Source organism: Gimibacter soli (genome assembly GCF_028463845.1).
In the GTDB taxonomy this organism is placed as follows: domain Bacteria; phylum Pseudomonadota; class Alphaproteobacteria; order Sphingomonadales; family Kordiimonadaceae; genus Gimibacter; species Gimibacter soli.
Window position 1 is genome coordinate 3,423,534 of the sequence record NZ_CP116805.1, and the last position, 56,297, is coordinate 3,479,830.

Annotated in this window: 56 protein-coding genes (2 of these 56 cut by a window edge); 16 read left to right on the forward strand and 40 right to left on the reverse strand. The window is 60.7% G+C overall.

Annotated features, from left to right (window positions below):
* Both PH603_RS15780 and rpsU read right to left on the reverse strand, forming a co-directional pair.
* On the reverse strand, positions 1-572 hold the start of the coding sequence (locus PH603_RS15780) for an MATE family efflux transporter (RefSeq protein WP_289503718.1). Its footprint begins 829 nt before the window's first position; only the first 572 of its 1,401 coding nucleotides appear in the window; it begins with the start codon at positions 570-572; its stop codon lies off the left edge, out of view.
* Between the two features lie 180 nt (positions 573-752).
* Entirely contained in the window at positions 753-971 is a 219-nt protein-coding gene (gene rpsU / locus PH603_RS15785) for a 30S ribosomal protein S21 (RefSeq protein ID WP_289503719.1), read from the reverse strand.
* 269 nt (positions 972-1,240) lie between these two features.
* On the opposite strand from rpsU, the gene PH603_RS15790 reads away from it, so the two are divergent.
* The 6 genes from PH603_RS15790 (at position 1,241) to PH603_RS15815 (ending at position 4,932) form a co-directional block, all read left to right on the forward strand.
* Positions 1,241-1,903 carry a COQ9 family protein gene (locus PH603_RS15790; protein WP_289503720.1) on the forward strand — a complete coding sequence of 221 codons (663 nt, stop codon included), beginning with the start codon at positions 1,241-1,243 and terminating at the stop codon, positions 1,901-1,903.
* On the forward strand, positions 1,900-2,865 hold the full coding sequence (locus tag PH603_RS15795; protein WP_289503721.1) for a tyrosine recombinase XerC: 966 nt from the start codon (positions 1,900-1,902) through the stop codon (positions 2,863-2,865). The genes PH603_RS15790 and PH603_RS15795 overlap by 4 nt, the downstream gene beginning before the upstream one ends.
* Positions 2,866-2,871: 6 nt before the next feature.
* Positions 2,872-3,204: a hypothetical protein gene (locus PH603_RS15800; protein ID WP_289503722.1), complete on the forward strand. Its 333-nt coding sequence runs from the start codon at positions 2,872-2,874 to the stop codon at positions 3,202-3,204.
* 62 nt (positions 3,205-3,266) lie between these two features.
* Complete coding sequence (locus PH603_RS15805) at positions 3,267-3,860, forward strand: bifunctional transcriptional activator/DNA repair enzyme AdaA (protein WP_289503723.1); 594 nt, start codon at positions 3,267-3,269, stop codon at positions 3,858-3,860.
* The gene (locus PH603_RS15810; protein ID WP_289503724.1) at positions 3,847-4,350 is read left to right on the forward strand and encodes a methylated-DNA--[protein]-cysteine S-methyltransferase; all 504 of its coding nucleotides are present in this window, start codon (positions 3,847-3,849) and stop codon (positions 4,348-4,350) included. Before PH603_RS15805 ends, PH603_RS15810 begins: the two co-directional genes overlap by 14 nt.
* 87 nt (positions 4,351-4,437) lie before the next feature.
* Positions 4,438-4,932, forward strand: a complete 495-nt coding sequence (locus tag PH603_RS15815) for a response regulator (protein WP_289503725.1) — start codon at positions 4,438-4,440, stop codon at positions 4,930-4,932.
* Between the two features lie 77 nt (positions 4,933-5,009).
* On the opposite strand, the gene PH603_RS15820 is transcribed toward PH603_RS15815, so the two are convergent.
* The 12 genes from PH603_RS15820 to zapE all read right to left on the reverse strand — a co-directional run bounded on the left by PH603_RS15820 (position 5,010) and on the right by zapE (position 19,337).
* On the reverse strand, positions 5,010-5,840 hold the full coding sequence (locus PH603_RS15820; RefSeq protein WP_289503726.1) for a sulfotransferase: 831 nt from the start codon (positions 5,838-5,840) through the stop codon (positions 5,010-5,012).
* A gap of 16 nt (positions 5,841-5,856) precedes the next feature.
* Positions 5,857-7,263: a dihydrolipoyl dehydrogenase gene (lpdA, locus tag PH603_RS15825; protein WP_289503727.1), complete on the reverse strand. Its 1,407-nt coding sequence runs from the start codon at positions 7,261-7,263 to the stop codon at positions 5,857-5,859.
* 91 nt (positions 7,264-7,354) lie between these two features.
* A complete protein-coding gene (gene odhB / locus PH603_RS15830; RefSeq protein ID WP_289503728.1) occupies positions 7,355-8,629 on the reverse strand; it encodes a 2-oxoglutarate dehydrogenase complex dihydrolipoyllysine-residue succinyltransferase in 1,275 nt (424 codons plus the stop codon).
* Between the two features lie 20 nt (positions 8,630-8,649).
* Entirely contained in the window at positions 8,650-11,556 is a 2,907-nt protein-coding gene (locus tag PH603_RS15835; protein ID WP_289503729.1) for a 2-oxoglutarate dehydrogenase E1 component, read from the reverse strand.
* A 99-nt stretch (positions 11,557-11,655) separates the two neighbouring features.
* A complete protein-coding gene (gene sucD, locus PH603_RS15840) occupies positions 11,656-12,531 on the reverse strand; it encodes a succinate--CoA ligase subunit alpha (protein WP_289503730.1) in 876 nt (291 codons plus the stop codon).
* A complete protein-coding gene (gene sucC / locus PH603_RS15845; RefSeq protein ID WP_289503731.1) occupies positions 12,532-13,701 on the reverse strand; it encodes an ADP-forming succinate--CoA ligase subunit beta in 1,170 nt (389 codons plus the stop codon).
* A gap of 36 nt (positions 13,702-13,737) precedes the next feature.
* The gene (gene mdh / locus PH603_RS15850; RefSeq protein ID WP_289503732.1) at positions 13,738-14,700 is read right to left on the reverse strand and encodes a malate dehydrogenase; all 963 of its coding nucleotides are present in this window, start codon (positions 14,698-14,700) and stop codon (positions 13,738-13,740) included.
* 282 nt (positions 14,701-14,982) lie between these two features.
* Complete coding sequence (locus PH603_RS15855) at positions 14,983-15,705, reverse strand: PEPxxWA-CTERM sorting domain-containing protein (protein WP_289503733.1); 723 nt, start codon at positions 15,703-15,705, stop codon at positions 14,983-14,985.
* A 15-nt stretch (positions 15,706-15,720) separates the two neighbouring features.
* Positions 15,721-16,386, reverse strand: coding sequence for a PEPxxWA-CTERM sorting domain-containing protein (locus tag PH603_RS15860; RefSeq protein ID WP_289503734.1), 666 nt, complete (start codon positions 16,384-16,386; stop codon positions 15,721-15,723).
* Between the two features lie 16 nt (positions 16,387-16,402).
* The gene (locus PH603_RS15865) at positions 16,403-17,128 is read right to left on the reverse strand and encodes a PEPxxWA-CTERM sorting domain-containing protein (protein WP_289503735.1); all 726 of its coding nucleotides are present in this window, start codon (positions 17,126-17,128) and stop codon (positions 16,403-16,405) included.
* Positions 17,129-17,146: 18 nt separating this feature from the next.
* Complete coding sequence (locus PH603_RS15870; RefSeq protein ID WP_289503736.1) at positions 17,147-17,869, reverse strand: PEPxxWA-CTERM sorting domain-containing protein; 723 nt, start codon at positions 17,867-17,869, stop codon at positions 17,147-17,149.
* 253 nt (positions 17,870-18,122) lie between these two features.
* Complete coding sequence (gene zapE / locus PH603_RS15875) at positions 18,123-19,337, reverse strand: cell division protein ZapE (protein WP_289503737.1); 1,215 nt, start codon at positions 19,335-19,337, stop codon at positions 18,123-18,125.
* A gap of 153 nt (positions 19,338-19,490) precedes the next feature.
* Here zapE and PH603_RS15880 point away from each other — a divergent pair, with 153 nt between their 5' ends.
* Positions 19,491-20,303, forward strand: coding sequence for a tyrosine-protein phosphatase (locus PH603_RS15880; protein ID WP_289503738.1), 813 nt, complete (start codon positions 19,491-19,493; stop codon positions 20,301-20,303).
* A 10-nt stretch (positions 20,304-20,313) separates the two neighbouring features.
* On the opposite strand, the gene PH603_RS15885 is transcribed toward PH603_RS15880, so the two are convergent.
* The 5 genes from PH603_RS15885 to sdhC form a co-directional block, all read right to left on the reverse strand.
* Positions 20,314-21,012 carry a substrate-binding periplasmic protein gene (locus tag PH603_RS15885; protein WP_289503739.1) on the reverse strand — a complete coding sequence of 233 codons (699 nt, stop codon included), beginning with the start codon at positions 21,010-21,012 and terminating at the stop codon, positions 20,314-20,316.
* A 218-nt stretch (positions 21,013-21,230) separates the two neighbouring features.
* Entirely contained in the window at positions 21,231-22,010 is a 780-nt protein-coding gene (locus PH603_RS15890) for a succinate dehydrogenase iron-sulfur subunit (protein ID WP_289503740.1), read from the reverse strand.
* 17 nt (positions 22,011-22,027) lie between these two features.
* Positions 22,028-23,815: a succinate dehydrogenase flavoprotein subunit gene (gene sdhA / locus PH603_RS15895; protein ID WP_289503741.1), complete on the reverse strand. Its 1,788-nt coding sequence runs from the start codon at positions 23,813-23,815 to the stop codon at positions 22,028-22,030.
* A gap of 3 nt (positions 23,816-23,818) precedes the next feature.
* Positions 23,819-24,202, reverse strand: coding sequence for a succinate dehydrogenase, hydrophobic membrane anchor protein (gene sdhD / locus PH603_RS15900; protein WP_289503742.1), 384 nt, complete (start codon positions 24,200-24,202; stop codon positions 23,819-23,821).
* Between the two features lie 2 nt (positions 24,203-24,204).
* Positions 24,205-24,600 carry a succinate dehydrogenase, cytochrome b556 subunit gene (gene sdhC, locus PH603_RS15905; protein ID WP_289503743.1) on the reverse strand — a complete coding sequence of 132 codons (396 nt, stop codon included), beginning with the start codon at positions 24,598-24,600 and terminating at the stop codon, positions 24,205-24,207.
* A 240-nt stretch (positions 24,601-24,840) separates the two neighbouring features.
* On the opposite strand from sdhC, the gene PH603_RS15910 reads away from it, so the two are divergent.
* Together PH603_RS15910 and PH603_RS15915 are read left to right on the forward strand one after the other, a co-directional pair.
* Positions 24,841-26,814, forward strand: a complete 1,974-nt coding sequence (locus PH603_RS15910; protein ID WP_289503744.1) for an alpha/beta hydrolase family protein — start codon at positions 24,841-24,843, stop codon at positions 26,812-26,814.
* A gap of 26 nt (positions 26,815-26,840) precedes the next feature.
* Positions 26,841-28,841 (forward strand): alpha/beta hydrolase family protein, encoded by a 2,001-nt coding sequence (locus PH603_RS15915; RefSeq protein WP_289503745.1) that lies wholly within the window; start codon positions 26,841-26,843, stop codon positions 28,839-28,841.
* 40 nt (positions 28,842-28,881) lie between these two features.
* Here the strand turns inward: PH603_RS15915 and PH603_RS15920 are convergent, their stop codons facing one another.
* From PH603_RS15920 to PH603_RS15930, 3 genes are all read right to left on the reverse strand, one after another.
* Complete coding sequence (locus PH603_RS15920; RefSeq protein ID WP_289503746.1) at positions 28,882-30,117, reverse strand: methyl-accepting chemotaxis protein; 1,236 nt, start codon at positions 30,115-30,117, stop codon at positions 28,882-28,884.
* 6 nt (positions 30,118-30,123) lie between these two features.
* Complete coding sequence (locus PH603_RS15925) at positions 30,124-30,654, reverse strand: PAS domain-containing protein (RefSeq protein WP_289503747.1); 531 nt, start codon at positions 30,652-30,654, stop codon at positions 30,124-30,126.
* Between the two features lie 78 nt (positions 30,655-30,732).
* On the reverse strand, positions 30,733-31,602 hold the full coding sequence (locus PH603_RS15930; protein WP_289503748.1) for an HpcH/HpaI aldolase/citrate lyase family protein: 870 nt from the start codon (positions 31,600-31,602) through the stop codon (positions 30,733-30,735).
* A gap of 162 nt (positions 31,603-31,764) precedes the next feature.
* On the opposite strand from PH603_RS15930, the gene PH603_RS15935 reads away from it, so the two are divergent.
* Positions 31,765-32,973: a sensor histidine kinase gene (locus PH603_RS15935; RefSeq protein ID WP_289503749.1), complete on the forward strand. Its 1,209-nt coding sequence runs from the start codon at positions 31,765-31,767 to the stop codon at positions 32,971-32,973.
* 52 nt (positions 32,974-33,025) lie between these two features.
* Here PH603_RS15935 and PH603_RS15940 read toward each other — a convergent pair whose 3' ends face one another.
* The 10 genes from PH603_RS15940 to PH603_RS15985 form a co-directional block, all read right to left on the reverse strand.
* Positions 33,026-34,051 carry an aspartate-semialdehyde dehydrogenase gene (locus PH603_RS15940; protein ID WP_289503750.1) on the reverse strand — a complete coding sequence of 342 codons (1,026 nt, stop codon included), beginning with the start codon at positions 34,049-34,051 and terminating at the stop codon, positions 33,026-33,028.
* Between the two features lie 35 nt (positions 34,052-34,086).
* Positions 34,087-35,178 carry a 3-isopropylmalate dehydrogenase gene (gene leuB / locus PH603_RS15945; RefSeq protein WP_289503751.1) on the reverse strand — a complete coding sequence of 364 codons (1,092 nt, stop codon included), beginning with the start codon at positions 35,176-35,178 and terminating at the stop codon, positions 34,087-34,089.
* On the reverse strand, positions 35,178-35,789 hold the full coding sequence (leuD, locus tag PH603_RS15950; RefSeq protein ID WP_289503752.1) for a 3-isopropylmalate dehydratase small subunit: 612 nt from the start codon (positions 35,787-35,789) through the stop codon (positions 35,178-35,180). Before leuD ends, leuB begins: the two co-directional genes overlap by 1 nt.
* 17 nt (positions 35,790-35,806) lie before the next feature.
* A complete protein-coding gene (gene leuC, locus PH603_RS15955; protein ID WP_289503753.1) occupies positions 35,807-37,207 on the reverse strand; it encodes a 3-isopropylmalate dehydratase large subunit in 1,401 nt (466 codons plus the stop codon).
* A gap of 275 nt (positions 37,208-37,482) precedes the next feature.
* Positions 37,483-37,851, reverse strand: a complete 369-nt coding sequence (rplS, locus tag PH603_RS15960; RefSeq protein WP_289503754.1) for a 50S ribosomal protein L19 — start codon at positions 37,849-37,851, stop codon at positions 37,483-37,485.
* Positions 37,852-37,854: 3 nt separating this feature from the next.
* Positions 37,855-38,577 (reverse strand): tRNA (guanosine(37)-N1)-methyltransferase TrmD, encoded by a 723-nt coding sequence (gene trmD, locus PH603_RS15965; RefSeq protein ID WP_289503755.1) that lies wholly within the window; start codon positions 38,575-38,577, stop codon positions 37,855-37,857.
* Positions 38,574-39,194: a ribosome maturation factor RimM gene (gene rimM / locus PH603_RS15970; protein WP_289503756.1), complete on the reverse strand. Its 621-nt coding sequence runs from the start codon at positions 39,192-39,194 to the stop codon at positions 38,574-38,576. Before rimM ends, trmD begins: the two co-directional genes overlap by 4 nt.
* An 87-nt stretch (positions 39,195-39,281) precedes the next feature.
* Positions 39,282-39,728, reverse strand: coding sequence for a 30S ribosomal protein S16 (gene rpsP, locus PH603_RS15975; RefSeq protein WP_289503757.1), 447 nt, complete (start codon positions 39,726-39,728; stop codon positions 39,282-39,284).
* Between the two features lie 94 nt (positions 39,729-39,822).
* Positions 39,823-41,190 carry a signal recognition particle protein gene (ffh, locus tag PH603_RS15980; protein ID WP_289503758.1) on the reverse strand — a complete coding sequence of 456 codons (1,368 nt, stop codon included), beginning with the start codon at positions 41,188-41,190 and terminating at the stop codon, positions 39,823-39,825.
* Between the two features lie 184 nt (positions 41,191-41,374).
* Complete coding sequence (locus PH603_RS15985) at positions 41,375-41,809, reverse strand: response regulator (protein WP_289503759.1); 435 nt, start codon at positions 41,807-41,809, stop codon at positions 41,375-41,377.
* Between the two features lie 158 nt (positions 41,810-41,967).
* Here PH603_RS15985 and PH603_RS15990 point away from each other — a divergent pair, with 158 nt between their 5' ends.
* The 6 genes from PH603_RS15990 to PH603_RS16015 all read left to right on the forward strand — a co-directional run bounded on the left by PH603_RS15990 (position 41,968) and on the right by PH603_RS16015 (position 49,055).
* Positions 41,968-43,434, forward strand: coding sequence for an SLC13 family permease (locus PH603_RS15990; RefSeq protein ID WP_289503760.1), 1,467 nt, complete (start codon positions 41,968-41,970; stop codon positions 43,432-43,434).
* 48 nt (positions 43,435-43,482) lie between these two features.
* Positions 43,483-44,304, forward strand: a complete 822-nt coding sequence (gene dapF / locus PH603_RS15995) for a diaminopimelate epimerase (RefSeq protein ID WP_289503761.1) — start codon at positions 43,483-43,485, stop codon at positions 44,302-44,304.
* A gap of 8 nt (positions 44,305-44,312) precedes the next feature.
* Positions 44,313-45,590, forward strand: coding sequence for a tRNA (N(6)-L-threonylcarbamoyladenosine(37)-C(2))-methylthiotransferase MtaB (gene mtaB, locus PH603_RS16000; RefSeq protein WP_289503762.1), 1,278 nt, complete (start codon positions 44,313-44,315; stop codon positions 45,588-45,590).
* Between the two features lie 15 nt (positions 45,591-45,605).
* The gene (ftsY, locus tag PH603_RS16005) at positions 45,606-46,538 is read left to right on the forward strand and encodes a signal recognition particle-docking protein FtsY (protein WP_289503763.1); all 933 of its coding nucleotides are present in this window, start codon (positions 45,606-45,608) and stop codon (positions 46,536-46,538) included.
* Between the two features lie 92 nt (positions 46,539-46,630).
* Positions 46,631-47,425, forward strand: coding sequence for a DUF2189 domain-containing protein (locus PH603_RS16010; protein WP_289503764.1), 795 nt, complete (start codon positions 46,631-46,633; stop codon positions 47,423-47,425).
* Positions 47,426-47,495: 70 nt separating this feature from the next.
* Entirely contained in the window at positions 47,496-49,055 is a 1,560-nt protein-coding gene (locus PH603_RS16015) for a serine hydrolase (protein ID WP_289503765.1), read from the forward strand.
* 98 nt (positions 49,056-49,153) lie between these two features.
* On the opposite strand, the gene ccoS is transcribed toward PH603_RS16015, so the two are convergent.
* The 8 genes from ccoS to ccoN all read right to left on the reverse strand — a co-directional run.
* The gene (ccoS, locus tag PH603_RS16020) at positions 49,154-49,333 is read right to left on the reverse strand and encodes a cbb3-type cytochrome oxidase assembly protein CcoS (protein WP_289503766.1); all 180 of its coding nucleotides are present in this window, start codon (positions 49,331-49,333) and stop codon (positions 49,154-49,156) included.
* The gene (locus PH603_RS16025; RefSeq protein WP_289503767.1) at positions 49,330-51,510 is read right to left on the reverse strand and encodes a heavy metal translocating P-type ATPase; all 2,181 of its coding nucleotides are present in this window, start codon (positions 51,508-51,510) and stop codon (positions 49,330-49,332) included. The genes ccoS and PH603_RS16025 overlap by 4 nt, the downstream gene beginning before the upstream one ends.
* Positions 51,511-51,527: 17 nt before the next feature.
* Positions 51,528-52,046: a FixH family protein gene (locus PH603_RS16030; RefSeq protein ID WP_289503768.1), complete on the reverse strand. Its 519-nt coding sequence runs from the start codon at positions 52,044-52,046 to the stop codon at positions 51,528-51,530.
* Between the two features lie 5 nt (positions 52,047-52,051).
* The gene (ccoG, locus tag PH603_RS16035; protein WP_289503769.1) at positions 52,052-53,527 is read right to left on the reverse strand and encodes a cytochrome c oxidase accessory protein CcoG; all 1,476 of its coding nucleotides are present in this window, start codon (positions 53,525-53,527) and stop codon (positions 52,052-52,054) included.
* A gap of 96 nt (positions 53,528-53,623) precedes the next feature.
* On the reverse strand, positions 53,624-54,535 hold the full coding sequence (ccoP, locus tag PH603_RS16040) for a cytochrome-c oxidase, cbb3-type subunit III (RefSeq protein WP_289503770.1): 912 nt from the start codon (positions 54,533-54,535) through the stop codon (positions 53,624-53,626).
* A complete protein-coding gene (locus tag PH603_RS16045; RefSeq protein ID WP_289503771.1) occupies positions 54,532-54,723 on the reverse strand; it encodes a cbb3-type cytochrome c oxidase subunit 3 in 192 nt (63 codons plus the stop codon). Before PH603_RS16045 ends, ccoP begins: the two co-directional genes overlap by 4 nt.
* 12 nt (positions 54,724-54,735) lie before the next feature.
* Positions 54,736-55,467: a cytochrome-c oxidase, cbb3-type subunit II gene (ccoO, locus tag PH603_RS16050; protein ID WP_289503772.1), complete on the reverse strand. Its 732-nt coding sequence runs from the start codon at positions 55,465-55,467 to the stop codon at positions 54,736-54,738.
* Positions 55,468-55,480: 13 nt separating this feature from the next.
* Positions 55,481-56,297, reverse strand: the 3' end of a protein-coding gene (gene ccoN / locus PH603_RS16055; protein WP_289503773.1) for a cytochrome-c oxidase, cbb3-type subunit I. The gene runs 824 nt beyond the window's last position; only the last 817 of its 1,641 coding nucleotides appear in the window; the start codon falls outside the window, past its right edge — the gene reads right to left on this strand; the stop codon is at positions 55,481-55,483.

The following is a 56,297-nucleotide window of genomic DNA, read 5'->3' on the forward strand; positions in this document are numbered from 1 at the left end:
AGGATATAGTTGAAGATACCATTGAGGAAGGTGGCCGCCACGGCGATCAGCGTGGTCGCGCCGACCTTGCCCTCGGCCCGCAGCGCATCCCAGTGTACGCCCACGAAGAAGTTGAGCGCCGCCCCCACCACCAGCGGCCCGATATAATCCATGCTGAGCCCGGCGAGCGAGGCATCGCCCGCTGCCATGGCAAGGATCAGCCCCTTGCCGACAGTGAAGTAAAGCAGGTTCAGAAGCAGCCAGAAAACGATGGTGAGAAGCTGTGCAGCCCCGAAGGTATCGCGCGCTCCTGCCACGTCGCCCGCGCCCAGCCGCCGCGCCACGATCGACACCATGCCGCCGCCCACAAGATTGCCAAGCGCCACGAAAAACATGAAGACAGGGAACATCAGCGTGACAGCCGACAGCGCCTCCGGCCCCACAAAGTGGCCGATGAAGGCGGCGTCCACCACGGTATAGAGCCCGTTGATCATCATCACGAGGATCATCGGCAACGCGGTTTTCACATAAAGCCGCGACAGCGACCCCTCAAGATATGGATTGGCAGCCTGATGCTGCGCTTGTTCTGACATGATATCCTCGCTTGGTTTATTTTTACCCGGATAAATATCTACGCATCCCGATCAGAGTCAAGCATGTTCATGACAATCGGTGAAGCAGCAAGGCCCAAATAGGCGAAGCCCGCCGCCGATTGCTCGACCGCGGGCTTCAGGTTCTAACGCATGACCGGACGAACCGGCGGTGCGATTTGATCAGCGATTATGGCTCATGATGCCATCGCGTTCCATACGCTTGCGCTCCAGTTTACGGGCGCGGCGGACGGCGGCGGCTTGTTCACGTGCCTTCTTCTCCGAGGGTTTCTCGTAGAAACGGCGCATTTTCATCTCGCGATAAACGCCTTCACGCTGAAGTTTTTTCTTCAGAGCGCGAAGCGCCTGGTCAACGTTGTTATCCCGAACGACAACCTGCATAGGTTGCTCACCCCTTTCTAATGGTTAGATTGACCGGCGACTAGTCGGGCGCACACCGGTCGTACCGAAGGCGCCCGTATAGCAAAACCCGCCAAGTCACACAAGGTTTTTCACGCGAAAGAACCGTCCCCGCCAAAAGGCCGGCCAGTTTCCCCCGCGTTCATGCCTGCATCATAGCAAAGCCTGGTCCCTCTTGCAATGGCGCGGCCTTTCCTCGGCCACAGGTGCGTGTTAGGAATAGAGACTGACTTTTTGCGAGGATGATCCCCATGGCCAAAGCCGACCTCACGCCCGAAGAACTGCGCAAGCCCCTTCTTGACGCCATGCTGGCCCATGTGCCGTTCGATGGCTGGAGCGACAAGGCACTCAAGGCCGCGGCGGAGGACGCCGGCGTGTCGGCAGGCATCGCCGAACTGGCCTTCCCGCGCGGCGCCATCGAAGCGCTTGAGATGCATCTGGCGGACGCCGACGCCCGCATGGCAGCCGCCATTGCCGAACTTGACCTGCCCGCGATGAAAATCCGTGACCGCGTCACCGCCGCCATCCGCATCCGGCTGGATCAGGCTGAAGGCCACCGTGAGGCTGTGCGCCGCGGTCTTGCCACCCTCGCCCTGCCCACCCACGCCGGCCTTGGCGCCAAGGCGCTGTGGAACACCGCCGACACGATCTGGCGGTCGCTTGGCGACACGTCGACCGATCACAACTGGTACACCAAGCGGATGACGCTTTCGGCGGTCTATTCCGCTGTGCTTCTTTACTGGCTGTCGGACGAATCGGAAGGCTATACCGATACCCACGCTTTCCTTGATCGCCGGATCGAGGGCGTGATGAAGATCGAAAAGGCCAAATGGGAATTCCGCAAGGCGAAGGAAAACATGCCCTCCATCGCCCGCTTCCTCGGGCGGCTGCGCTACCCCGGACGGGCGGCGTGAGCGACAGCGCCGCGCCTGAAGACTTTGTCGGCGCCCCGGCCCTTGCCTCATTGGACGACACCCTCGCCGCTGCCGTGCTGCGCTGGCGGCGCTACCTGACCAGTGAAAAGCGCATGTCCCCCCACACGGTTGCCGCCTATGGCCGCGACATGGGCGATTTCCTGACCTTCATGAGCGGCTACAAGGGCGGCATGCTTAGCCTTGCCACCCTCGGTGCGCTGCATGTGCGCGAGTTCCGCGCCTTTCTGGCCGCCCGCCGGGGCGACGGGCTTTCCTCGCGCAGCATGGCCCGCACCCTTTCCGCCATCCGCAATTTCTACCGCTACATGGACCGTGCCGAGGGCGTGCATTCGGATGCCATTTCGGCCATCGAAGCGCCGAAACTGCCGCACCGGGTGCCCCGCCCCCTGAGCGAGGCCGACGCCCGCCGTGCGCTCGACACCGTCGCCGAGATGGAAGACGAGCCGTGGGTCGCCGCACGTGACGTGGCTGTCCTCACGCTTCTCTATGGCTGCGGCTTGCGCATCGCCGAGGCGCTGTCGCTGACCCCGCGCGATATCCCGGAAGGCGATACGATGCGGGTGACCGGCAAACGCAACAAGGAACGGATCGTGCCGCTGCTGCCTGCCGTGCGTGAGGCCATCGCGGATTACAGGAAGGCCTGCCCCTACAGCCTCGGGGCCGACGAACCGCTTTTTCGGGCCAAGCGCGGCGGAGCGCTTTCCCCGCGCGCGATACAGGCCGCCATGCAGCGCATGCGGGCCGCGCTCGGCCTGCCCGACAGCGCCACGCCCCATGCCCTGCGGCACAGTTTTGCCACGCACCTGCTGTCACGCGGCGGGGACCTGCGCACCATTCAGGAGCTGCTGGGCCACGCCGATCTGGCAAGCACACAGGTTTATACAGAGGTAGACGGCGCCCGGCTTGAGGCCGTATATGCGGAAGCCTTCCGGAGACGCTGACAGACCATGACCCTGACACCCCATCACGACCCGCGCATCGAAGCGCTTCGCGGCTACGGCCTCACGGCGCTTTATGCCTCGCTCGGTCTTCTCGCCCTGATGCTGATCTTCGCGGCCTTTCGCCTGTGGCCTGCCGCCCATGGTTCGGACGCCAATATCGAGGTCATCGTGCTGGTGCTGGCGGGCGGCGCCACGGCGCTCGCGTCCGGGCGCACCACGATCCAATACTGGCGAGGCCTGCGCGCCAAGCCACCGGCCTGCCCGCCCCTGAAACTCGCACCCTTCTATCTGATGGCCTTCACGCTGCTTGTCGCCAGCGTTTACTTCACGGGCTTCTGAGTACCCGATCTAAGTCCGAAAATCGCGAGTGATGATGGCCGACTTCCGCTATCATCCCGCCCATGACCGAAGACCGACATATCCTTTATGAAGCGCTCCTGCACCGTGATGAACGGTATGACGGCAAGCTCTTCTTTGCGGTGACGACCACCGGCATCTATTGCAGGCCGATCTGCCCGGCACCGAAGCCGAAGCCGCAGAATGTGCTCTATTTCGCGAGCGCCGAGGATGCACAGACCGCCGGCTTCCGCGCCTGCAAGCGCTGCCGCCCTGAAACCCGTCCCGGCAGCCCGGCATGGGAGGGCAGCAAGACGACGGTGGTGCGTGCCCTGCGCCTGATGGCAACAGGTGACGCCCCCGAAACGCTCGCTGAACTCGCCGACAAGCTGGGCGTTACCGACCGCCACCTGCGGCGCCTGTTCGCCACGCACGGCGAGGAAAGCCCCGTGAAGAAGGCGCAGGAGAACCGGCTGTCGCTCGCCCGCGTGTTGCTCGCCACCAGCGACGCGCCGATTGCAGACGTTGCCTTCTCCGCCGGATACAAAAGCCTGCGCCGGTTCAACGAAGCCTTCAAGGCGGCCGAGGGCATCAGCCCCACCGCCTGGCGCAACAGCCAATCCAATAATGATAAGGACCCGGGTCATGACAGCCCTTGAACGCACCAACATCGAAAGCCCCATCGGCAGCATCACGCTGGTGCTGGACGGAGGCACCATCGTCATCTGTGAATTCAGCGACCGCGAGGCCCGTGTCAGCCGCCAGCTTGCGAAATGCTATCCTGGCAGGCCGGTCACCGATATCGGCGCACCAGCAGTCATCAAGGCCGCCTTCGATGCTTATTTCACAGGCGTCAGGGATGCGCTTGATACCTTGCCGAGCGCCCCGAAGGGCACGCCCTTTCAGGAACGGGTGTGGGCAACCCTTAAACGCATCCCGGCGGGCACGGCATGGAGCTATGCCGATCTCGCCGCAGCGGTCGGCTCACACCCCCGCGCGGTGGGCGGTGCGAACGGTGCCAACCCGTGCGCCCTCCTCCATCCCTGCCACCGGGTGATCGGCGCCGATGGCAGCCTCACCGGCTATGCTGGCGGCATCGAGCGCAAGGCGTGGCTGCTCGCGCATGAAGAGTATCAAGTAAAGGCCTGAATCTCGGCTCTTGCGTCAAGACCAGTTCCTGACTAGGAATCGAGAAGCCCGAGTGAACGAGTAACCGGATGGGGACGGCCCTTGTCCATGAGACAGTATCTAGTAGGGAAAAGCGCCCTTATCGCTTTCAGCAATCGCCAACTGGCCAAACTGGTGCGGGATTTTCTGCGCGCAAACGGCGTTGAATATTGCGCCATCGCAGAAACATCGCAGGCGGCAGTCAGCTTGACCGAAGCACGACCGGTTGACCTTTTCTTCATCGACTATGACCTTGAACCGATTGGCGGAATCTTTTTCGTCAAATTCCTGCGCATGCAACAGGGTGCGGTTGCCGAGGCACCTTGCGTGATGGTGATCCCCTCGCCGTCGAGGGAAAAGGTGTGGGAAGCACGCGACGCCGGCGTCAACGAAATCCTCGGGCTGCCGCTCACATCGGAACTCCTGAAAAGCCGGCTGACCAAAATCTATACTGAACCCCGCCCCTTCATCCGCGCTGCCACCTATATCGGGCCATGCCGGCGGATTCGGCAGGTACAAATCTATCACGGGGAAGACCGCAGGCAGCAGAAGGCGCGCAAATAGCCCGGTTTACGCGCCGGGGGCAATGCAGCCCTGGGTTATGCCTGCTCCAAGCCCGGCCACAGGCCATGGGGCGGTGATCAATAGTCGAATTCGACCTCGGGCAATTTCATCCGGCTGTCGATAAACTCGATTTCCCGTTCGCTCAGCGACAGCCGGTTCGCCGACGATTGCACCAGGCTGATCTCGCGCTGCTCGGGCGGCAGGCTGGCGAGATAGCTTTCTTTATCAAGGCTTGAAACCGGCCCCTTCAGGCCAAGTTCGCGGCGCAGGATTTTTTTCTGCACATAATCCAGAAAACCGGCCTTGTCGGCATTGATGGCATCGTAGCGAACGATATGGATATCCTTGGCGCCGCTTTCAGCTTCGATGATCGCTGTCAGATTGTTCCAGCGCCGCTCCATTTTTACCAGCACCTGTTGGCGATAGTCAAAATCAGGATCGAAATAGCGCGGGTCGCGGTGGTCGGCCAGATGGCGACACAGCGATCGAAAAACCGCCTTCGGCTCGCGGTACACGATCACATTCTGGCTGGCCGGAAAGATGGCGCGGATTTCTGCCAGATGGAACACGTTGCGGGGTGATTTCTCGACGATGACCTGACAATCATCGGGGACCTGTTCGCCCGCGAAGAAAACCTTCAGGAAAATATCGCGCTGGATGCGGCGCACGAGGCTCGTCGATACCGGATTCAGGCTGCCACGGTTGTCATAGACCTCGCGGTTCACGATCGCGATATTCTTGTTGTATTCCTTGAACAGAAGCCCGGTCCGTTCCGCAAAGATGCGGAAGAAATCGAACTCGCCCTTGGCGTAAACCGTGTTGATGAGATCGAAGGCACGACCGGTCAGGGTCGTGCCACTCTTTGTGTATCCACCAATGAATACGGCATCCAGCCGGCGCGTTGCCATTATTTCCCCTGCCCGATCAGATGTGGATCGGACGCCCGTGAACGGCAAGCGCGGCTTCTTTCATGGCTTCCGTTTCGGTCGGGTGCGCATGGCAGGTCAGCGCAATATCCTCGGACGAGGCACCAAATTCCATCGCGGTCGCCGCTTGGGCAATCATGTTGCCGGCGTCGGCGCCGATGATATGGACGCCAAGCACGCGGTCCGTCACCTTGTCGGCGAGGATTTTCACGAAGCCTTCGGTCTGCAGGTTCGCCTTGGCACGGCTGTTGGCCATGAAGGGGAACTTGCCGACATTGTAGGCCACACCGGCGGCCTTCAGGTCTTCTTCAGTTTTGCCGACAGAGGCAACCTCGGGCGAGGTGTAAACGACGCCCGGAATGATGTCGTGGTTTACCACGCCGTGCAGGCCGGCGATATTCTCGGCGCAGGCCACGCCTTCGTCTTCGGCCTTATGGGCGAGCATGGGGCCGGCGATCACGTCGCCGATGGCCCAGATGCCCGGCACATTGGTCGAGAAATCGTGGCCGGTTTTCACGCGGCTGCGGTCGTCCATCGCCACGCCCACCGTTTCAAGGCCAAGGCCGTGGGTGTAGGGACGGCGACCAACCGCCACCAGCACGACGTCGCAATCGATCGTCTGGGCGTCGCCGCCCTTCACGGGCTCGAAGGTCACCTTCACGCCGGATTTCGACTTCTTCACCTCGGTCACTTTCGAGGAAAGATTGAGCGTCATGCCCTGCTTCTTGAGGATACGGCCAAACTGCTTGCGCACTTCGCCGTCCATACCCGGCAGCACTTCGTCCATAAACTCGACAACGGTGACTTCAGCGCCTAGGCGGCGCCACACCGAGCCAAGCTCCAGCCCGATCACGCCGCCGCCGATCACCACCAGATGCTTCGGCACCTTCGGCAGCGAAAGCGCGCCCGTCGAGGAAACGATCTGTTTCTCGTCAATCTCGATGCCCGGCAGGCTCGCCACATCCGAACCCGTCGCGATGATCGTGTTCTTGGCTTTCAGGGTGCGGGTGCCGCCTTCATTGAGCGCAACTTCGACCGTGTCCTTGGCGGTGAAGCGGCCAGTGCCCTTCAGCCATTCGATCTTGTGCTTCTTGAAGAGGAAGGCGATGCCACCGGTGAGGCCCGTGACGGTATTGTCCTTGTGGGCGAGCATGGCAGCCAGATCCAGCTTCACACCGGTCGCCTTGATGCCAAACTTTTCGAACTCGTGATTGGCTTCGTCATAAAGGTGCGAAGCATGCAGCAGCGCCTTCGAAGGCATGCAGCCCACATTGAGGCAGGTACCGCCAAGCGTATCGCGCTTGTCGATGCAAGCTACCTTCAGGCCGAGCTGGGCAGCGCGAATTGCAGCCACATAACCGCCGGGGCCGGCACCGATCACAACGAGGTCGAAATTATCAGACATTGTTCTTGTCCCTTATTACGCAAGGCCCTTCATGGGCCAATGGGTGGAAGCAAGCCCCCACCCATTTCAACTGTTCCATCCGGTCCGCTTCTTACATGTCCAGAAGGAGGCGGGTCGGGTCTTCAAGCGCTTCCTTGACGCGGACGAGGAAGGTCACTGCCTCGCGACCGTCGATCAGGCGGTGGTCATAGGAAAGGGCGAGATACATCATCGGGCGGATGACGATCTGGCCGTTTTCCACAACCGGGCGGTCCTGGATCTTGTGCATGCCAAGAATGCCGGACTGCGGGGTATTCAGGATCGGGCTCGACATCAGCGACCCGAAGATGCCGCCGTTCGAAATGGTGAAGGTGCCGCCCTGCATGTCTTCAACGGTCAGCTTGCCGTCGCGGGCCTTCTTGCCGAAGTTGGCGATGCCAAGCTCGGTATCCGCGAAGGACATGTTCTGTGCGTCCTTCAGGACCGGCACGACAAGGCCGTTCGGGGCGGAAACCGCCACGCCGATGTTGGCATAGTTGAAGTACACGACTTCATCGCCGTCGATCTGGGCGTTCACCGACGGGATTTCCTTCAGCGCAAGGCAGCAGGCCTTGGTGAAGAAGCTCATGAAGCCGAGCTTGATGCCGTGCTTCTTGGCAAAGAGATCCTTGTAACGGTCGCGCGCAGCCATCACAGCCGTCATGTCCACCTCGTTATAGGTGGTGAGCATCGCGGCAGTGTTCTGGGCTTCCTTCAGGCGCTCGGCGATCCGCTTCCTAAGGCGGGTCATCTTCACGCGCTCTTCACGCGGGCCAGTCGAGACAGCCACAGCACCAGCGGCGGGTGCGCTGAGTGTCTTGGCGGTGCCGCTTTCGATGGCAGCGAGAACATCGCCCTTGGTCAGGCGGCCATCCTTGCCGGAAGCCGGGATCGTCGACGCATCAAGGTTATATTCCTCGACAAGGCGGCGAACAGCCGGGGCAAGCGGCATGGCGTCCTTCGCGGAACCACCGCTTGCGGCAGGTGCAGCAGCGACCGGCTCGGCCTTAGGCGCAGGTGCCGGGGCTTCTGCTTTCGGCGCAGGGGCAGCTTCAGCTTTTTTCTCGGGTGCCTTGGCAGCGGCAGGGGCGGCAGCCGCACCTTTGCCGGACGTGTCCACACGGGCGATCAGCGCACCGATTTCCACCGTGTCGCCTTCAGCGACCAGCGTTTCGATCAGAACACCGGCCACCGGGCTCGGCACTTCCATCGCAACCTTGTCGGTCTCGACCTCGACAATCGGTTCGTCGGCGGCAACGGCGTCGCCCACCTTCTTCAGCCAGGAGCCGATGGAGCCTTCGGTGATCGATTCACCAAGCTGCGGGATTACAATATCTTCGATAGCCACCTTAACGGTCTCCTACCCTGTTAAATCGTGAGTGCAGCGTCGACGAGCGTGGTCTGTTCGACCGCGTGCTTCGACGCCAGGCCCGTTGCGGTCGCGGCGCTTGCTGCACGACCGGCGTAAACGGGACGTTTGACCTTCATATCAAGCGACACGAGCGACGCTTCGATATGTTCGTTGATATAGCTCCAGGCACCCATGTTGCGGGGCTCTTCCTGGCACCAGACGATCCGTTCGGCATTCTTGAAGCGACCGAGCTCCTTTGCCACGGCATGCGCAGGGTAAGGATAGAGCTGCTCGACACGCAGCAGATAGGTATCGGTCTGCTCGCGCTTGTCGCGTTCGTCCAGAAGATCGTAATAGACCTTGCCTGTGCAAAGGATGACGCGTTTGATCTTGTCGTCTGCCTTCAGCTTGAGGGCCGAATTGCCACGCTCGGCATCGTCCCACAGAACGCGGTGGAATTCCGAACCCGGACCAAAGTCTTCAAGCTTCGAAACCGCCATCTTGTGACGCAGAAGCGACTTCGGCGTCATCATGATCAGGGGCTTGCGGAACTTGCGCAGCATCTGGCGGCGCAGGATGTGGAAATAGTTGGCGGGCGTCGTGCAGTTCGCCACCTGCCAGTTATCCTCGGCCGACGATTGCAGGAAGCGCTCGAGACGGGCAGACGAATGCTCCGGACCCTGGCCTTCATAGCCGTGGGGCAGCAGCATCACGAGGCCCGACATCCTGAGCCACTTGGCTTCTGCCGACGAGATGAACTGGTCGATGATGATCTGCGCGCCGTTCACGAAGTCACCGAACTGCGCTTCCCACAGGGTCAGCGTTTTCGGCTCGGCGAGCGAGAAGCCATATTCGAAACCAAGCACGCCGAACTCGGAAAGCGGGCTGTCGAACACATCGAACTTCGCTTCGCTCGAGACGGTATCCAGCGGGATATGCCGCGCTTCGGTCTTCTGGTCAACAAACACGGCATGGCGCTGGCTGAAGGTGCCCCGGCCAACGTCCTGCCCCGAAAGACGGACACCGTAGCCGTCACGCAAGAGCGTGCCAAAGGCCAGCGCTTCGCCGGTTGCCCAGTCGAAGCCTTCGCCGGTTTCGAACATCTTGTCCTTGGCTTCCAGCACCCGCTTCAGCGTGCGGTGGATATTGAAGGTCTCGGGATATTCGGTGAGCTTGTGACCCACTTCGCGCAGCACGGTTTCGCCAACGCCGGTTTCGGCGCGGCGGGCTTCCGGGTCCTGGGCTGCAAGGCCAAGGCCCTGCCATTTGCCTTCAAACCAGTCGGCCTTGTTGACGCGGTAATCCTTCGCAGCCTCGAACTCGTCCTCGAGATAGCTGATGAAGTCGCTGCGCATCTTCTCCAGCATTTCGTCGGTAAGGACGTTCTCTTCCTTCAGGCGCTTGGCATATACGTCCACCACGCCCGGATGGGTGCGGATGGCGGCATACATCAGCGGCTGGGTGAAGGCCGGCTCGTCGGATTCATTGTGACCGAAGCGGCGATAGCAGATCATGTCGATCACCACGTCGCGCTTGAAGGTCTGGCGGAATTCGGTGGCAAGCTTCGTGGCAAAGGTCACGGCTTCCGGATCGTCGCCATTCACATGGAAGATCGGTGCCTGCACCATCTTCGCCACATCCGACGGATACGGCGACGAGCGGGCGAACTGCGGGCTCGTCGTGAAACCGATCTGGTTGTTGACGATGAAATGGATCGTGCCGCCGGTGTTGTAGCCGCGAAGGCCCGACATACCAAAACACTCGGCCACAATACCCTGGCCCGCGAAGGCAGCGTCGCCGTGCAGGAGGAGCGACGCCACCTTCGTGCGGGTCAGGTCATCACGCTGTGCCTGCTTGGCACGAACGCGACCGATAACCACGGGGTTCACCGCCTCGAGGTGCGAGGGGTTGGCGTTAAGCGTCAGGTGGACCTTGTTGCCGTCAAATTCACGGTCGGCACTGGTGCCGAGGTGATATTTCACGTCGCCCGAACCCTGAACATCATCCGGTTTGAAGCTGCCACCATGGAACTCGTTGAAGATGGCGCGGTAAGGCTTCTGCATGACGTTGGCGAGGACGTTCAGGCGGCCGCGGTGCGGCATGCCAAGCACGATTTCCTCAAGGCCATGCTGGCCACCGGTTTTCATCACGGCTTCAAGTGCCGGGACCATGCTTTCGCCGCCGTCGAGGCCGAAACGCTTGGTGCCGGTATATTTGCGGCCCAGGAATTTCTCGAATTCCTCGGCTTCAATCAGCTTGTTGAGAATGGCGATCTTGCCCTTCTCGGTGAAGTGGATTTCCTTGTCACGGCCCTCGATATTGCGCTGGATCCACGCCTTTTCCTCGGGGTCGTTGATATGCATGAACTCGACGCCGAGATTGCCGCAATAGGTGCGCCTGAGGATCGTGATGATCTCGGCAAGCGTCGCGGTCTCGAGACCGAGGACGCCGTCCATGAAAATCTTGCGGTCCATGTCCTTGGGGCCAAAGCCGTAGGTCTCGGGCTCCAGCTCCACATGCAGCGGGCGTTCCTCAAGACCGAGCGGATCGAGATAGGCCATCAGGTGGCCGCGCACCCGGTAGGTGCGGACGAGCATCAGGGCGCGGATACTGTCGATGGTGGCGTTGCGCACGTCGGCGGCAGAAAGGCCGGCACCCTTGGCATCCGCCTTCGACTTCTCGGCCTCGATGAACATGTCGCCAGCGTCAAGCGCCTTGAACCGTTCATCTGCGGGCTTCAGCGGCCAGTCGCTGCGCGCCCACGAAGGGCCTGCGGCGCGAATGCCGGCTTCGAGATCCTCGAAATAGCGGGCCCAGGTCTGGTCAACCGAGAAAGGGTCGGCCTGATACTGGTCATAAAGGGATTCAACGAAGGCGGGGCTGACACCCTCGAGGGCTGAAATGCGGTCGAATTCTGCACCCATGTCCCAAACGCTCCTTTGGCGCGATGCGGCCTGACTGATACGCGGCCTTGTAACGGGTTACAGGGGCGGCCACCAAGCCACCCCTGCCTTACTGGTTTCTCAGGCGCCCATGGCCTTAAGAAGAGTCTCGCCGAGGGCTGCCGGGCTGTCCGAGACAACGATACCGGCCGACTTCATGGCCTCGATCTTGTCTTCGGCGCCGCCTTTGCCGCCCGAAACGATGGCGCCGGCGTGGCCCATGGTGCGGCCCTTCGGTGCCGTGCGGCCAGCGATGAAGCCTGCAATCGGCTTCTTCGTCTTGGACGCTTTCAGGAACTCGGCTGCCTCTTCCTCGGCCGAACCACCGATCTCGCCGATCATGATGATCGCTTCGGTCTCGGGATCGCCCAGGAACATGTCGAGGCAGTCGATGAAGTTGGTGCCGTTGACCGGATCGCCGCCGATACCGATACAGGTCGACTGGCCGAGACCGGCTGCGGTGGTCTGCGCAACAGCTTCATAGGTCAGCGTGCCGGAACGCGACACGATACCAACCTTGCCGCGACGGTGGATGTGGCCCGGCATGATGCCGATCTTGCACTCGCCGGGGGTGATCACGCCCGGGCAGTTCGGGCCCACAAGGCGGGTGCCCGAGTTTTTGAGCGCGCGCTTCACACGGACCATATCGAGGACCGGGATACCTTCGGTGATGCAGACAACGAGCGGCAGCTCGGCATCGATCGCCTCAAGGATCGCGTCAGCCGCGAACGGCGGCGGAACATAGATGACCGAGGCATTGGCGCCGGTTTTGGAAACGGCATCAGCCACGGTGTCGAACACCGGCAGGTCCAGATGCTTGGTGCCGCCTTTGCCGGGGGTTACGCCGCCGACCATCTTGGTGCCGTAAGCGATTGCCTGCTCGGAGTGGAAGGTGCCCTGCGCGCCGGTGAAGCCCTGGCAGATGACCTTGGTGTCCTTATTGACGAGAACAGCCATTTACGCGGCCTCCTTCACTGCTTTCACCACCTTCTGGGCGGCGTCATTGAGATTGTCGGCGGCAATGATCGGCAGGCCGCTATCGGCCATGATCTGTTTGCCGAGCTCGACGTTCGTGCCTTCAAGGCGCACGACAAGCGGTACCGAAAGTGCAACCTCGCGGGCAGCCGAAACTACGCCCTCAGCGATAACATCACAGCGCATGATACCGCCGAAGATGTTGACGAGGATGCCTTCGACGTTCGGGTCCGACAGGATGATCTTGAAAGCTTCGGTCACGCGTTCTTTGGTGGCACCACCGCCCACATCAAGGAAGTTGGCGGGTTCGCCGCCCTTCAGCTTGATGATGTCCATGGTGGCCATGGCGAGGCCGGCACCGTTCACCATGCAGCCGATGTTGCCATCGAGGCTGACATAGTTGAGGTCGTATTTGGACGCTTCGATCTCTTTCGGATCTTCTTCCGACTCGTCACGCAGCTCTTTCACATCCGGGTGGCGGAAAAGCGCGTTGCCGTCGAACGACATTTTGGCATCGAGGACGATCATCTTGTCGTCTTCGGTGAGCACCAGCGGGTTGATTTCAAGGAGCGAGGCGTCGAGCTCGGTGAAAGCCTTGTAGAGGCTGGAGATGAGCTTGATGCATTCCTTGGCGGCATTGCCTTCAAGGCCGAGGCCGTAGGCCACGCGGCGGCAGTGGTAAGCCTGCAGGCCGGCAACCGGATCGATGGTGATCGTGTTGATCTTTTCCGGGGTGTGCTCGGCCACTTCCTCGATGTCCATCCCGCCTTCGGTGGAGGACACGATGGCGATGCGGCTGGTGGCACGGTCAACGAGCAGCGAAAGATAGTATTCTTTCTTGATGCGGCAACCGTCTTCCACATAGATCCGCTTGACTTCCTTGCCCTCGGGGCCGGTCTGGTGGGTTACCAGCGTCTTGCCGATCAGTTCCTTGGCCATCGCCTCGACATCGTCGAGCGACTTGACAACTTTCACGCCGCCAGCCTTGCCGCGACCGCCTGCGTGGATCTGGGCCTTCACGACCCAGACCGGACCGCCGAGCTTCTTGGCGGCATCCACCGCTTCGTGCGGCGTGTAAGCAACACCGCCATCAAGGACCGGTGCGCCGAACTTTTTCAGAAGGCCCTTGGCCTGATACTCATGGATATTCATTGTCCCTCAACTCCTGTTCGAAGGGAGCCCTCGCCCTCAGGCGAGGGTCGGATCGATTGCTTTACAGGCGTCCATCAGGCCCTTCACGGCATTCACCGAGTGATCGAAGCCAGATTTCTCTTCGCCCTGGAGGTCGATCTCGACCACTTTCTCGATGCCGCCTTCACCGATGATCACCGGTACGCCGACATACATATCCTTCAGGCCATACTCGCCCGCGAGGAAGGAAGCGCAAGGCAGCAGGCGCTTCTTGTCCTTCAGGTAGCTTTCCGCCATTTCGATGGCGCTCGTCGCCGGGGCGTAGAAAGCCGAACCGGTTTTCAGGAGGCCAACGATCTCGGCGCCGCCGTCACGGGTGCGCTGCACGATCGCGTCGATCTTTTCCTGCGTGGACCAGCCCATCTTGATCAGGTCCGGCACCGGGATACCGGCCACAGCCGAGTAACGGGTCAGCGGAACCATGGTGTCGCCGTGGCCACCGAGCACGAAGGCGGTGACGTCCTGGACCGACACATTGAATTCTTCAGCGAGGAAGTGGCGGAAGCGGGCGCTATCCAGCACGCCAGCCATGCCGGTGACCATGTGGGTCGGCAGGCCGGAGAATTTCTGCAGTGCCCAGACCATCGCGTCGAGCGGGTTGGTGATGCAGATGACGAAAGCGTTCGGCGCATATTTGGCGATGCCTTCACCGACCGACTTCATAACCTTCAGGTTGATGCCGAGAAGGTCGTCGCGGCTCATGCCCGGCTTGCGCGGCACGCCGGCGGTGACGATCACAACGTCGGCGCCTGCGATATCGGCATAGTCATTGGCGCCTTTGAGTTTCGCATTGAAGCCTTCAACCGGACCCGACTGCGCGAGGTCCAGCGACTTGCCCTGGGGCAGCCCTTCAACGATGTCGAACAGGACAACATCGCCCAGTTCCTTGAGCGCAGCGAGGTGCGCGAGGGTGCCACCGATCTGGCCGCCGCCGATCAATGCAATTTTCTTACGTGCCATGAGAATGCTCCAGCTTAGCGTGTGAGGCCCATTGGGGATGAGGCCATACCACTGAAAACAGGGGAATAATAAGGGTGGTTCCTAGCGCGTTTGGCATGCACTGGCAACCGGGAAACCGCTTTCCGTCCCAAGTTTCAAAGTCAGCCGGACCACTCTAAGCCCTGAGGGACGAAAAGCACGTTCTTTTTTAGGGGGTCAGCCATGTGCCGGACGCATGGAACGACAAGGCCCGCCACCGGACCAATCGGCAGCGGGCCTTATCAATTCCGCGTGAAAGCCGCCTCAGGCCGCCAGCACCAACCGGCGGCGGCGCATCGCGACACCGGCAAGGCCGAAACCCATGATCAGGGTGAGCCATGTGGCGGGTTCAGGGACGGCGGGGGTTGTCATGGTCACCAAATGCCCCTTAGGCTGACTAACGGTAGCAAATGTTATTTCCATGACTGAGCTGTCCAGATTGTTGAACTCAAAGATTCTGTCCGCGTCGACACCGTCAAAACTATCATGTCGATCTGAATAGGCGCCGAACCAAAGAATTTCATCGCCAAAACTACCATCTGTGAAAACACTAGGATAAATCCACGTAGTGAATTCTATGTTATCCTGCGCAAATCCACCCGAATTAGGAGCATAAGTATCTGTTATTATTATATCCCCATCAGAAGTCGCTGTTTTATTGCCAATGACCCATTCAACCAGTTCAACCTTGTACGTGGCCACCCGAGCGTTCTGATTAGACCCTATCCAAGTCATGTCAGGATTAGGGTTAGCCTCCGAGGTTTCTTCATAATGAATAGCGTCGGCAACTTTCAGCGTGGGATCGAAATGCAGCGTCGCAACCACATCAACATACAAGCTGTCCTCAACACCGAAATAACTTGCTAGCGCAGCGCTGTACATTTTTGCCTTGTGTGTAAACACAAACGTCTGCACAGCAGCCTGCGCGCCCGCGCTCAACCCCATCGCCAGTACCGCAGCAGCGGCTGCCTTCTTCATGAACGACATAATTTTATCCTCGGGTTACTGAGCTGCAAATGCCACCCGGCGGCGGCGCACCGCGACACCGGCAAGGCCGAAGCCCGTGATCAGGGTGAGCCAAGTGGCGGGTTCGGGGACGGCGGGGGCGAGGGACATGGTCACATAATGCTTATTGCCGGCAGGATAATTCTCAGCAGCCCCACCAAAGATGAAAGCATAGCTCCCAATGGCTTGGTTAAATTTCAGGATATTGCTCGCATCCGCACCGTCTAAAAAGTCGGCAGGAGAGATTCCCGTCTCAACACCAATCGTGAAGAAATCAATACCGTTGGAAAAAGTCGGGCCAGCAACCACCAGCGAAATATAGTCGCCGTTAATGCCGTCGTGAATTCCAAGCCACACGCTGTTCGCGATAACTGTCTGGTTCCCAAATTGCACCACCGCCGCGGCAACACCATAACTCGCATAGGTGAATGTACTTGCGTATTGGACGTAATACGCATTCTCAGGAGTTTGAGCGGTGTCGAAGTCAAGACGCGCAGAAAACGAGCTGGTGACCCCATCCACCACACCGAACTGAGCGGCAATTTCTGGGTTAAAATATTCATACGTACCTTCAAACACAAACGTCTGCACGGCTGCCTGCGCACCCGCACTCAGCCCCATCGCCAGCACCGCAGCGGCAGCTGCTTTTTTCATAAACAACATAAATCTACTCTCAGGATTACTGGGCAACACACGCCAACCGGCGGCGGCGCACCGCGACACCGGCAAGGCCGAAGCCCATGATCAGGGTGAGCCATGTGGCGGGTTCGGGGACACCTGCGACTGACAATTGAATGTCCGTGAACTGATAAAAGTTGCTGTTAATAGCGAAGTTTCCGCCTTCACCTAGGGTACCGCCATATCGGGTGCCACCAAGAGAGTTGAAATCGAGAAAATGCTGAATTCCAAAGTCGTCAATTGAGTCAAATGGCATCCCGACGTTGAAAGTCATTCCATGGGACGATTTTCCGCTAGCAAGCTGGAGCGGTTCGTAGATGCCTAGATCAGCGTTGAAACCAACTGTAGCATCAATCGACACCCTGTCCGAATAGGGGCCGAGATAACCTTTGGCATCCGTAACGATTACAATGACCCGATCTAAGGTGACTTGCTGGTTCCCCAGATGGCCGGTAAAATTGTTGCCGTAATAATTGGCGTGATGGAACGGCGTCCCATCAGAAGCAGTGTTCATTGTGGTAGAATAGCCTGGTGGCAGAGCGGTATCCAAATCGAAGCTAAAATCAAAGCGACCGACTGTACCTTCCACAACGCCAAACGAAGCTGCCGCCTCTTCCGTCCAGAATTCCACATTCCCAGTAAGATTGAAGGTCTGCACGGCAGCCTGCGAACCCGCGCTCAGCCCCATCGCCAGCACCGCAGCGGCGGCTTTCTTCAGAATAGCCATCTATCCATTCTCCGAGAATTATTGAACGGCACACGCCACCCGGCGGCGGCGCACTGCGACACCGGCAAGGCCGAAGCCCATGATCATAGTGAGCCATGTGGCGGGTTCGGGGACGCCGCCAACCGTCATCGTGATATTGCCAAGGGTGATCAGGCCTTCATTGGTCGAGACGCGACCCCAGTTAAGGTCCGTTATCTCGTTGAAGGCGAAAAGGTTGGATGCGTTGGCTGTCGGCCAGAAGGTTTCGTCCAGCATTTGCCCGTGAACATTCGAGAACAGCACCGACAGGCCGTTGACAAGAAAGATATCACTGATCCCCGAAGCATAGGTGCTGTCGTGAGTCAGCGAGGTGCCATCCATGATGCCGTTGCGCACATAGACATCGTTGGGGTTGCCGGATGCACCGACACCGCTGCCATCGTAAGACCAGGACTGGTCGTCCAGCGTCCAGCTGAAGCTTTCATAATAATAGCGGGCTATTTCCTGCTCGAACGGATTGCCCGGCTTCGGATCGATCTTGCTGTAGGTCCAGGCATCTGTCGTCGTTTGCCCGGCATCGAACTTCAGGGTCGCTGTGAAGGTCCCGACCGTGCCGGAGAGAATGCCAAATTTCTGGGCCAAAGCCTCGGATTCGTATGATGCTTCCCCCGAAAAGACGAAGGTGGTGACAGCCGCCTCGGCACCCACGCTCAACCCGGTTGCAAGCAGCGCCGCAGCGGCGGCTTTCTTCAGAACAGACATACGACCCCCATGATCAATTGCCGGAAAGCGCCGTGGCAACACCACCATGACGCACATAGGACGATTTGCACACGCAGAGGGCGTATCGGTCAATCGAATTTTAATGAAGTTTTAACTGTAGGCCCCGTCTGCATAATTTCTGCAGAATTTCAAAGGCGCGCAATGGCATGACTGTCCCGATTTGGGACATGCATCCTTCATCTCGCGAGCGGAAATCACAACCACAGATGAATCTGTGGCGCTTCCGGGGCGTTCAGCCCTGCGCTTCCGGCACACCGTGGCCGCGGGCGAGATAGTCTTCGGATTGCATCTCCATGAGGCGCGATACGGTGCGCTCAAACTCGAAGGCGCCGTCGCCTTCGGTATAAAGCGCTTCGGGCGGCACCTCGGCATTGCACAGGAGCTTCACGCCGTGCTCGTAAAGCGCGTCGATAAGCGTGACAAAGCGCCGGGCCTCGTTCCTTTTGGCGGGGCCGAGCTTCGGGATCGCGACCAGAATGACGGTGTGATAATGCCGCGCAATGGTGAGATAATCGGCGGGGCCGAGCGCCGAAGCGCACAGCCGCTTGAAGGAGAAAACCGCTACGCCCTTCGCCGCCTTCGGCACGAAAACGGTGCGGCCAAGCACCGTCAGTTCCTCGGACGGCACCTTGTCGCGGTCCGAAACATCACGGTCGGTCAGCTTGAAAAAGGCAGCCGAAAGCCGGTCGGTCGTTTCCTGATCGACTGGCACCAGATAGGTTTCCACACCCTTCATGCGGTCCAGCCGGTAATCAACCGGGCCGTCCAGTGTCATCACGTCAAACTCGGCCTCGAGCCGCGCGATGAAGGGCAGGAATAGCTGGCGGTTCAGGCCGTCCTTATACAGGTCCTTCGGCGGGCGGTTGGAGGTGGCCACGATCACCACGCCGCGCGACATCAGGCCTTCAAAGAGGCGCGACAGAACCATGGCATCCGCAATATCGGTCACCTGCATTTCATCGAAACACAGAAGCGTCGCTTCATAAGCGATCTGGCGGGCTATCGGCGGGATCGGGTCGTCTTCGGTCGCGCGTGCGCCCATCTTCAGCCGCTCGGCCGGGCTCATCTGGCGCCAGGCATTGAGCCGCGCATGGATATCCAGCATGAATTCGTGGAAATGGACGCGCTTCTTGGCTTTCACCGGGGCGGTCTCGAAAAACAGGTCCATCAGCATGGATTTGCCGCGCCCGACGCCGCCATAAAGGTAAAGCCCGCGCGGTACCTTCTTCTCGTTATTGCCCCAGCTGAAAAGCGTGGAAAGCCGCCACGACCGCACGCTGAGGCCGGTGGCATGACCCGACAGCTCGGGATAGTCCTTCAGCTCGCCCCACAGCCGTTCGAGCCGCGCCACAACCCGCGCCTGATCGCCGTCCGGCCTGATCTCGCCTGCCGCCTGCAGGGCATGATAGCGGGCGGTTGGCCCTGATGGGTCGAAACTGGCTGTCACACACGGGCTCCCCGAGTCTCATCGTCTTTCCTGTGTCCTAGCACGCGCCGAAAGCTGCCAGCAATGCCAAAGCGCGGCGCGCAGCCTGCGTGGCCCACCCTGTTGACAGCCCCCCGCGCCGCTTCCACACTGGGGCCAGAACAGGAAAGAAAAATGCCAGAAAGCCTAGACCTCCCGAGACGACTGATCCCGCTGACCGGCGTGAAGAATTTGCGCGACCTTGGCGGATACCATACAGCGGACGGCCGCCAGACGCGCTGGGGCGCGCTTTTCCGGTCCGGCCACCTGGCCGACATGACCGAGGAATGCGGCACCGAAATGTGCGTGCGCGACATCGAAACCGTGATCGATTTCCGCACCGATCATGAGAAGGTCCGCCATCCCGTTCACTGGCCCTGCATGTGGACGCCGCGCTATCACGCCGTGCCCATCGGCGGCAATGTGGCGGCCCGCATCAAGGAACTGTTCGACAGCCTGACCGCCGGCAGCGTGTTTCCGGCGCACGAGCTGGACGAAGGTTTCCGCGCGGCGTTCGAAACCATCCCGATCGCCAATGCGTCCGGCCTGAGGCGGATGATGGATGTGCTGATCGACGATCATCAGGGCAATGCCGCCCTCATCCATTGCACTGCCGGCAAGGATCGCACCGGCATCGGCTGCGCGCTTGTCCTGACCGCCCTTGGCGTGGACGCGGACGAAGTGGTGGAGGATTTCCTGCTGACCAACAGCGCGGTGGACCGCGATGCGGCGACCGAGCGCATGTCGGACTATATCTTCGCCAAGTCCGGCCACCGGGTGACGCCGCGCGCGCTGCGCCCGCTGGTGGGCGTGGAGGCCGACTGGCTGATGCGCGCATGGCACGCGATGGAGCAAAGCTTCGGGTCAATCGACGGCTACCTGCAAACCGCCCTCGGGCTGGATGACGCCCGCCGAGAAAAGCTGCGCGAGCGGTTCCTCACCCCGTGATAACCCGAGCCTAGTGCGCCTTGTTGGCGCGCAAGGCCTTGCCGATCAGCGCATCAATCCGACCGTCCGATTTCATGCGGGCAATCGCCGCATTCAGGCCGGGCAACTGGTCGGCATGGTCCTTGTGAACCCTGATCCTGAGGCCATAGCGCTGGGTAACGGGGCCAAGGACAACCGGCAGCGGATTGGCCGCCTGCATGCGGAAAAACTCCTGCACGCCGAACACGGTGACATCCGCCCGGCCATCGGCGAGGGCATCGAATGCATCTTCAATGGTCTCGACCGGCACCCGCAGGCGGATCTGGTTATCCAGCGTATAGTTGAAGCCCTTCACAGTCGCAAAACGCAGCCCTTCCAGATTAATGGGGGCGTCCGTCGCGGGCCTGCGTACATTGGGGCCAAGGATCAGGTGATCGGCCGCGACGAAAAAATGGTCGCTGAAAAGCTGGACTTCGGCTTCATCAGCACGCGTGCGCCACTCGGGGATGGAGCAGCAGTCCATATCCAGATCGCCGCTTACAAAGCGGTCGCGCAGCACATCGACGGTAGCGTGAATGATTTCGGCCTCGAATCCTGCTTCCTTGACGATGGCAACAATCGCATCGTCATAGATGGTGCTGTCGATGAGGCCAATCCGCAACGGCTCAGCCTGCGCGGCGGGCGTGAAAGCCAGCGGCAACAGCAGCAGGGCCGCCATTCCGGCAGCCATATTCGAATTTCCCCACTTCATCAGTCGGCACCACACTTAGAAACACAGGGGCAGTGCCTGTCTGCCCATTCCCTGGCGCCTTTATCGGCGCCAACCCTTAAAAAGTCCTAAAAATTTGTTGAATAAGCGTAAATGCGCCGGGCATTTCGGGGCTGCTTCCTCAAAAGAAAAGGGCCGGCAAACGCCAGCCCTTTGATCCGATTGATGAAAGGCCGAAATCAGCCTTTGCGTTCCACCATCATCTTCTTGATCTCGGCAATCGCCTTCGCGGGGTTCAGACCCTTCGGGCAGGCGTTCGCGCAGTTCATGATCGTGTGGCAGCGATAAAGCCGGAACGGATCCTCAAGGTTATCGAGGCGGTCGCCGGTGGCTTCGTCGCGGCTGTCGATGATCCAGCGATAAGCCTGCAGGAGGATAGCAGGGCCGAGATATTTGTCGCCGTTCCACCAGTAGCTCGGGCACGAGGTCGAGCAGCAGGCGCAGAGGATACATTCGTAAAGCCCATCGAGCTTTTCGCGGTCTTCAACCGACTGCAGACGCTCTTTTTCAGGCGTCGTTGACTGCGTCTGCATCCACGGCTTGATCGAGGCATATTGCGCATAGAAGTTGGTCAGGTCCGGCACCAGATCCTTCACCACTTCCAGATGCGGCAGCGGGGTGATCTTCACTTCGCCCTTCACGTCTTCGATGGCGCGGGTGCAGGCGAGCGTGTTCTTGCCATCGATATTCATCGCGCACGAACCGCACACGCCTTCGCGGCACGAACGCCGGAAGGTCAGCGTGCTGTCCATCTCGTTCTTGATCTTGATAAGGGCATCAAGAACCATCGGACCGCAGCTGTCCATGTCCACTTCGAACGTGTCCATGCGCGGGTTTTCGCCATCATCCGGGTTCCAGCGGTAAACCGAGAACTTGCGGATATTCTTGGCGCCATCGGCAGCCTTGACGGTTTTGCCCTTGCCGATCTTCGAGTTTGCAGGAAGCGAGAATTCAGCCATTTGTTTTCATCCCTTCCTTAGTACACCCGGGCCTTCGGCTTGATATAGCCGATTTCCTCGGTAAGCGTGAAATCATGGACCGGACGATCGCCAAGCGTCACCTTCTTGCCGTCGAACCAGCAAACAGTGTGCTTCATCCAGTTCTTGTCGTCGCGGTCAGGGAAGTCTTCGTGCATATGAGCACCACGGCTTTCCTTGCGATTTTCCGCCGAATGCATGGTCAGCACGGCCTGGCCGATCAGGTTCTGCAGTTCCAGCGTCTCAATGAGGTCGCTGTTCCAGACGAGGCTCCTATCACTGGTCTTCAGGTCGCCCATACCGGCGGCAACCTCGTCGATCATCTTGACACCTTCCTCGAGGACTTCCTTGGTGCGGAACACCGCGCAGTTGTTCTGCATGGTGCGCTGCATCTTCAGGCGCATCTCGGCGGTCGGGGTCGAGCCCGAGGCATAGCGGGCAGCGTCGAGGCGGCTGAGGGCCATGTCGGCATAGCCTTCCGCCAGCGCCTTCTGGGTTGCACCCGACTTGACGATCTCCGGCACCCGCTTGCCAACCGCGCGACCGAACACCACAAGGTCGATGAGCGAGTTGGAGCCGAGACGGTTTGCACCGTGGACCGATACACAGGCTGCCTCGCCAACCGCGAACAGACCCGGCACCACAGCGTCCGGATTGTCCTTCGTCGGGTTGATGACCTCGCCGTGATAGTTCGTCGGTATACCGCCCATGTTGTAATGAACGGTAGGCAGGATCGGGATCGGCTCTTTGGTCACATCGACGCCTGCGAAGATTTTCGCGGATTCCGAAATGCCCGGCAGGCGCTTGTGCAGCACATCAGCCGGCAGGTGCTCAAGGTGCAGGAACATGTGATCCTTGTTGGCGCCAACGCCGCGGCCTTCACGGATCTCGTTCGAGATCGAGCGCGAAACCACATCGCGCGAGGCCAGATCCTTCGCCGATGGTGCATAGCGTTCCATGAAACGCTCACCTTCGGAGTTCCGCAGGATACCGCCTTCACCGCGGGCACCCTCGGTGATCAGCACGCCGGCACCGTAGATGCCGGTCGGGTGGAACTGGACGAACTCCAGATCCTGCAGGGCAAGGCCTGCCCGCAGCACCATGCCGCCGCCGTCACCGGTGCAGGTGTGGGCGCTGGTGGCCGAGAAGTAGGCACGGCCATAACCGCCGGTCGCCAGCACGGTGGCCTGGGACCGGAAGGCATGGATCGAACCGTCTTCCATATTCATCGCGATCACACCACGGCATTCACCGTTTTCCATGATCAGGTCGATGGCGAAATATTCGATATAGAAGTCGCTATCGTACTTCAGCGACTGCTGATAAAGCGCGTGCAGCATGGCGTGGCCGGTACGGTCGGCGGCAGCGCAGGTGCGCTGGGCTGCCGGGCCTTCACCGAACTTGGTGGTCATACCACCGAACGGGCGCTGGTAGATTTTGCCCTCTTCGGTACGGCTGAAGGGCACACCATAATGTTCCAGTTCGTAAACCGCTGCCGGAGCCTCGCGGACCATATATTCGATCGCGTCCTGGTCACCGAGCCAGTCGGAGCCCTTGACGGTGTCATACATGTGCCACTGCCAGTTATCCTCGCCCATGTTGCCAAGCGACGCGGCGATGCCGCCTTGCGCTGCCACGGTGTGCGAACGGGTCGGGAAAACCTTGGTGATGCACGCCGTCTTGAGCCCGCTTTCAGCAAGGCCCATGGTCGCACGGAGGCCAGAGCCACCGGCGCCGACAACAACGGCATCATAGGTATGAAGGGTAATGGGATAGGCCTTGGACATCACTTATCCCCCAAAGGCGATCTTGAGAATGGAAAAGGCGCCAAGCGCCGCGAGCAGGATCGTGCCGAAGGTGATGGCCGTCATCACGATGATCTTGTTCATCTTCGTGTGGACATAATCCTCGACCATCACCTGCAGGCCGAGGCGCAGGTGCCAGGTCACGTTCAGGACGAAAAGCAGCATCAGCACAGCCACGAGCGGCTGCTGGAGCCACGAAACCCAATCAGCATAGGGCTTGCCGGCATTGCCGATGAAAGAGGTCACAACAAACAGCGTCAGCGGGATGTTGGCCACGCCGCTCATGCGCTGCACCCACCAGTGATGGGTGCCTTCCTTGGCGGAACCAAGGCCACGGACCTTGGCGAGAGGGGCTTTGAAATCGCTCATGATCAGATCATCCCCAGCATGCGGTAACCCATCACCCAGATCACGATTGTGGCGGCGATGGAAAACACGAATGTGAATTTGGCCGAAGCCGCATTGATCTTCAGGCTATACATACGGCCGCTGTCCATGATCAGATGGCGGATGCCGGAGGCAAAATGCTGCATCAGGGCCCAGGTGAGGCCGAAGAGCACGAAACGCCCCAGGGGACTCGCCAGACACGTCATCACTGTATCGAAGCTCTCCGGGCCGGAAGCCAGAGCCATGAGCCACCAGACAAGGATAACCGTCCCCACCGCGAGCGCCGAACCGGTCGCACGGTGAAGGATGGAGGCAGCCATTGCGGCGCTCCAGCGGTAAACCTGCAGGTGGGGAGAAAGCGGGCGGTTCGCCTGTGCCATGAAAAATCCCCTAGAAGAAATACAATGTTGAGGCGGGCACGGCCCTCGATCCGGGCCCGTCATCGTCCGACGCCCCTTTTAACGCCGCGTCGCCTTGTTCCGCAAGGCGGATATTCAACAAACGCCCAACTTTCGCCACGCTTCTGCCGACGCGAAATATTCACAACCCAAACGATTGCACATTGAAACTTTGGTTGGTAGCTTCGATCCATAAAATTGTATTCATGGATTTGACCCTATATGCGCCATTCCCTGCGGGCAGCCTTTCTGGCCTTCACCCTTGCCTTCCCTGCGTTTGCTGAAGAAGCGACAACCCCGCCCCCGCTTTACCCGGTGGAGCAGTTCGCCGCGCTCGCGCGGGTCAACCAACTGACCGTCTCACCGGACGGGGAGTTTATCGCCTATATCTCGCCGCTTGGCGGGCGCCAGCATGTGGTGATGCACCGACTGGGCGAGAAAGACTTCAACAAGATGGTGATCCTGCCGCCAATCGACGAGGGCAGATTGACGGCCGACGTCAGCTGGATCCGCTGGGCCAACAATGAACGGCTGTTCGTTTCCTACCGCTTCACCAATGACGACGCCTTCCGGCGTTATGTCCGCACTGCCATGTTCAGCGTGCCGCGCGAAGGCAAAATCAAATGGGTCGATATGGCCCAGCCCAGCCGAGACCAGCGGAAGCAGGGATATAAAGCGTCGCCAGCCCAGTTCAAGGACGACATTATCGATCATCTGCCGGACGAGCCGGATTTTGTCCTGCAGTCTATCGACAGTGACCAGGATGGCAGCGACGAAATCCGGAAGGTGAATGTTCACACCGGCAAATATTCCGTGGTGACCGAAGGCCGGGCCAGTATTCAGAATTGGCTTGTCGATGCCAATCATGAGCCCCGGCTCGGCTGGGGATATGACCAGTATTCGAACAGCAAGACGATCTACCGCAGCCCCGAAACCGGCAAATTCATCGACCTGACGGACACCGAATGGCTTGATTCCGACAGGATCAACCCGATCGGCTTCACCGACGACCCCCGCATCGTTTATGCCCTTGAAACCGTCAGTGACACGGTCAAGCGGCTGGTCTCCTTTGACGTTCTGGAAGGCAAGGTGAAAAGCATCCTGTTCGAGCGCGAGGGCGCCACCGCCACGGGCCTGCGCCGTCACCCGGTCAATGACGTTGTCATCGGTTATACCTATAGCGATGAAGACGGCGGCGACACTTTCTACACCGATCCCTTCCTGAACAAGCTGAAAGCACGGATCGATCAGCTGCTGCCGGATGGCTATAACCGGATTGTCGATTTTGTACCCGCACGCAGCCAGTATTTCATCCTGCATAGCAACGAACGCAATGAAGGCACCTATTTCATCCTCGACCTGAAATCCAAGACGCTGACGCCCGAGATCAATCGCCGCGACTTTGCGCCGGATACAATGGCCAGCACGCTCAGCTATACGGTGGCGGCCCGTGACGGGCTCGAATTCAAGGCGATGCTGACCCTGCCGGTTGGACGGAAGGCCGAGAACCTGCCGTTGATCGTCATGCCGCACGGTGGCCCCCATGCACGCACATCCGGCGGTTTCCAGTATCAACGCCAGTTTTTCGCCAATCGTGGCTACGCGGTGCTCGAACCCGATTTCCGCGGGTCCACGGGCTATGGCACCCAGTTCAAGGAAGCCGGCTTCAACGAATGGGGCGGCAAGATGCAGGATGACGTGACCGACGCCACCAAATGGGCAATTGAAAAGGGTATCGCAGACCCTGCCCGCATCTGCATTGTCGGCGGTTCCTACGGCGGTTACGCGTCCCTCATGGGCACCATCATGGCGCCTGGCATGTATGCTTGCGCCATCAGCATCAACGGTGTGGCCGACATCCCCGGCATGCTGCGGTTCGACCGCTATTTCCTCGGCGGCCGCGAGTGGAACAAGAAGATCATCCCCGAAGGCCGCAAGGCGACAGATATCTCGCCCGTCGACCGCGCAGCAGAAGTTTCGGCCCCTGTTCTGATCATCCACGCGAAGGACGATCCGGTCGTGCGCTTCGATCAGGGCAAGGGGATGTATTCCAAACTCAAATCGCTTGGCAAACCCGTTGAATTCATTGAGCTGAAATCAGGTGACCATTATCTCGATACCACCGAAGCCCGCCTCGCGACGCTCACCGCGATGGAGGCTTTCCTGAAAACACATCTGGGCGCACCCGCACCCTGACCTTTATCCAGACGTCCGGAGACTTTATGAAATTCTCAACTGCCTTTCTCGGCACATTCGCCAGAACCACCTGCATCGCAGCTCTCCTCACGGGGGTTGCACAGGCTGCCGTAGCCGACACGCCGCCAGCCCTGATCCCGGTTGAACGCTTCGCCGAGCTGCCCTCTGCCCAGCATTTCAACCTTTCGCCGGGCGGCGATTATGTCGCCTATGTCTCGCCCATCAACGGGCGCCAGCATGTGTTCATGCATCCGATCGGCGACACAAGCCCTGAAACGCTCGTTGTCCTGCCGCCGATCGATCAGGGCCGGATCACCGCCGACATTTCCTGGATCGACTGGGCCAACAATGAAACGCTCCTCATTGCCTATCGCTTCACCGACCGCATTCGCGGCGAAGAATTTACCCGCACCGACATGTTCAGCCTGAACCGCAAGAAGGGTTCAAAATTCATGAGCATGGCGCGCCCCAGCAAACGGGAGAAGGACGAAGGCCTCACGTCGTCACGCGCCCAGTTCAAGGACCGGGTGATCGACATGCTGCCCGATGACCCCGAGCATATCCTGACCACCCTCGACCCCGAGATGAACGGCAAATACGAAATCCGCAAGGTGAAGGTGAAGAACGGCCAGTTCAGCGTGGTCAGCGATGGCATGCACGGCATCCAGCAATGGATGACCGACGAGAACCACGAGCCCCGCATCGGCTGGGGCTACGACCGCACCGAATTCCATATCGTTTACAAGGACCCGGATACCGACCGCCTCGGCGATATTCAGGATTCGGGCATGATGGCGAGCGGCGAGATCGAGCTGCTCTCCTTCACCCAGGATCCCAAGGTTGCCTATGCCCTGCATCTGCAGGAAGACGGCAACCACACGCTTGTCACCTACAACATCCCCTCGGGGCAAATCGTCGAAACCCTTTTTGCGCCCGAAGAAGGTGATGTGACCGGCCTGAAGCGCGATCCCGAAACCGACGCCGTCATCGGCTATCGCTATAACGGCCCTGACGGCGGGCGCGTTCATTATATCGACAAGCAGATCGCCGGCCTGAAGACCAGCATCGACAAGCTGCTGCCGGACGGATTGAACGAGATCACCGATATCGTGCGCAGCCAGAAGATGTTCCTGATCCTGCACAGCAGTGTGCGTGATCCCGGCAGCTATTATCTTCTGGACCTGAAATCGAAGCAGCTGTCGCCGATCACCCGCACCCGGAATATCGATCCGGCAACGCTGACCGATATCGAGGTGCAGAAGATCGCCGCCCGTGACGGGCTGGAGTTTGAGGTGCTGGTCACCAAACCGGCCGGTAGCGAGGCAAAGAATCTGCCGATGGTGGTTTTCCCCCATGGTGGACCACATTCCCGCAGCTCCATCTCCTTCCACTATATGGCGCAGTTCATGGCAAACCGTGGCTATGTCGTACTGCAGCCGAACTTCCGGGGCTCCACCGGGTACGGTGATGCCTTCGTGGAAGCCGGCTACAATGAATGGGGCCGCAAAATGCAGGAAGATGTGACCGACGCGACCAAGTGGGCAATCGAACAGGGGCTGGCCGATCCGAAGCGCATCTGCATCGCTGGCGGTTCCTACGGCGGTTATGCTGCCCTCATGGGTGCGATCACCGAGCCTGATCTATATGCCTGCGCGATCAGCTTCAACGGAGTGGCCGATATTCCCCGCATGATCGAGGCCGACAAGGGCTTCATTGGCGGGAAATTCCGGGTGAAGAAAATCATCCCCGAAGGGATGAAGAAGGAAGACATCTCGCCAGTGCACCGCGCCGCCGAGATCAAGGCCCCGATCCTGCTCATTCACGCCAAGGATGATCCGGTCGTACCGTTCGACCATGGCCGCGCCATGAACAGCAAGCTGAAAAGCCTGCAAAAGTCGGTCGAGTTCGTAGAAATGGATTCCGGTGACCATCATCTGGAATCCGCAGAAGCGCGCCTCGCGACGCTCAACGCGATGGAAGCTTTCCTCGCCCGTCACATCGGCGCGGGAACTGCGGCGGGGCGCTGAGCCCCACCGGTCATCTGATATCGAAAATCCGCGCGGTGCCTCAGGCGCCGCGCAGGTCTTTCAGGAAGGTCTCGACCCGGTCGCTGAGCGTTTCTGCTTCGGCCGACAGGCTTTCCGCCGCCTCACCGACTTCGCTGGCACCACGCTCGGTTTTCGCCGAGGCCGTGCTCACGCTTGCCACGTTCCGGGAAACATCCTGCGTGCCTTCGGCCGCTTCGCGGACATTGTTCGAAATCTCGCCAGCAACGACCGTTTGTTCGTCGACCGCGCTCGCGATGGTGCGGGCACTGGTGCCCACGTTGGCGATGCGGGTATCGATGGTGCGGATGGCTTCGGCGGTCTCATCCGATGCGGTTTGCATCGCGGCCACTTCGGCGGTGATTTCCATCGTCGCCTGTGCCGTCTGGTTCGCAAGGTTCTTCACCTCGTTCGCCACAACGGCAAAGCCCTTGCCGGCCTCGCCTGCCCGCGCGGCCTCAATCGTGGCGTTGAGGGCCAATAGGTTGGTCTGGTCCGCAATCTTGCGGATGAAGGTCAGCACACCACCGATCTTTTCAGCCGCCACCGCCAGCCGGGTCACGGCCTCGGTCGCAACGCGCGACGCGGTCACGGCCTGTTCGGCGGCGCCGTTTGTCTCGGCGACCTGACGGTTGATTTCGGTGATCGAGCCTGAAAGCTGCTCGGTTGCCTCTGCCACCGTCTGCACATTGGCGGACGCCTGTTCGGAAGCCGCCGCCATCGAAACGGCAAGGCCGCTCGTTGTCTGCGCATCTTCTTTCAGGGCGCTCGCCGTCGCATCCAGCTGGGCGACAGACGCCTTGAGCGTGGAGACAACCCCCATCACATGGGAGTGGAATTCCTGCGCCAGCGCCTCGCGGCGGGCATGTTCGTCCGCTTCCATCTGCTGCATGCGGGCCGATGCCCGGTTGATGATGGCCGCCCCCCGGCCAAACGCGCCGCGCATGCCGGTGGTCAGGAATTTGCGGTGGTAACGGCCTTCAACCGCAGCATCAAGGGCCGCCGCACTTTCACGCACATAGGCGTCCGTCAGGTCGAGCATATGGTTGAGATCGCGCAGAACTTCGGAATGAGCGCCGTGGCTTTGCCAGCCAATGATGCGGGCTTCGCTGTCACCATCCCGGAAGCGGCCAGAGACGGCAGCAATCGCGTTGAAGGCTTTTTCATAGCCCGCGAGCTTGTCCTCAAGATCACGCACATAGGCCGGATCATATTTCGGGGCGCTTGCAGCAGCCTTGTCTTTCAGAAAACCGAACATCTTCTTCTACTCCTGCAGCGACCAGACGAATTCGTCGTAGGTGAGGCCGGCATCCTTCAGCGTCTTCACGAGCAGCGCTTCACCAGCAGCAAGCCCTGCCTTGGGGTCAGCATGGCGTTTTTCTTCTGCCAGCAGCGCTTCATAGATTTTCGAAATCTGCGCGACGGCCTGTTTCGACGGCACCCGGCGATTGGAATGGTAACCGATGATCTCGCCGCTTTGGTCGAGCGTCGGGGTCACATGGGCAAACACCCAGTAATAGCCACCATCCTTGGCGATGTTTTTCACATAGGCGAAAATCTCGCGCTTCGATTTCAGCGTTTCCCAGAGCAGCTTGAACACTGTCCGCGGCATGTCGGGATGGCGGATCAGGCTGTGCGGCTTGCCGACCATCTCGTCTTCGCGGAAGCCGGAGATCTTGCAGAAGATGTCGTTGGCATAGGTGATCCAGCCGCGCGTGTCGGTTTTGGATACGATGATTTCATCATTGCCGAAGCGATGCTCGACATTGGTCGGCTGGATAGGATGGTGGTCCATCGAATGTTCCCCAAAAACATTGCCGGGTATGTGCAGAATCACAGAACGGGCGGGAGCCAGCATCCTGCACACGAGTGGTTAACGCGGGGTTACACCAGCAAGCCCGCCGCGTGCAAGAACGCGTCGCGCTTCTTCCACATGCAGGGCTTCAATCATGCGACCATTATGCACCGCAACGCCCTTGCCTTCCACTGATGCGCGCTCGAAAATTTCGACCAGTTCTTTGGCTGCCTGAAGCTCCTCGGGCGAGGGCGCGTAGGCCGCGAGGACGAGCGGGATTTGGGCCGGGTGGATGAGCGACTTGCCATCAAAGCCGAACTCAAGCGCCTGCCGGCATTCAGCGGAAAAGCCTGTTTCATCGCGGAAATCGGCATAAACCGCATCGATCACGCCAATACCGGCGGCGCGCGCCGCCATCACAACCTGCCCCATGGCATAAAGAAGCGGCGCCCGCCCGGCCACGTGCCGCGCCCGCAATTCCTTCACCAGATCATTGGCGCCAAGGATCAGTCCGGCGAGCCGCGGCGAGGCCGCCGCAATGGCGCCAGCGGCCAGAACACCCTTCGGTGTTTCGATCATCGCCCACACGCGGGCGGGCGACTGTGCGACATCAAGTCGCACCGTCAGATCGGCCATCGCCGCCGCCGCTTCCACCTTCGGCACGACAAGATGTTCGACCCCTGCCTCGATCGCCGCCGCGAGGTCTTCGCCACCCCACGGTGTATCCAGCGCATTGATGCGGATCGCCACCATCCGGTCGCCGAACCCGCCTTCACGGACTGCCGCCACCGCCTGATCGCGGGCCATCGCCTTGGCGTCGGGGCTTACAGCATCCTCAAGGTCAAGAATGATGGCGTCCGCTGACAGTCCCCGTGCCTTCTCGATCGCGCGTGCGTTAGAAGCGGGCATGAAAAGGGGCGCGACCGGGATTCTCGTTTCAGGTGTCATAGTTGCAATTTTCCGCATTCATCAGGTTGAATATTGCTAATTCTTTGGAATTACTGGATCAACCATCTCTGATTGAATTTTTTCTTGTAGGCATTTCTACTGATCTGAACGATACTTGGGCCATACATGGATGACAGAATCATATGAATTCCGGCGTATTTCATGACCTTCATCGCCCCGATCAGCAGCAACAGGGAAACGGGTGACAGCTTGGTTGCCTCCTTACCAGACCTTGGCGGCATGAGCTATATGACAGCAGCCCTTGGCGTCGTCGGCAAGGCTCTTGATGCGCGCCTTGTGGCGCTGATGCCCCCTGCCCGCGCCGCCGATGAACTGGCCGTCAGCCTTGCGGCTGTTGACCGTGATGGCACCGCAGACCCGGTCAAGTTCCGCACCCTGCCGAAGGAAGCCGATTGCCGCTACATGGTGACGGCAGAAAAGCTCGCCACATGGGACGCCGTCGACAGCGCCTATCTTTCGCTTGAAGACGCCGACCATCAGTCGCTCGGGTATGTCATCGCGCTGACTGCCAAGCCGGCCACCAACGAGATGCTCGTGGCGGCGGTGAAGTCTCTCGGTCTGCGTTTCATCGAGGAAGTCCGCCAGCTGGAGCAGCTCTCCCGGCTTGAGCTTGCCTTGCAGAACGAGCGGTTCACCAACCAAGCCAAATCGATCTTCATGGCCAATATCAGCCGCGAGATCCGCAATCCCTTGAGCGCCATCATCGGCTACGCCAGCCTGTTGAAGAACCGCGAGTTGCCGCCCGAGGAAATCCAGGAATTCGCGCTCGAGATTTCGCAAACAGGCGAGCAGCTGCTGGCCTTGATCAGCGACATTCTGGACCTTTCCACCCTCGATCTTTCAAGTGGTGTCGCCAAGCAGGAAAGCTTTGACTTGGGCGAGGTTGCCCGCGCCGCACGGCGCATCATGCTGGAGCAGGCCGCATCCCGGCACCTCGAATTCCCCGGCAGCGAACGCGGCGAGCCCCTGTGGGCGCTCGGCGACATGGAAATGACCCGCAAGGCCGTGCTGGTGCTGGTGTCGAACGCCATCAAATATACCAACAAGGGCGAGATCAGGATCGACCTTGAAGAACGCCCCGGTGGCGAGGTGGCCCTCATTGTCCGCGATACCGGTATCGGCATGACACCCGATGAACTGAAGCAGGTGAGCAAGCCCATTGGCGCGCTGGACACCGCCTATAGCGTGCACAGCGATGGCTCCGGCCTCGGCCTGCCCCTGAGCTTCCTGTTCGCCGAACGGCAAGGGGCGCGCATCGCGATCGATAGCGAAAAAGGTGTCGGCACATCAGCCGCGATCATCTTCCAGCCGGGCAAGCCACCCTCATCCGGCGAAGACAGTTTCATCTGATAAAAAAGGGGGCCAAATGGCCCCCTTCTCGTAAAATCAGTTTCAGCGCCGCTTATGCAGCAGCCTTCAGGAGGCCCTGGTTGATCAGGCTCTCGGCGATCTGCACGGCATTGAGCGCGGCACCTTTGCGAAGGTTATCCGACACGACCCACATATTGAGGCCGTTCTTCACCGTCGGGTCCTTGCGGATGCGCGAGATGAAGGTCGCATAGTCGCCAACGCATTCAACGGGGGTGATGTAGCCGCCGTCTTCGCGCTTGTCGATCACGAGGCAACCCGGTGCTTCGCGCAGGATATTGCGGGCCTGCGTATCGGTGAGCGGGTTTTCGAACTCGATATTGATCGATTCCGAGTGGCCGACGAACACCGGCACGCGCACGCAGGTCGCCGTCACCTCGATATCGGGGTCCAGCATCTTGTGCGTTTCGGCAACCATCTTCCATTCTTCCTTGGTGGAGCCGTCCTCAAGGAAAACATCGATGTGCGGGATCACGTTGAAGGCGATCTGCTTCGAGAATTTCTCGCGCTTGATTTCGTCATTCACGAAAATCGCCCGCGTCTGCGTGAACAGCTCGTCCATCGCCTCGTTGCCCGCACCCGAAACCGACTGGTAGGTCGACACGACAACGCGCTTGATCTTGGCGGCGTCATGCAGGGGCTTCAACGCCACCAGCATCTGCGCGGTCGAGCAGTTGGGGTTGGCGATGATGTTCTTCTTCTTGTAGCCGGCCAGCGCCTGCGGGTTCACTTCCGGCACCACGAGCGGAACGTCGGGGTCCATGCGGAAGTGGGAGCTGTTGTCGATGACGATGGCGCCGGCAGCGGCTGCCTTCGGGCCATATTCTTTCGAAACCGAGCCACCAGCCGAGAAGAGCGCGATGTCGACGCCTTTGAAATCGAAGGTATCAAGTGCGACCACCTTCAGTTCCTTGTCGCCATAGCCCACAGTCTGGCCAATCGATTTTCGCGACGCAATGGCAATAATCTCGGTGGCCGGGAACTCCCGCTCCGCCAGGATATTCATCATTTCGCGCCCGACATTGCCGGTTGCGCCTACGACTGCGACACGAAAACCCATTTTAATTCTCCATATTGGGTCGTTTGGGAAGTTGTTCAGTTCTTCTGAAGCTCTGCGAGGATGGCATCGCCCATGCCGGTGGTGCCGACACGGGTCATGCCGCCCGACATGATATCGCCAGTGCGGAAGCCCGCATTGAGGGCGCCGTCCACGGCTTTCTCGATCCGGTCTGCGGCTTCACCGAGGCCGAGCGAATAGCGCAGCGCCATCGCCATCGAAAGGATCATGGCGATGGGATTGGCCACGCCCTTGCCCGCGATATCGGGGGCCGAACCGTGCACGGGCTCATAGAGCCCCGGACCACCGTCACCGAGCGACGCCGACGGCAGCATGCCGAGCGAGCCGGTGAGCATCGCGGCGGCGTCCGAAAGGATATCGCCGAAAAGGTTATCGGTGAGGATGATGTCATATTGCTTGGGCGCGCGAACCAGCTGCATGGCGCAGTTATCGGCCAGCACATGCTCCAGCGCCACGTCAGGGTATTCGGCATCACGAAGTTTGGTGACTTCCTCGCGCCACAGCACACCCGATTCCATCACGTTCGCCTTGTCGGCAGATGCCACACGGCTGCCGCGCTTGCGGGCCATTTCGAATGCCACGCGAGCCACGCGGATGATCTCTTTGTCGGTATAGCGCTGGGTGTTGATCCCCACCCGGCCACCTTCAGGCAGGTCTTCGATGCCGCGGGGGTTACCGAAGTACACGCCGCTCGAAAGCTCCCGCACGAAAAGGATATCGAGGCCCGCGACCAGATCACGCTTCAGACTCGAAGCATCCGCGAGCGCATCGAAACAGATTGCCGAGCGCAGGTTGGCGAACACATCCAGTTCCTTGCGGAGCTTCAGGAGACCGGCTTCCGGGCGCTTGTCGTAAGCGACCTTGCCGTCCCACTGCGGACCACCGACCGAACCCATGACAACCGCGTCCGATGCCTTTGCCTTGGCAAGCGTTTCGTCCGCCAGCGGTACGCCGTATTTCTCGTACGCGCAGCCACCGATCAGATCTTCGGATACATTGAAGGTAACGCCGTATTCAGCCGCTGCCCAATCGAGCACGCGCTTGGCTTCGGTCATGATTTCAGGGCCGATACCATCGCCGGGCAACAGGAGAAGGTTGAAACTCGTCATCAGGCATTCCCTCCAAACAGCCAGGGCGTCATCGCGGCCTGTTTGGCCTCATAGGACTTGATCGCCGGGCTTGCTGCCAGCGTCTGGCCGATTTCATCCAGCCCCTCAAGCAGCATTTTCTTGTGCACCGGGTTAAATTCAAACGTGTAGCGGGCATTGCCTGCCGTCACCGACTGGTCCTCAAGATCCACCGTGATTGCCACGCCGCCTTCAGCCGCCAGCACAAGGGCATCGATTTCTTCCTGTTTCAGCGTCACGGTCAGGATGCCGTTCTTCACGCAGTTGCCGGCGAAAATGTCGGCAAAGCCCGGTGCCAGAACGGTGCGGAAGCCCATGTCGGCAAGCGCCCACGGCGCATGCTCGCGGCTCGATCCGCAGCCGAAATTGCGGCCTGCTATCAGGATTTCCGAACCTGCATATTTCGGGCTGTCGAACACGTTATCCGCAATGTGGGTGCCATCCGCCCGGTAGCGCACGGTTTCAAACGCATGCTTGCCGAGGCCCGACCGCGTGATCGTTTTCAGGTGCTTGGCCGGGACGATAATATCCGTATCCACATTCATCCGCGGGAAGGGAACAGCCTTGGCGGTGACTTTGGTGAAAGCGCGCATGGGTCTTCTCCTTTCCCTTAAAACTTGCGGACGTCGACGAAGTGGCCGGCGATGCCTGCCGCCGCCGCCATCGCGGGGCTGACAAGATGCGTGCGTGCGCCCGGCCCCTGACGACCCACAAAGTTGCGGTTCGAGGTGGAAGCCACGCGCTCGCCCGGCCCTGCCTTGTCCGGGTTCATGCCAAGGCACATGCTGCAGCCCGGATCGCGCCACTGGAAGCCGGCATCCGTGAACACACGATCAAGGCCTTCGGCCTCGGCCTGTTCCTTCACAAGGCCCGAACCCGGCACCACGATCGCCTCGATAACATGGCCCGCCACCTTGCGGCCCTTGATGACGGCAGCGGCAGCGCGCAGATCTTCGATCCGGCTGTTGGTGCAGGAACCGATGAACACGCGGTCCACCTTCACGTCGGTCATGGGCTGGCCTTCGCTGAGGCCCATGTAAGCGAGCGCCTTTTCAGCGGCGTCGCGCTTGTTTTCGTCCTCGAAGCTCGCGAGCGTCGGCACCGCACCCGTCACCGGCACCACGTCCTCGGGGCTCGTGCCCCAGGTGACAAGCGGCACGATTTCCGAGCCATCAACCGTCACTTCACGGTCAAACACGGCACCCGCGTCAGACTTCAGCCCGCGCCAGAAGGCAACCGCCTTGTCCCACGCTTCACCCTTGGGCGACATCGGACGGCCGTTCAGATAATCGAACGTCTTGTCATCCGGCGCCACAAGGCCTGCACGCGCGCCAGCCTCGATCGCCATGTTACAGACGGTCATCCGGCCTTCCATCGACAGGGCTTCCATCACGGGGCCTGCATATTCGATCACATGGCCGGTGCCGCCGTTGGTGCCGATCTTGCCGATGATGGCGAGTGCCACGTCCTTCGCCGTGCAGCCGGCGGGCAGCGTGCCCGTGACCGTGACGCGCATGTTGGCGGCTTTCTTCAGCAGCAGCGTTTGCGTGGCAAGCACATGCTCGACCTCGCTAGTCCCGATCCCGAAGGCGAGCGCGCCGAAGGCACCATGCGTGGAGGTGTGGCTGTCACCGCACACGAGTGTGACGCCCGGCAGCGTGAAGCCCTGCTCCGGCCCGATCACATGGACGATGCCCTGCCGGCGATCATCCATGGGGATATAGTTCAGCCCGAACTCCTTGGCGTTGGCATCAAGGGCCGCGAGCTGCGCCGCCGACATTTCATCGGGGTTCGGCAGGTCACGGTCTTTCGTCGGCACGTTATGGTCGGGCACGGCAAGGATGCTGTCGATGCTGTGCACGCCGCGGCCAGCCGCGCGCAGGCCGTCGAAAGCCTGCGGGCTTGTCACTTCATGCACTAGATGGCGATCGATATAGATTAGTGCGACGCCCTCGCCCCGGTCTTCAACACGGTGCAGGTCCCAGATCTTGTCATACAGCGTCGTCGCCATCTTCTATCTTCCTCAAACAGTTGTCGGCCCCGTTCAGGCACCCGCTTGTGGGTGTCCGGCTGGCCCTCGCCTATTGAAAGGGATCAGGCCCCTGAAGGCCCGCCCCGGCTTCATATCCGCCCCGGCAACCAAGCGCAACAAAAAATCGCCGGAACACTGATTGTTGAAATTTATGGAAAGTTTCCAGTTTCAACAATCCAAACAAAAAGGCCGCCCGGTGGGGCGGCCTTTTGCAGTTCTTGCCTCGGAAACCGGGGGCGCCCCGGCCCCTCGCGTTACTTCGTATAGTCGCGCTTCTCGGTAATACGAGCAGCCTTACCACGAAGGTTACGGAGGTAGTAAAGTTTCGCGCGGCGCACTTTACCGCGACGAACCACGGTGATGCCGGCAACGGTCGGGCCATAGAGCGGGAATACGCGCTCGACGCCTTCGCCGTAGGAAATCTTGCGAACGGTGAAGTTCGACGAAATGCCTTTGTTCGAACGGGCAATCACAACGCCTTCGTAAGCCTGGATACGCTCGCGGGTACCCTCGACCACTTTCACGTCAACGCGTACGGTGTCACCAGCCTGGAAGTCCGGGATGGTTTTGCCGTCGGTGAGCTTGGCGATTTGTTCTGCTTCGAGCTTCTGAATGATATTCATGGTTTAGTCCTTTGCTTCTTTCTTGCCCCGGACATAGGACGACCACAAATCGGGCCGACGTAACCTGGTCAGTTCTTCACTTTGTTGTCGCCGCCACTCGGCGATTTTCTTGTGGTGCCCACTGGTGAGCACCTCCGGGATTTCCCGGCCTTCCCAGACCACCGGCCTGGTATAGTGCGGATACTCAAGGAGCCCGCACTCGAAACTTTCTTCATGCAGCGTTTCGGCTGCACCCATCACACCGGGCAGCAACCGCACCACCGCATCCAGCATGGCAATCGCCGCCGGCTCGCCGCCCGAGAGGATGAAATCGCCAAGGCTGATTTCTTCCACACCACGGGCTTCCAGCACGCGCTGGTCAACGCCCTCGAAGCGACCGCAGATCAGCGTCACCCCGCCGGCATCCTTCCAGCGCACCGCCTCATTCTGGTCGAAGCGGCGGCCGCGAGGGCTGAGATAAAGGAGCGGCCATTGAGGCGCTGCTTCAGCCCGGGCCGCATCGATCGCCATGCCCAGAATATCGGCGCGGAGCACCATACCGGGGCCGCCACCAGCTGGGGTGTCGTCCACGGAGCGGTGCTTATCGCTCGAAAAGTCCCGGATGTCCAGCGTTTTCAGCGCCCATTTGCCCTCATCCAGACCCTTGCCTGCAAGGGACTGGCCAAGGGTTCCCGGAAACATATCCGGGTAGAGGGTCAGGAGCTGTGCGGTGAACATCGGATTCATGCGTCGTCCCCGTCCCCGCCCTCTTCGGATTCCGGCGCAAAGCCGCCTTCTTTCATGGCTTCCACCCAGTCGGCGAAGGCGATGACGAGGCGGCTGCCCTTGATGTCCACCACAGGTACGAAGACCTTGCGGAAGGGCACGAACGCGAAGCGACCGATGCCCTCGACGGGCGCTTTCAGTACGATCTCGACCAGATCTTCGGCGCCGAAGTTTTCAACGGCGCGCACAAAACCGATCTCGGTGCCACCCTCGTCCTCGGCCGTGAGGCCAATGAGGTCGGCGAGGTAAAATTCGTCTTCGTCGGCGAGGTCATCGAGTGCCTCGCGCGGCACGAACAGCTTGCGGCCCTTCAGCGCCATCGCGTCTTCGCGGGTCTTCACCCCGTCGACCGTGACAACGAAACCGTCGTCTTTGTCGTCGCGCTTCTTTTTCAGCTTCACAAGCGGGCCGTTGGCGCCGCGATGCAAGGCCTTGAAGGCGAAAAGGTCGGTCGGGTTTTCGGTGAAGGCGCGAACCTTGATATCGCCGTGCACACCGTGGGCGGGGCCAAAGGCACCCACACAGACCCAGCCTTCTTCAAGGCCCTGGTTGCGGCGTTCGGTTGAACCGTTGGACATGGCGATCAGATCCCAAAGGGGGCCACAAACACATCATGCCGGGGCTGGCCCGGCATGATGGTATTCAGTCGGAAGTCGCGAAAAGCCTCAGGCTTCGGTCGCTTCTTCAGCAGCAGCTTCAGCAGCCGGAGCTTCTTCAGCGGCAGCTTCTTCAACAGCCGGAGCGGCAGCAGCAGCGGCAGCAGCTTCAGCGGCGTCAGCGATCTTCTGGGCTTTCTCTTCAGCGCGCTCGACAGCTTTCTGGCCCGGCTTGCCCTTGTTCGGGTTGTTGCGGGTCTTGCCTTCGACGAGGCCGGCTTTTTCGAGGAGGCGAGCAACGCGGTCGGTCGGCTGGGCGCCTTTCGACAGCCAGTGCTGGATGCGCTCGGTCACGAACTGGGCGCGCTGGTCGCTGTCTTTCGGGAGCATCGGGTTGTAGGTGCCGACTTTCTCGATGAACTTGCCATCGCGCGAGGCACGGCTGTCAGCCACAACAACGCGGTAGTAAGGACGCTTCTTCGCGCCACCACGGGCGAGACGGATTGCAATTGCCATTTTGGTCTTCCTTTCAAAGTGCCGTCCTTTTTCCTGATAATTATGGACGGCGGGTCGTTAGGTTACTGGTCTCTCCTGACCTCGTGGCGCGAGATCAGGGGAGAAACTTGTCAAAACCCGGCGGCATCGCCCCCGGCATCATCGGCATCCGTCCGGATTTACCCATCTTGGACATCTGCTTCATCATCTTGGCCATCTGCATATGTGCCTTGAGGAGCTTGTTCACCTCGGACACTTCAACACCGGCCCCCGCAGCGATCCGCTTCTTCCTCGAAGCATTCAGCACCTGCGGTTTCTTGCGTTCGGTCGGCGTCATCGAATTGATGATCGCCTCCTGGCGCCGGAATACCTTGTCGTCGATACTCGCGCCGGCCATCGCCTGCTTGATCTTGCCCATGCCGGGCAGCATCCCGAGGATCGACTGCACGCCGCCAAGCTTCGACATCTGGCGAAGCTGGGTGCGCATGTCATCCAGATCGAATTCGCCCTTGGCCATTTTTTTGGCCATCTTCTCGGCGTCTTCTTTCTCGATCGTCGCGGCCGCTTTCTCGACAAGGCTGACCACGTCGCCCATGCCAAGGATACGGCTTGCCACGCGCTCGGGATGGAAATCCTCAAGCGCGTCCATCTTCTCGCCGAAGCCCGCAAGCTTGATCGGCTTGCCGGTCACGGCGCGCATCGAAAGCGCAGCACCACCACGGCCGTCGCCGTCCATACGGGTCAGCGCCACGCCGGTGATGCCGACCTCGCCGTCGAACGCCTTGGCCACATTCACCGCGTCCTGACCGGTCAGGCTGTCGGCGACGAGCAGCGTTTCAAGCGGCTGGCTCGCATCACGCACGGCCTTCACTTCGGCCATCAGCTCGGCGTCTACATGCAGGCGGCCGGCGGTATCCAGCATCAGCACGTCGAAGCCCTGCAGGCGCGCGGCATCCATCGCGCGGCGGGTGATATCGACCGGCATCTGGCCCGCAACGATCGGCAGCGTCTTCACGCCGATCTGCTCACCAAGCACCTTCAGCTGCTCCTGGGCTGCCGGGCGGCGGACGTCCAGCGACGCCATCATCACCTTCTTGCCTTCCTTTTCGGTCAGGCGTTTGGCGAGCTTGGCGGTGGTCGTCGTTTTACCCGAGCCCTGCAGACCAACCATCAGGATCACGACCGGCGGCACACCGAGAAGGTTGATGCCGCTGGCTTCCGCACCGAGCATGGCGACAAGCTCGTCATGGACGATCTTGATGACCTGCTGGCCGGGCGTCACCGACTTCAGGACCGACTGGCCAATGGCCTTGTCCTTCACCCGGTTGACGAAATCCTTGACGACGGGCAGCGCCACATCGGCTTCAAGGAGGGCGATCCGGACTTCCCGAAGCGCGTCGGAAACATCCGATTCCTTCAGCGCGCCACGGCGCTTCAGGCCATCGAAAATTCCGCTCAAACGTTCGGAAAGACTATCGAACATAGGGTCGCGTATCCTTGACTAAACTCTTGTTTCAACACCTGAAAAACCAGTTCAGACCAAACCAAGCAGTAATGGCACCAGTGTGCGAAACTCGCTGACTGGTGGGCACCCTCGGGCGCGCGATGGTCTATAGGCTTCTCAGGAAGCGGAGCCGGAAGTAAGCCAGAACGGCGGCAGAGTCAAGTCAGGCCTTGCTTTCCATCGCTTTTTCGATCGCCAAAAAAAGCGCGTCGCGGCTGATCGGCTTGCCGACCACGCCATCGATCCCGACATTCAGGTAAAGCTCCATATCCTCGTCGGATACATTCGCGGTGAAGGCAAGGATACAGATGTTGCCCCGCGTGCCCTCGATCGAGCGGATGCCTTCGGCGGCCTCGATGCCGCTCATGCCGGGCATCTTGATATCCATGAGGACAAGATCGAACGGCTGCTTGCTGTAGCGCACGGCATCAATGGCATCGAATCCGTTCGACACCAGCTTGACCTCATAATTCCCAAGTTCTAGGAAACGGCTGATGAGGGCCTGATTGATCTTGTTGTCTTCGGCAACCAGCACCCTGCAGGAGCGTTTTGCAACTTCCGGGTAGCGTGGCACCTCGATCGGCTCGAGATAATCCATATGTCCTGGCCTTAAAACTCTGTACTCGGCCCCCGTCCGGCACTTTACCGTAAGCTGTGGCCCCCGCCAACAGTCTTCTGCATACAATACTCCGCCGCAGACTTGATCGGCGCGACCCTTGCCCCTAGTCTCGGGCCCTTGAGGGGAGATTTGCATCGATGACAAGCCAACAGGCGCCGGCAGCCGCAGCCGACCGTCCACTTTACCAGCGTATCGGCCTTGTGGCCGGGCCGCTTCTCTTTGCGCTGATCCTCCTGATGGATGCGCCCGAGGGAATGAGCGACACGGCATGGAAGACCGTTGCTGTCGCCGCGCTGATGGCGGCATGGTGGGCGACCGAAGCCATCCCCCTGCCGGTGACGAGCCTTCTGCCCATCGTGATGTTGCCGATGCTCGATGTCGTGCCCATGAAGGCGGCGACCGGGCCTTATGCGGCCCCGGTGATCTTCCTCCTGATGGGCGGTTTCATCGCGGCAATGGCGATGCAGCGCTGGCACCTGCACCGGCGGATCGCGCTTACCATCCTGTCGCTCGCCGGCGACAAGCCGGGTGCGCTGATCGGCGGCTTCATGGCCACGTCCGCCATCCTTTCGATGTGGATTTCAAACACGGCGACCGCGCTTCTCGTGGTCCCCATCGCCATTTCAGTGGCGGAAACCATCCTCGGGCCGCGCGTTGAAGGCCACCGTTTCCTGATCGCGCTGCTGATCGGCTGCGCCTGGTCGGCCTCCATCGGCGGCCTTGGCACCTATATCGGCACCCCGCCCAACCTGTTTGTAAAAGGCTTCATCCTTGATGCCACCGGCCGCGACATCCAGTTCCTTGAATGGATGGCCTTCGCCGTCCCCGTTGTTGCCGTCATGGTGCCGCTGGCCTGGTTCGTGCTGACCCGCATCTGTTTTCGTTTCGATGCCGAAACGGCAACAGGTGGTGCCGCCGTCATTGCCGAAGAACGCGCCGCTATCGGCGGCTGGACCAAACCGGAGCGCCGTGTAGCAATGGTGATGGGCGCCATGGCCTTCGCCTGGAGCTTCCTGCCCTTCTTCAAGGATGCCCTGCCCTTCCTTTCCGGCGTTGACGATACCCATGTGGCAGTCGCCGGAGCCATTGCCATGTTCCTGGTGCCGTCGGGCAACCGGGACGGCAACATGCTACTCGACTGGCCGACCGCCGTGCGCCTGCCGTGGGGTGTGATCCTGCTGTTCGGTGGCGGGCTCAGCCTTGCCGCAGCCGTGCAGGCGACCGGCCTTGCTGAATGGCTCGGCACGAGCATGAGCGGTATCACCGCCGCGCCCCTTATCCTCATCATGTTCTCGGTGACGCTGCTTGTGATCTTCCTGACGGAGCTGACAAGCAACACGGCAACCGTCGCCGCCCTTGTGCCGATCATGGCGGCGCTGGCCGCAAGCGCGCATATCGACCCCCTCTATCTCGCCGCCCCCGTGGCGCTCGCCGGGTCATCCGCCTTCATGCTGCCGGTGGCGACAGGGCCAAACGCGGTGGTCTTCACCACGGGATACCTGCATGTGCCGGATATGGTGAAGGCGGGGCTGATCCTGAACATCCTTGGCAGCTTCGTGATCACCGGGCTTTGCTTCTGGCTGTTGCCCATCATCTTCCCCTGAAGATTCTGTCAATAGACTCTTCACCCCTGCGGCCTTATAAGCACGCGCATGAGTGAACGCGCGCCACATACGCCTTTTCTGAAGATGCATGGCCTCGGCAATGACTTTGTCATTTTCGATGCGCGCCGGCGCACGCTCGATTTTGACGCCGGCCTCGTGCGCCGGCTGGCCAGCCGCCGCCGTGGTATCGGGTTCGACCAGATGGTCGTGCTGCGCCCGTCTGCCAATGCCGATGCCTTCATGGAAATCTGGAATGCCGACGGCAGCGAGGTCGCGGCCTGCGGCAATGCCACGCGCTGTGTGGGCAAACTCCTCATCGCTGAACATGGCGGTGACAAGGCCTCGATTGAAACGAAAGCGGGGCTTCTGTCCGCGGTGCGCGCTGACGAGCGGATCAGTGTCAACATGGGCCCCGCGCGGCTCGACTGGCAGGAAATCCCCCTCGCCCATGCCGCCGATACGCTGCATATCCCCTATGCCATGGGCATGCTGGATGATCCGGTTGCCGTCAACATGGGCAACCCGCACGCCGTCTTCTTCGTGGAAGATGCCGATGCCGTGCCGCTCCAAGACCTCGGCCCCCAGATCGAAACCGATCCGCTGTTCCCCGAACGGGTGAATGTATCGGTCGCGACCGTGAAAGACGGCCATATCCGCCTGCGCGTGTGGGAACGCGGCGCCGGCATCACCGAAGCCTGCGGCACCGCTGCGTGCGCGGCCACCGTTGCCGCCTTCCGGCGCGGACTGACTGACCGCCATGCCACTGTCGAGCTTGACGGCGGCACGCTCGAGATCGTCTGGTTGCCCGATGGCAGCGTGCAGATGACAGGCGACGCCGTCCTTTCCTATGCGGGCGAGGTGGCGCTGTGAGCGACACGATGAAAGAACATGGGGTCGATATCGTCACCTTCGGCTGCCGCCTCAACGCCTATGAAAGCGAAGTGATGCGCCGCCACGCAGAGGCAGCGGGCCTTGAAGATATCATCATCATCAACACCTGCGCGGTCACGGCCGAGGCGACCCGTCAGGCACGCCAGTCTATCCGCAAGCTGAAGCGCGAGCGCCCCGACGCCAAGATCGTCGTCACCGGCTGCGCGGCGCAGGTTGACCCCGGCCAGTTCGCCAGCATGGAAGAAGTGACCAGCGTGATCGGCAACCAGGAAAAGCTGGAAGCCAAATCCTTCGCCTCGCTCGCCACCAACGGGCTGGAGCGTGTGGCGGTGAATGACATTTTCTCGGTTAAGGAAACGGCGGGTCACCTGATCGACGGCTTCGGCGAACGCGCCCGCGCCTTCGTGCAAATCCAGAATGGCTGTAATCACCGCTGCACCTTCTGCATCATCCCCTATGGCCGCGGCAACAGCCGCTCGGTTCCGATGGGTGAAGTGATTGACCAGATCAAACGCCTCACCGACCGTGGCTTCAAGGAAGTGGTGCTGACGGGCGTGGATATCACCTCATTCGGCGAAGACCTGCCGGGCACGCCGTCCCTCGGTGCCCTCGTCCAGAAAATCCTGAAGCTGGTGCCGGATCTGCCGCGCCTGCGCATTTCCTCCATCGACAGTATCGAGGTCGACGAGCCGCTGTATGACGCCATCACCGGCGACGCCCGCGTGATGCCGCACCTGCATCTGTCCTTGCAGGCTGGCGACAATATGATCCTGAAGCGGATGAAACGCCGGCACTTGCGGGAAGATGCCATCGAATTCGCGACCCGCGTGCGCGCCCATCGCCCCGATATGGTGTTCGGCGCCGATATCATCGCCGGGTTCCCGACCGAAACCGAAGAGATGTTCGAAAACTCGCTGAAGCTTGTGGACGACTGCAGCCTCACCTGGCTGCATGTCTTCCCCTATTCCGAGCGCGAGGGCACACCTGCCGCCAAGATTCCCAATCAGGTGCCGAAGCAGATCCGCAAGGACCGCGCTGCGCGCCTGCGTGCGGCTGGCGAGAAAAAAGTCGCCGAGCTATTCGCCGCCAGCGTGGGCCGTGAAGCCATGGTGCTCGTCGAGCGCACTGATGCCGACGGCAAGGCCACCGGCCATACCGAACAATTCATTCCCGTCGTCCTCGACCGCCCGGCCGAGCCCGGCGATCTCGTGAAAGTGCGCCTCGCCGCGCTTTCGGATGCCGTGATGGCGGGCACAACGATCTAGTTTCCAAGGATTTCCATGTCGGATACGCAGAAGAAAAGCTGGTTCCAGCGCCTGAAGGATGGCCTTAAACGCTCCACGGGTGCGATCTCCACGGGCATCGGCAACATCTTCACCAAGCGCAAGCTGGATGACGACACGCTTGAAGAGCTGGAAGAACTGCTGATCACCGCCGACCTCGGCGTGTCGGTGGCGGGCAAGCTGACGCAAGCGCTCGCCAAGGGTCGCTACGACAAGGAAATCGACGAGGAAGAGGTGAAAACCGTCCTCGCTGCCGAGATCGAGGCCATGCTGGCGCCCGTTGCCAAGCCGCTTGATGTGAACAAGGGCCTGAAGCCCCATGTGATCCTGATGACCGGTGTGAACGGGGCGGGCAAAACCACCACCATCGGCAAGCTCGCCAAGCAGTACCGCGATGCCGGCAAGCGCGTGATGATGGCGGCGGGCGACACGTTCCGCGCCGCCGCCGTCGAGCAGCTTGTGGTGTGGGGCGAGCGCGCCGGGGTGCCTGTCATCACCAAGGAGATCGGGTCGGATGCCGCAGCCCTCGCCTTTGAAGCCGTTGACCGCGCCATTCAGGACGGCGTCGATGTGCTGCTGATCGATACTGCCGGCCGCCTGCAGAACCGCCGCGAACTGATGGACGAACTGGCCAAGGTTGTCCGCGTGATCGGCAAGAAGCTCGACGGTGCTCCGCACGACACCGTCATCGTGCTGGATGCCACCACGGGCCAGAATGCCCTGCATCAGGTGGAGGTTTTCAAGGAAATCGCCAAACTGACCGGCATCGTCATGACGAAGCTGGATGGCACCGCACGCGGCGGTGTGCTCGTTGCCTGCGCCGAGAAATTCAGCCTGCCCGTCCATGCCATCGGTGTGGGCGAGGGGATCGAAGACCTGCAACCCTTCTCCCCCCGCGATTTCGCCCGCATGATTGTCGGGCTGGAATAAGCGGCTCATCCCGCCCCCTTTGCGGCAAATCAAAAAATTGCCGCCGGATTGGGTTAGAGTTACCCTCAAGGTGAACTCTGGGAGGGGTAGACATGAGCACCAGCACAACCAATCTGTCGAAGCAGCCGATCACCGGGCCGGCGCTGAACCGCATCACGCTTGAAAGCCCATGGAAATGGCTGGCCGCTGGCTGGAAGGACCTTTGGGCCAATGCCAGCCTCAGCCTGATGTATGGCGCGCTGTTTGCGGGCGTTGCCGTGCTTCTGTTCTTCGGGCTGATGTCGGTGGATATGACCGCGCTCATCCTCGTGCTTGCCGCCGGGTTCCTGCTGCTGGGCCCCATGCTCGCCGTCGGGCTTTATGAAGCCAGCTGGCGGATGGAAACGGGCAAGCCCGTCACCTTTGCCGACATGCTGATCGTGCGGACCAAATCCCCCGTGCAGCTTGCCTATATCGGCCTCACGCTCGCCTTCATGTTCCTCGCCTGGGTGCGGATCGCCTCGCTCCTTTACGCCATCATGTGGGGGGACCAGCCCTTCCCACCGATCGATGATTTCATCCCGACGCTCCTGAATACCGTGCGCGGGGCCGTGATGCTGGCGCTCGGCACCATCATCGGCGGCGCCATCGCCTTTGCCGTGTTTGCGGTGAGCGTGATTTCGGTGCCGATGCTGGCGCACCGCAACACCGATTTCATGACGGCGATCATCACCTCGATCCGGGCCGTGCGCGAAAACTTCTGGCCGATGGCGCTGTGGGCATGGCTGATCGCGCTTCTGTCGGCTTTCGGGATTGCATTCCTGTTTGTTGGTCTCGTGATTGTTTTCCCGCTTGTGGGTCATGCCACATGGCACGCCTACCGCGATCTCGTGACAGCGAACGACTGAACGAATTGCAGATAGCCTTTGGCTTAGGCCGCCGCTAATCTTCCCCCACTGCTTTTGTGGGGGAAATTTTATGCGCCAGACCATCCTTGGTGTCGTATTCGTTGCGGCCCTTTCCGTTCCGTCCCATGCGGACGATGCCCTTCCGTTCAAGGAAGCCGATCTTGACGCCAGCGTGGCTGCTGCCATGCAGGCCTTTGAAACACCCGGCGTATCGGTCGGCGTGGTGAAAGACGGCAAGCTCGTCTTTTCCAAAGGCTATGGCATCGCCAATGTGGAAACGGGCGCGCCTGTGACGCCCGACACGATCTTCGGCATCGCCTCGCATACCAAGGCCTATACGGCAGCCGCCCTTGCCATGCTCATCGATGAAGGCAAGCTCAGCTGGAACGACCGGGTGATCGACCATATCCCCGAGTTCCGCATGTCGGACGCGTGGGTGACCCGCGAATTTACCATCAAGGACCTTCTGACCCACCGGTCGGGGCTTGATCTCGGCGCCGGGGACCTGCTGATTTTCCCCGAGGTGGAAACCAGCCGCCAGGAAATCATCATGGCAATGCGGCACCTGAAGCCGGTTTCATCCTTCCGCGACAAGTTCGATTACGACAACCTCCTCTACATCATCGCGGGTGAAGTGGTGGGCCGCGTTTCGGGCATGCCGTGGGAAGAGTTTATCGAGAAGCGCATCTTCGCGCCCCTTCAAATGGACAGCTGCCGCGCGCTGCCCGAAGGCCTTTCGGCGGATGCCCCGCGCGCCTATCCGCACATGACCGTGGACGGCAAACTGACCGTCACCAAGTTCGACAAGGGCGACCCGACGACCGCGGCCGGCTCGATCAACTGTTCGCTCACCGATCACGCCAAATGGGTAGCCGTGCAGCTGAACGGCGGCAAGATGGCTGATGGCACGCCGCTTTTCTCGGAAGCGCGCCACAAGGAAATGTGGACGCCCATCACCCCGCTCGGCGGCGATGCCTTTGGCCGCCCGCCCTATAACACCCATTTCAAGTCATACGGCCTTGGCTGGTTCCTTGATGACATGAACGGCCAGCTGCATGTCTATCACTCGGGCGGGCTCATCGGCATGGTGACCTATACGAACCTGCTGCCCGAAGAAAGCCTCGGCGTCATCGTCTTCACCAACAATATGAACGGCTACACGATGCGCTCGCTAACGAACGAGCTTCTTGACGCCTATCTCGGTGTTGATAACGGCGACTGGGTCGAGCAATCGAAAAAAGATTATGCCGAGCGGCTGGCAAACGCCGACAAGGTGGTGGCCGAAGCCAAAGCAGCAGCCAGCGGCGCCAAGTCGAAAGCCCAGAAGGCCGATGCCTACACCGGCACCTACCGCGATGCCTGGTACGGCGACATGGTGGTGACGGCCGAGAAAGGCAAACTCAGGATGACCTCGAAACGCAGCGCGCAACTGAAGGGCGACATGGTGCATTTCAACCGCGATACCTTCATCGTGCGCTGGGATGACCGCACCCTTGATGCCGATGCCTATGCCACCTTCCAGTTCGGCCCCGATGGCAAGCCGACGAAAGTGGAAATGAAGCCGGTCTCACCGCTGACCGACTTCTCGTTCGATTTCCAGCATCTGGATCTTCAGCGCGTTCAGGAATAGCGCTGCGCCCTTCGAGACGCCCTTTCGGGCTCCTCAGGACGAACGGGAGACAAGCACCGTTCGGACTGAGGAGCGGCAGGGCCGCGTCTCGAAGTCCGCTATTCGGTTTGGGATTTCTTGTCGTCCGTTTCCGCATCCTCGTCATCGTCGATGAGGATGCGCTCGGCGGCGCCGTCCAGATCATCGAACTGGCCGGATTTCATCGACCAGAGGAAGGCGGCAAGGCCAAGCCCGCCAAGGAACAGGGCGATAGGGATCAGGAACAAAAGGGCGCTCATGCAGCTTCCTCCCCCGCTTTGGCGCGCCTGAGCCGAAGCGCATTTGCCACCACCACGATGGACGAGCCCGACATGGCAATCGCCGCCACCATCGGCGTCACATGGCCCAGCACGGCAAGCGGCACGGCAATCACATTATAGCCGATGGCGAGGCCGAAGTTTTCAAGCGTCAGCCCCTTGGTGCGCTTTGCGATCGACAGAAGCAGCGTGACGGCCTTCAGGCTTTTGCCCTGGAACACAAAGTCCGCTGCCGTCTGCGTGACATCCGAGCCCGACGCGGGCGAGATGGAAACATGCGCTGCCCGCAGGGCCGGCGCGTCATTGAGCCCGTCGCCCACCATCAGCACCTGAGCGCCTTTGGCTTTCAGGTCCTCAAGCGCTGCAATCTTGTCATCCGGGTGGCAGCTACCCCGCCAGTCGGTGATGCCAAGCTCGCCTGCGACCTTTTCGGCGACCTCGGCCCGGTCACCGGAGAGGAGCATCACATGGATACCCTGCCCCTTCAGGCTGGCGATGGCTTCAGCGGCACCGGGGCGGATATCATCGGCGAAGGCGAAATGCACCGGGGCCGCGTCCCCGCGTTTCAGCCACAGTTCCGGGCCGGTCGCAACGGCAGCATCGTCACCGACACCCACATGCTTGCGGCTGCCGAGGCGCACTTCGCTGCCCTGATAAAAGCCGACGATGCCAGCCCCCGGTATCTCCCGCACCTCATCAAACATCGGCATGCGCCCCTTGGACGCCGCCTTGTTGACAGCAACCGCGAGCGGGTGGCGGCTGGCGGCAGCAAGGCCACCGGCGAAAGCGAGATCGGTGGAGGCAATGGCGGTGGGGTCCAGAAGCGTCAGCTCCCCCATCGTCAGGGTGCCGGTTTTATCGAACACGACCGTATCGATGGTGGCGAGACGCTCCAGCCCGTCTGCCGCCTTGATCAGAACGCCAGCCATGAGGAGCCGCCCGGCGGCCACCACCTGCACCACAGGCACGGCAAGGCCAAGCGCGCAGGGGCAAGTGATGATCAGCACGGCAATCGCGCGCATCAGGCCGGTGTGGGCGTCCATGAGCCCCCACCATGAAAGGAACGTGATGGCGGCAAGGATATGGACGACCGGCGCATAAAGCCGCGCCAGCCGGTCAGCGAGCCGCACGAAGCGGCCCCGGCCCTGTTCGGCGGCTTCCATCAGGCGGACGATTTCGGCCAGCAGCGTGCTTTCGCCGCGCCCTTCGACCCGCACCTTGATCGGGGCATTGAGGTTCAGCGTACCCGCAAACACCTTGGTGCCTTTGCCTGCTGTCACCGGCATGGTTTCGCCGGTTACAAGCGAGGCGTCGATATCGCTGGTGCCGTCCTCGACAATGCCATCGACCGGTACCCGCATGCCGGTGGCGACCAGCACAAGCGCGCCTTTTTCCACCTCGTCTGCCGGCATGGTGCGGTGGGTGCCATCAGGTTCCAGCACCGTGGCGGGCACGGCCTTCAGTGCCAGCAGGTTCTGGGCGGCATCCGATGCCTTCGCCCGCATCCGGTGATCAAGATAACGCCCGATGAGGAGGAAGAAGAGAAGCATGACGCCGGCGTCGAAATAGACATGTTCGGCCCCGCGCATGGCCTCCCCGATGCTGGCGAAATAGGAAAGGATCACCGCGAGCGAGATCGGCACATCCATATTGGTGTGGCCGGTGCGCAGCACTTCCCACGCGCTGCGGAAGAAGGGCTGGCCAGCAACCGAAATGCCGAGAAGGGCAATGAGCGCGGACACCCAGTGGAACAGCCCGCGCGTGCCCATATCCATCTCGCTGCCGTCCCAGACGGATACCGAGAAGAGCATGATATTCATGGTGGCGAAGCCGGCGACCGCGAGCGCGATCAGCAGGCGGCGGGCCTCCCGGTCGGTGCCCGCCTTGTCAACCGCTGCACGGAACGGTGTCGCCGGGAAACCGAGCGCGCCGAGCTTGCCGACAAGGGCGTCAAGATCGAGCGTTCCGGGATTGAAGCGCACACTGACCCGGTGAGTCGTCAGGTTCGCCCGTGCGCGGTCGATCCCGTCTTCCCCGCCAAGGCCTTTCTCGATCCTCGAAATGCAGGCGGCGCAGTGCATGGAAGGCACCAGAAGCTCGGCTTCGGCGAGGCCTCCCTCCACGGGGCGGATATAGGGATTGAGAGCAGCTTCACTCATGACGTTTCAGCGATCGATCATTCACAGCGCGCGGGGACATTCTCGCCGATCATCACGGCGTCGTCCTGCCGGAAGACGACAAGCCCGTCGCGTTCAAACTCGGTCCGCAGGCGCCAGCAGCCTTCGAGCGGCATCTTCGCCTGCCCCTCATAGCGGCCCTCACCGGTCGGCTGCAGGATGATGACTTCATCCAAATCCTGCCGCGCGGGTCGGCGTACCAGCACACGGCCTTCGCGGAAGAAGACCGGATCATCCGCCTTGTCGCGCAAGCGTACGGCGATCTTCACCTCGCCCGGCCCGCCGACAGTGGAAAGCCCAAGCCGCCAGCCGAGGGCCGCCTGCGTTTTTGCGGATTCGATCTCGCGGTTATAGTCGCGGCCGCGCTTGTAGGCCTCGTCGGTTTCAAGGCCTGAGAAGCTGTCGACCGCTTCAAACACCATCAATCCGTTGACGAAGAAGACAACACCGAAGAAAGCGAGGATGGCAATCAGCGCATGGCGGCCGGTGAACCGGCCTTTTTCTTGAGGTTCCGACATGGAAATCATGACCTTGGTCCGTTGAAGGGGGCATTCTGCCGCGAGATGACGTGGCCGTCCATATCGACAATCTCGAAAGTGATTTCGCCCTTGCCGGAGGTCAGCACGCCTTCGGTGATGGCGTCCGCTGGCAGCACGGCAAACACCTTGAAGGCCGCTGAATCATCGGGCGGCAGGCTGACCTGCAGTTCCTTGCCTTCCGCATGGTCGGTCGAGCGCAGCGTCAGGCCTTTGAGGCCGCTTGCCCGGATCGCCAGCGGACGGTCGGCATGCTGCTTGTTCATCAGGCGGATCACATAGCCGTTCCGCACATCGCCCGAAGACAGCCGCACGAAAAGCGGGTTCCGGTCCTTGATAATGTTCACGTCGAGGTCCGCGCGCACGATCAGCGAGGCCAGCATGATGCCGCCCACCAGCACGATGAGCCCCATATAGATGAAGGTACGGGCCCGGAAGATCAGGCTCGTGCCCTTCTTCGTCACATGCTCTTCGGGGGCGTAACGGATCAGGTTGCGGGGGCGTTCGATCTTGTCCATCACGCCGTTGCAGGCATCAACGCACAGTGCGCACTGGATACATTCAAGCTGGAAGCCATCGCGGATATCGATACCGGTGGGGCACACCGCCACGCACTGCTTGCAATCTATACAGTCCCCCAGCACGTCTCCCGCCGCTGCCGCCTTCAGGCTGCCGCGCGGTTCGCCGCGTTTCTTGTCGTAGGAAACAAGCAGGGTGTTTTCATCGACGAGCGCCCCCTGGATACGCGGCCACGGGCACATATAGATGCAGACCTGCTCCCGCGCGATACCGCCCAGAAGATAGGTCGAGAAGGTAAGCCCGCCCGCGAACAGGTAGCTCGTCAGCGGTGCTGTACCGGTGAGGAACTGTTTGGCGAGCGTGGGCGCATCGCCGAAATAGAAGACGAAGGCACCACCGGTGAGCGCCGCCACGACAAGCCACGCAAGGTGCGTCGACACCTTCAGGAACAGCTTCTTCGCGCTCCACGGCGATTTGTCGAGCTTGATACGCTGGTTGCGGTCCCCCTGTATCCAGCGCTCAATATGGACGAAAAGGTCGGTCCAGACCGTTTGCGGACAGGCATAGCCGCACCAGGCACGACCGATGGCCGACGTGGTGAGGAAAAGCGCGAGGGACGCGAGGATCAGAAGCCCGGTCGCGTAGTAAACCTCCTGCGCCCAGATCTCGAGCCCGAAGAAATAGGCCTTGCGGGTCGGGAAATCGATCAGGAAGGCCTGATCCGGCACGCCGAGGCCACGGTCGAACCTGATCCAGGGCAGCAGATAGTAAACCGAGAGGGTGAGGGCCATCACGACCCATTTGATCATCCGGAACTGGCCGTAAACACGCCGCGGATAGACCTTCTTGCGGTCGGCATAAAGCTGGTCGCGCTGGTCGCCGCGGTTGACGGCTGCGGCATCCGGGGTGCCGAGGGGGCTATTGATGGGATTCAGTTTTTCCATGGTTTTCTTCCACCTGGCTTCGAGGCCTCGGGCCTCGTCGGAAGATCGCGGCGGCACCCCTCAATGCCGCCGCAACCGTTGGCTATGGAGAAGGCCTCAACGGCCTTCCATCGGGGCGGCTTCACCGCCACCGAGGCTATAGACATAGAGGGCGAGCTGCTTGATGGTCGCATCGTCCAACCGGCCAGCCCATGCCGGCATCACGCCACGACGGGCATAAGCCACCGTCTCGTAGATCGCCGCGCGGTCGCCGCCATAAAGCCAGATGGCATCGGCAAGCTTCGGCGCGCCGAGATCATGGCTGCCGGCACCGCCTTCCATATGGCAAGCCGCACACTGCTCCTCATAGACGACCGCACCGCGTGCCACGCGGGCGGCATCTTCCGACTTACCCGACAGCGACAGGACATATTCGGTCACGTCCAGCACGCCGTCGCGGTCCAGAATACCGTCCGCGAGGAAGCGGGGCATGTCGCTGAGGCGGGTTTCAGGATCGGTTTCCGACCGGATGCCGTGCTGGATCGTGGTGTAGATGGCGTCGATAGTGCCGCCCCACAGCCAGTCATCGTCATTGAGGTTCGGGAAGCCCTTGAAACCCTGCGCGCCCGAGCCGTGACAGCCCGCGCAATTGTCGCCGAAGGCTGCCTTGCCACCCTGCAGGGCGAAGTCGTGCAGTTCGTCGCTCGCCGTGATGGCGGCGAAGTCGGCACTGCGGATTTCATCCACATATTTCGCCTGTTCGGCCTTCACGGCACCGATCTCGTCGGCAACCTCGGTACGCTGGGCATAGTCGGCCGTGCCTTTGACATAGGTCCAGCCGTCGCTCGACGGGAAGGGCCACGACGGATACACAATCGTGTAGCCGATGGCGAAGAGGATGCAGGCGTAGAAGGTATAGAGCCACCATTTCGGCAAGGGATTGTTCAGTTCCTTGATGCCGTCCCACTCATGGCCCGTTGTCTCGACACCCGAAATCTCGTCGATGTCTTTTTCATGCTTGTCGCTCATGACCGGTCTCCTTTGCCGCCAGTGGCAGCAGGCATGTCATCATCGTCGCGGAGCGGCGCGGACGCCGCCCGGTTGAACTTCGCGCTGTTGCCCGGCCAAAGGGCATAGAAAACCGCGACCACGAAGAGGGTAACCAGAAGGATCAGCCCTCCCGTTTCCGCGAAATAGATGGCGTCTTGATAAGTCATCTAGGCCTCCCGTCAGCGCGCGTTCTCTTCGGCCTTGTACAGGTCGAAGTCGACAAGTGTGCCAAGCATCTGCAGGTAGGCGACAAGGGCATCAAGCTCTGTCGGGCTGCCCGGCTTGGCGTCGAAGTTGCGGATCTGCACCTTGTCGCCGTAGCGACCGACAAGGCCGTCGTATCCTTCCGAGAAGGGATCGAGCTGGGCTTCAAGGTCTTCCTTGCCAGCCTCGACCATTTCGTCCGAATAGGGCACGCCCACGGTCTGGTGCGCCTTCATCAGCGCTTCGACATGCTCGTATTTGAGCGGTGTGGAAGCGAGGAAGGGATAGCCCGGCATCACCGTTTCCGGCACCACGCTTGCGGGCGCTGTCATATGCAGGACATGCCATTCATCCGAATATTTGCCGCCAACACGGGCAAGATCAGGCCCCGTGCGTTTCGACCCCCACTGGAAGGGATGGTCGTACATGCTTTCGGCCGCCAGACTATAGTGGCCGTAGCGTTCGACCTCGGCCCGAAGCGGGCGGACCATCTGGCTGTGGCAATTGTAGCAGCCCTCGCGGATATAGATTTCGCGCCCCATCAGCTCGAGCGGGGTATAGGGCCGCATGCCCTCCACCTTTTCGATCGTGCTTTTGATAAGGAACAGGGGAACGATCTCCACAAGGCCGCCGATCGCCACAACGATCAGGACAAGCACCAGCATGAGGATCGAGTTCTTCTCGATGGTTCCATGATTGAAGGCCATGATGTGCGCCCTCCTATTCTGCGGCCGACAGGGCGGGTTCGATAACTTCCTCGCCCTTCCTGACGTCGCCCTTGATGGTCTTGTAGATGTTGAAGGCCATGATCAGCGAACCGATCACGAAGAGGAGGCCGCCGCCGGCGCGGATCACATAATAGATGTGCATCTGCTCGACGCTCTCGACGAAGCTGTATTTCAGGAAGCCGAGGTTATCGTAGGCGCGCCACATCAGGCCCTGCATGATGCCGGCAACCCACATCGACGAGATGTAGAGAACGATACCGAGCGTCGAGACCCAGAAGTGCCATTCAACAAGGCGGGTGGAATAAAGCTGCTTGCGGCCCCAGCACCATTTGGCAAGGCAATAGATGGCGCCGAAGCTGACATAGGCCACCCAGCCGAGCGCACCCGAGTGCACGTGGCCGATTGTCCAGTCCGTATAGTGGCTGAGGCTGTTCACCGCCTTGATCGACATCAGCGGACCTTCGAAGGTGCTCATGCCGTAGAAGGCGATCGAGACAACCATCATGCGGACCACGGGGTCGGTACGCAGCTTGTCCCACGCACCCGACAGCGTCATCAGGCCGTTGATCATGCCGCCCCACGAGGGCATCCACAGCATCACCGAGAAGACCATGCCAAGCGTCTGCGACCAGTCGGGCAGTGCCGTATAGTGCAGGTGGTGCGGGCCGGCCCAGATATAGAGGAAGATCAGCGCCCAGAAGTGGATGATCGACAGCCGGTAGCTATAGACCGGGCGACCGACCGCTTTCGGCACGAAATAATACATGATGGCAAGGAAGCCGGCGGTGAGGAAGAAGCCCACCGCATTG

What these genes read in the sequence shown, in the direction of transcription:
- rpsU (WP_289503719.1), bottom strand. Translation starts at nt 971, where the DNA reads ATGCAGGTTGTCGTTCGGGATAACAACGTTGACCAGGCGCTTCGCGCT.
- PH603_RS15790 (WP_289503720.1), top strand. Translation starts at nt 1,241, where the DNA reads ATGGCCAAAGCCGACCTCACGCCCGAAGAACTGCGCAAGCCCCTTCTT.
- PH603_RS15800 (WP_289503722.1), top strand. Translation starts at nt 2,872, where the DNA reads ATGACCCTGACACCCCATCACGACCCGCGCATCGAAGCGCTTCGCGGC.
- PH603_RS15805 (WP_289503723.1), top strand. Translation starts at nt 3,267, where the DNA reads ATGACCGAAGACCGACATATCCTTTATGAAGCGCTCCTGCACCGTGAT.
- PH603_RS15810 (WP_289503724.1), top strand. Translation starts at nt 3,847, where the DNA reads ATGACAGCCCTTGAACGCACCAACATCGAAAGCCCCATCGGCAGCATC.
- PH603_RS15815 (WP_289503725.1), top strand. Translation starts at nt 4,438, where the DNA reads ATGAGACAGTATCTAGTAGGGAAAAGCGCCCTTATCGCTTTCAGCAAT.
- PH603_RS15820 (WP_289503726.1), bottom strand. Translation starts at nt 5,840, where the DNA reads ATGGCAACGCGCCGGCTGGATGCCGTATTCATTGGTGGATACACAAAG.
- lpdA (WP_289503727.1), bottom strand. Translation starts at nt 7,263, where the DNA reads ATGTCTGATAATTTCGACCTCGTTGTGATCGGTGCCGGCCCCGGCGGT.
- PH603_RS15835 (WP_289503729.1), bottom strand. Translation starts at nt 11,556, where the DNA reads ATGGGTGCAGAATTCGACCGCATTTCAGCCCTCGAGGGTGTCAGCCCC.
- sucD (WP_289503730.1), bottom strand. Translation starts at nt 12,531, where the DNA reads ATGGCTGTTCTCGTCAATAAGGACACCAAGGTCATCTGCCAGGGCTTC.
- sucC (WP_289503731.1), bottom strand. Translation starts at nt 13,701, where the DNA reads ATGAATATCCATGAGTATCAGGCCAAGGGCCTTCTGAAAAAGTTCGGC.
- mdh (WP_289503732.1), bottom strand. Translation starts at nt 14,700, where the DNA reads ATGGCACGTAAGAAAATTGCATTGATCGGCGGCGGCCAGATCGGTGGC.
- PH603_RS15855 (WP_289503733.1), bottom strand. Translation starts at nt 15,705, where the DNA reads ATGTCGTTCATGAAGAAGGCAGCCGCTGCTGCGGTACTGGCGATGGGG.
- PH603_RS15860 (WP_289503734.1), bottom strand. Translation starts at nt 16,386, where the DNA reads ATGTTGTTTATGAAAAAAGCAGCTGCCGCTGCGGTGCTGGCGATGGGG.
- PH603_RS15865 (WP_289503735.1), bottom strand. Translation starts at nt 17,128, where the DNA reads ATGGCTATTCTGAAGAAAGCCGCCGCTGCGGTGCTGGCGATGGGGCTG.
- PH603_RS15870 (WP_289503736.1), bottom strand. Translation starts at nt 17,869, where the DNA reads ATGTCTGTTCTGAAGAAAGCCGCCGCTGCGGCGCTGCTTGCAACCGGG.
- PH603_RS15880 (WP_289503738.1), top strand. Translation starts at nt 19,491, where the DNA reads ATGCCAGAAAGCCTAGACCTCCCGAGACGACTGATCCCGCTGACCGGC.
- PH603_RS15885 (WP_289503739.1), bottom strand. Translation starts at nt 21,012, where the DNA reads ATGGCTGCCGGAATGGCGGCCCTGCTGCTGTTGCCGCTGGCTTTCACG.
- PH603_RS15890 (WP_289503740.1), bottom strand. Translation starts at nt 22,010, where the DNA reads ATGGCTGAATTCTCGCTTCCTGCAAACTCGAAGATCGGCAAGGGCAAA.
- sdhA (WP_289503741.1), bottom strand. Translation starts at nt 23,815, where the DNA reads ATGTCCAAGGCCTATCCCATTACCCTTCATACCTATGATGCCGTTGTT.
- sdhD (WP_289503742.1), bottom strand. Translation starts at nt 24,202, where the DNA reads ATGAGCGATTTCAAAGCCCCTCTCGCCAAGGTCCGTGGCCTTGGTTCC.
- sdhC (WP_289503743.1), bottom strand. Translation starts at nt 24,600, where the DNA reads ATGGCACAGGCGAACCGCCCGCTTTCTCCCCACCTGCAGGTTTACCGC.
- PH603_RS15910 (WP_289503744.1), top strand. Translation starts at nt 24,841, where the DNA reads ATGCGCCATTCCCTGCGGGCAGCCTTTCTGGCCTTCACCCTTGCCTTC.
- PH603_RS15915 (WP_289503745.1), top strand. Translation starts at nt 26,841, where the DNA reads ATGAAATTCTCAACTGCCTTTCTCGGCACATTCGCCAGAACCACCTGC.
- PH603_RS15920 (WP_289503746.1), bottom strand. Translation starts at nt 30,117, where the DNA reads ATGTTCGGTTTTCTGAAAGACAAGGCTGCTGCAAGCGCCCCGAAATAT.
- PH603_RS15925 (WP_289503747.1), bottom strand. Translation starts at nt 30,654, where the DNA reads ATGGACCACCATCCTATCCAGCCGACCAATGTCGAGCATCGCTTCGGC.
- PH603_RS15930 (WP_289503748.1), bottom strand. Translation starts at nt 31,602, where the DNA reads ATGACACCTGAAACGAGAATCCCGGTCGCGCCCCTTTTCATGCCCGCT.
- PH603_RS15935 (WP_289503749.1), top strand. Translation starts at nt 31,765, where the DNA reads ATGACCTTCATCGCCCCGATCAGCAGCAACAGGGAAACGGGTGACAGC.
- PH603_RS15940 (WP_289503750.1), bottom strand. Translation starts at nt 34,051, where the DNA reads ATGGGTTTTCGTGTCGCAGTCGTAGGCGCAACCGGCAATGTCGGGCGC.
- leuB (WP_289503751.1), bottom strand. Translation starts at nt 35,178, where the DNA reads ATGACGAGTTTCAACCTTCTCCTGTTGCCCGGCGATGGTATCGGCCCT.
- leuD (WP_289503752.1), bottom strand. Translation starts at nt 35,789, where the DNA reads ATGCGCGCTTTCACCAAAGTCACCGCCAAGGCTGTTCCCTTCCCGCGG.
- leuC (WP_289503753.1), bottom strand. Translation starts at nt 37,207, where the DNA reads ATGGCGACGACGCTGTATGACAAGATCTGGGACCTGCACCGTGTTGAA.
- rplS (WP_289503754.1), bottom strand. Translation starts at nt 37,851, where the DNA reads ATGAATATCATTCAGAAGCTCGAAGCAGAACAAATCGCCAAGCTCACC.
- trmD (WP_289503755.1), bottom strand. Translation starts at nt 38,577, where the DNA reads ATGAATCCGATGTTCACCGCACAGCTCCTGACCCTCTACCCGGATATG.
- rimM (WP_289503756.1), bottom strand. Translation starts at nt 39,194, where the DNA reads ATGTCCAACGGTTCAACCGAACGCCGCAACCAGGGCCTTGAAGAAGGC.
- rpsP (WP_289503757.1), bottom strand. Translation starts at nt 39,728, where the DNA reads ATGGCAATTGCAATCCGTCTCGCCCGTGGTGGCGCGAAGAAGCGTCCT.
- ffh (WP_289503758.1), bottom strand. Translation starts at nt 41,190, where the DNA reads ATGTTCGATAGTCTTTCCGAACGTTTGAGCGGAATTTTCGATGGCCTG.
- PH603_RS15985 (WP_289503759.1), bottom strand. Translation starts at nt 41,809, where the DNA reads ATGGATTATCTCGAGCCGATCGAGGTGCCACGCTACCCGGAAGTTGCA.
- PH603_RS15990 (WP_289503760.1), top strand. Translation starts at nt 41,968, where the DNA reads ATGACAAGCCAACAGGCGCCGGCAGCCGCAGCCGACCGTCCACTTTAC.
- dapF (WP_289503761.1), top strand. Translation starts at nt 43,483, where the DNA reads ATGAGTGAACGCGCGCCACATACGCCTTTTCTGAAGATGCATGGCCTC.
- mtaB (WP_289503762.1), top strand. Translation starts at nt 44,313, where the DNA reads ATGAAAGAACATGGGGTCGATATCGTCACCTTCGGCTGCCGCCTCAAC.
- ftsY (WP_289503763.1), top strand. Translation starts at nt 45,606, where the DNA reads ATGTCGGATACGCAGAAGAAAAGCTGGTTCCAGCGCCTGAAGGATGGC.
- PH603_RS16010 (WP_289503764.1), top strand. Translation starts at nt 46,631, where the DNA reads ATGAGCACCAGCACAACCAATCTGTCGAAGCAGCCGATCACCGGGCCG.
- PH603_RS16015 (WP_289503765.1), top strand. Translation starts at nt 47,496, where the DNA reads ATGCGCCAGACCATCCTTGGTGTCGTATTCGTTGCGGCCCTTTCCGTT.
- ccoS (WP_289503766.1), bottom strand. Translation starts at nt 49,333, where the DNA reads ATGAGCGCCCTTTTGTTCCTGATCCCTATCGCCCTGTTCCTTGGCGGG.
- PH603_RS16025 (WP_289503767.1), bottom strand. Translation starts at nt 51,510, where the DNA reads ATGAGTGAAGCTGCTCTCAATCCCTATATCCGCCCCGTGGAGGGAGGC.
- PH603_RS16030 (WP_289503768.1), bottom strand. Translation starts at nt 52,046, where the DNA reads ATGTCGGAACCTCAAGAAAAAGGCCGGTTCACCGGCCGCCATGCGCTG.
- ccoG (WP_289503769.1), bottom strand. Translation starts at nt 53,527, where the DNA reads ATGGAAAAACTGAATCCCATCAATAGCCCCCTCGGCACCCCGGATGCC.
- ccoP (WP_289503770.1), bottom strand. Translation starts at nt 54,535, where the DNA reads ATGAGCGACAAGCATGAAAAAGACATCGACGAGATTTCGGGTGTCGAG.
- PH603_RS16045 (WP_289503771.1), bottom strand. Translation starts at nt 54,723, where the DNA reads ATGACTTATCAAGACGCCATCTATTTCGCGGAAACGGGAGGGCTGATC.
- ccoO (WP_289503772.1), bottom strand. Translation starts at nt 55,467, where the DNA reads ATGGCCTTCAATCATGGAACCATCGAGAAGAACTCGATCCTCATGCTG.